Genomic DNA, 41,074 nt, shown 5'->3' with positions numbered 1-41,074 from the left:
CCGGGTGTCGGTCGTCGGGCTTAACGTCACCGCCGTGGCTTCCCGGGGCGCGACGCAGCTGAGCTTCGCCGACGTCGGGTCACCGTTCACGCCCGACGAGCTGTCCCTGCGCGAGACCACGTTCGTCGTCGTGGACCTGGAGACCACCGGTGGGCGCACCAAGGCCACCGGGGGAACCGCCCCCGACGCCATCACCGAGATCGGGGCGGTCAAGGTGCGCGGCGGCGTGGTGCTCGGCGAGTTCGCCACGCTGGTGGATCCGCAGCGCAGCATCCCGCCCCAGGTGGTGCAGCTGACCGGCATCACCACCGCGATGGTCTGCGACGCACCGGCCATCGACGCGGTGCTGCCGATGTTCTTCGAGTTCGCCGGCCTGGACCACGGCACGGTGCTGGTCGCCCACAACGCCGGATTCGACGTCGGCTTCCTACGGGCGGCGGCGCAGCGGTGCGACATCGCCTGGCCGCGCCCGCACGTGCTGTGCACGGTCCGGCTGGCCCGCCGGGTGCTGTCCCGCGAGGAAGCGCCCAGCGTCCGGCTGGCCGCCCTGGCCCGGCTGTTCGCGGTGGCCACTCAGCCCACCCACCGCGCCCTCGACGACGCCCGCGCCACCGTCGACGTGCTGCACGCCCTCATCGAGCGGGTGGGCAACCAGGGCGTGCACACCTACGCCGACCTGCGCGCCTACCTGCCCGACGTGACACCCGCGCAGCGCCGCAAGCGGGTGCTCGCCGAGGGACTGCCGCGCCGGCCCGGCGTGTATCTCTTCCGCGGGCCGTCGGGCGAGGCGCTCTACATCGGCACCGCCGTCGACCTGCGACGACGGGTCGGCCAGTACTTCACCGGCGCCGACCCGCGCGGCCGGATGAAGGAGATGGTCGCGCTGGCAGAGTCGGTCGACCACGTCGAGTGCGCCCATGCGCTGGAGGCCGGCGTGCGCGAGCTGCGGCTGCTGGCCGCGCACGCCCCGCCATACAACCGGCGGTCCAGGTTTCCGCACCGATGGTGGTGGGTGGCGCTGACCGACGAGGCATTCCCCCGCCTGGCGGTGGTGCGGGCGCCGCGACACGAGCGGGCCGTCGGCCCGTTTCGGGCCCGCGCCGACGCCGCCGACACCGCCGCCCTGCTGGCCCGGTTCACCGGCCTGCGCACCTGCACCAACCGGCTGGGGCGCTCGGCGTTGCACGGGCCGTCGTGCCCCGAGGCGGAGGTGTCGCCATGCCCGGCCGCGCGCGGCGTGACCGCCACCCAGTACGCCGGCGCCGTCGCGCGGGTCGCGGCGTTGATCGACGGCGCGGACAACGGCGCGCTGCGCGCGGCGGTGGACCAGGTCGGCGTGCTCGCGCAGCGGCATCACTTCGAGAGCGCCGCGCGGCTGCGCGACCGCATCGTCACCGCGGTCGAGACGCTGTGGCGCGGGCAGCGGCTGCGCGCGCTGGCGGCGCTGCCCGAGCTGATCGCGGCCGCGCCCGACGGCCAGGGTGGCTATCAGCTGGCCGTCATCCGCCACGGTCAGCTCGCCGCGGCGGGCAGCGCCAGGCGCGGCGTGCCCCCGATGCCGGTCGTCGACGCGATTGTCGCTGGGGCACAAGCGATTCTGCCCACGCCGGGCCCCCTGGGCGGCGCGCTGGTCGAGGAGACCGCGCTGATCACGCGCTGGTTGACCGCGCCCGGCGTGCGCATCGTCAGGGTCGCCGAGGACGGCTGGGCTTCCCCGCTGCGGTCGGCCGGTGCCTGGTCGGCGTGGGCCGCGACGGCCCGCTCGGCGCGGCTGGCCGCAGAACAGGTTGCGGCCCAAGACCTCCGGGACTCAGACCTGCTCGCCGAACCGCACCCATCGCGCGAGCAGGTGTTCGGCCGCACCGGAATCGATGGCCGCGCAGGCGCGGGCCAACCCGTCCTCCCACGCCGGCAACCATTCAGCGCGGCTGGATAACCCGGCGTGCGCGACGATGGCGCCGGCGGCATTGAGCACGACGGCGTCGCGCACCGGGCCCTTGCCGCCGCCCAGCACCGCGCGCACCTCGGCCGCGTTGGCCTGCGCGTCACCGCCCAGCAGGTCGTCGAGATCGGCTCGGGGGAAACCGAATCCGGCCGGATCGAACGTCAGCCTGTCCACCGTGCCCGCCTGCACCCGCCAGATGGTGCTGGTCGTGGTGGTCGTCAACTCGTCGAGCCCGTCGTCACCGTGCACCACCAGCACGCTGGACCGGCGGGCGGCGAACACACCCGCCATCACCTCGGCGAGGTCAGCGAACGCGCAGCCGATCAACCCCGCCCGCGGCTGCGCCGGATTGGTAAGCGGCCCAAGGAGATTGAACACCGTCGGCACGCCGATCTCGCGGCGCACCGCGGAGGTGTGCCGGTAGGACGGATGAAACAGCGGCGCGAAGCAGAACCCGATGCCCACCTCGGCGAGGCTGCGCGCGACCTCGTCGGGCCCCAAGTCGATCCGGACGCCGAGTGCCTCGAGCGTGTCGGCGCCGCCGGACAGTGACGATGACGCCCGGTTGCCGTGTTTGACCACCGGCACCCCGGCGGCCGCGGCGACGATCGCCGCCATGGTGGACAGGTTCACGGTGTTGACGCCGTCGCCACCGGTTCCCACGATGTCGACGGTGTCGTCGCGGATGGCGGGCATCGGCAACGCGTGGTCGAGCATGACGTCGGCCAGCTCGATGACTTCGGCCGAGGTGGGAACCTTTACCTGCATCGCCACCGCGAAGGCCGCGATCTGGGCCGGGCTGGCGTCGCCGGCCATGATCTGGTCCATGGCCCAGGCGGCCTGCCCGCGGGACAGGTCCTCACCGCCCGTCAGACGCGACAGGACCTGCGGCCACGACGGCGCCGGCGCGCCGGACGGCGCGGCCGGGGACGGCGAAGCGTGCGATGACGAAGCCACGGGCCGATGGTCCCACGAGCACCACACCGGCCCCAACCGTCGAGCGCGACGGGCGCGAGCGCGACGCGCCAGACCTCAATTGCCGCCCCGGGTGGAGTTCAACAACTACAAAGCGTCATACTTGCGTATGTGACCAGCGCTGCCGGGACTTCGGGTACTGCAATTACGTCGCGGGTGCATTCGCTGAACCGACCCAACATGGTCAGCGTCGGCACCATCGTCTGGCTTTCCAGCGAGCTGATGTTCTTTGCTGGCCTCTTCGCGATGTACTTCACCGCTCGCGCCCAATCGGGCGGAAAGTGGCCGCCGCCGCCGACCGAGCTGAACCTGTACCAGGCCGTCCCCGTGACATTGGTGCTGATCGCGTCGTCGTTTACCTGCCAGATGGGGGTGTTCGCGGCCGAGCGCGGCGACGTGTTCGGGCTGCGCCGCTGGTACGTGCTCACCTTCCTGATGGGCCTGTTCTTCGTTTGCGGACAGGGCTACGAGTACTACCACCTGGTAACGCACGGGACCACCATCCCCGGCAGCGCCTACGGCAGCGTGTTCTACCTGGCGACCGGGTTCCACGGTTTGCACGTCACCGGCGGATTGATCGCCTTCATCTTCTTGCTGGCCCGCACCGCGATGAGCAAGTTCACGCCGGCGCAGGCGACGGCCAGCATCGTCGTCTCGTACTACTGGCATTTCGTCGACATCGTGTGGATCGCGCTGTTCGCCGTGATCTATTTCATCCGATGAGCAGGCGCTGGACGAACAGGAGTGCTCGGTTGAAGAAACTGGGATCGACCCGATCCGGTGCGGCCAAGGCGCCGCAGGCGCAGCGCGACCGTTCGCGGCGCCGGCTGCGTCGCCGGCTGTCCGGCGGCCTGCTGCTGCTGATCGCGCTGACCATCGCCGGTGGCCTGGCCGCCATCCTGACGCCGCGGCCGCAGGTGGCCGTCGCGGACGAGTCGAACTCGGCGCTGCTGCGCACCGGCAAGCAGCTGTTCGACACGTCGTGCGTGTCCTGCCACGGCGCGAACCTGCAGGGCGTGCCCGACCGGGGGCCGAGCCTGATCGGCGTCGGCGAGGAAGCCGTCTACTTCCAGGTCTCCACCGGCCGGATGCCCGCGATGACCGGCGAGGCCCAGGCGCCGCGCAAGGAACCGATCTTCGACGAGGCGCAGGTCGACGCCCTGGGCGCCTACGTGCAGGCCAACGGCGGCGGCCCGACGACGGTGCGCAACCCGGACGGCAGCCTGGCGATGCGCTCGCTGCGCGGCCAGGACCTGGGACGCGGCGGTGACCTGTTCCGGCTGAACTGCTCGTCGTGCCACAACTTCACCGGCAAGGGCGGGGCGCTGTCGTCGGGTAAGTACGCGCCGGACCTCGAGCCCGCCAACGAGCAGCAGATCCTGGCGGCCATGCGGACCGGTCCGCAGAACATGCCGAAGTTCTCCGACCGTCAGCTGTCGTTCGAGGCCAAAAAGGACATCATCGGCTACATCAAGGCGGTGACCGAGGAGCGCCAGCCGGGCGGTTACGGCCTCGGCGGATTCGGGCCCGCACCCGAGGGCATGGCCGCCTGGATCATCGGGATGGTCGCCGCCATCGGGCTGGCACTGTGGATTGGGGCACGAGCATGAGCCGCGCCGAGACGATGCAGAGCGAAGCGATGAGGAGGAGCGGCGCAAATGAGTGAGGCGGACGTTCGCGGCTCTGACACCGGCGGGAGCCCGCAGGGCACCGGCGAGCGCGAGCCCGATGACGCGGCCCTGGCCGCCATGTCGCAGCAGGAACTGGTGGCCCTGGGCGGCAAGCTGGATGGCGTCGAGACGGTGTTCAAGGAGCCCCGCTGGCCGATCGAGGGCACCAAGGCCGAGAAGCGCGCCGAGCGTGGCGTCGCCGTCTGGCTTTTGCTGGGCGGGTTCTTCGGCCTGGCGCTGCTGCTGATCTTCTTGTTCTGGCCGTGGGAGTACAAGCCGAAGGAGGAGGCCGGCAGCTTCCTCTATGACCTGGCCACCCCGCTCTACGGGCTGACGTTCGGGATGGCGATCCTGTCGATCGGCGTCGGCGTCATCCTGTACCAGAAACGCTTTATCCCGGAAGAGATTTCGATCCAGGACCGCCACGACGGCGCCTCGCGCGACGTCGACCGCAAGACGGTGGTGGCGAACCTGGCCGACGCGTATCAGGGATCGACGGTCGGGCGGCGCAAGCTGATCGGCCTTTCGCTGGGGATGGGGCTGGGCGCGTTCGGCCTGTCCACCCTGGTCGCGTTTGCCGGCGGACTGATCAAGAACCCGTGGAAGCCGGTGGTGCCGACCGCCGACGGCAAAAAGGCCGTGCTGTGGACCTCGGGGTGGACCCCGCGCTATCACGGCGAGACCATCTATCTGGCGCGCGCGACGGGCTCGGCCTCCACCTCGCCGTTCGTCAAGATGCGCCCCGAAGACCTCGACGCCGGCGGCATGGAAACCGTCTTCCCGTGGCGCGAGTCCGACGGGGACGGCACCACCCCCGAATCGCAGGAGAAGCTGCGGGCCATCAACCAGGGTGTGCGAAACCCGGTGATGCTCATCAGGATTCGGCCCACCGACATGGGCCGCGTGGTCAAACGGCAGGGCCAGGAGAGCTTCAACTTCGGTGAGTTCTTCGCCTACACCAAGGTGTGCTCGCACCTGGGCTGCCCCGCATCGCTGTACGAGGAGCAGTCCTACCGGATCCTGTGCCCGTGCCACCAGTCGCAGTTCGACGCGCTGCACTTCGCCAAGCCGATTTTCGGGCCGGCCGCGCGTGCGTTGGCGCAACTGCCGATCACCATCGACACCAACGGGTATCTGGTCGCCAACGGCGACTTCGTCGAGCCCGTCGGACCGGCATTCTGGGAGAGGACGACAACATGAGTCCGAAACTGAGTCCCCCGAAGATCGGCGATGTCCTGGCCCGTCAGGGCGAGGACATCGACACGCGTTATCACCCGTCGGCCGCGGTGCGCAGACAGCTCAACAAGGTCTTCCCCACGCACTGGTCGTTCCTGCTGGGCGAGATCGCGATGTACAGCTTCATCGTGCTACTGCTCACCGGCGTCTACCTGACGCTGTTCTTCGATCCGTCCATGGCCGAGATCACCTACAACGGCGCCTATCAGCCGCTGCGCGGCGTGGACATGTCGAAGGCCTTCGCGTCGACCCTCGACATCTCCTTCGAGGTGCGCGGCGGATTGTTCGTGCGTCAGGTCCACCACTGGGCCGCGCTGATCTTCTCCGCGTCGATCATGGTGCACCTGGCCCGCATCTTCTTCACCGGCGCCTTCCGGCGGCCACGTGAGGCCAACTGGGTCATCGGTTCGCTGCTGCTGATCCTGGCCATGTTCGAGGGCTACTTCGGCTACTCGCTGCCCGACGACCTGTTGTCCGGCATCGGGTTGCGCGCCGCGCTGTCCTCGATCACGTTGGGCATGCCGGTGATCGGCACCTGGCTGCACTGGGCCCTGTTCGGCGGTGACTTCCCCTGCGGTGGCGTCGGAAACGAATGCGCCACAGCGGGTTACATCATCCCGCGGATGTACGCCCTGCACATCCTGCTGCTGCCCGGGATCATCCTGGCCCTGATCGGGCTGCACCTGGCCATGGTGTGGTTCCAGAAGCACACCCAGTTCCCCGGCCCTGGCCGCACCGAGCACAACGTGGTCGGCGTGCGCGTGATGCCGGTGTTCGCGGTCAAGTCCGGCGCGTTCTTCGCCGCGATCGTCGGCGTGCTGGGCCTGCTCGGTGGTCTGCTGCAGATCAACCCGATCTGGAACCTGGGCCCCTACAAGCCATCTCACGTCTCGGCCGGTTCGCAGCCGGACTTCTACATGATGTGGACCGAAGGCCTGGCCCGCATCTGGCCGCCGTGGGAGTTCTACTTCTGGCACCACACCATTCCGGCGGTGGTCTGGGTGGCGCTGATCATGGGTGGGGTGTTCGGTCTGCTGATCGTCTACCCGTTCCTGGAGAAGCGGTTCAGCGGTGACTATGCGCACCACAACCTGCTGCAGCGCCCGCGCGACGTGCCGGTGCGCACGTCGATCGGCGCCATGGCGATCGCGTTCTACATGTTGCTGACGCTGTGCGCGATGAACGACATCATCGCGTTCAAGTTCGACATCTCGCTGAACGCGACGACGTGGATCGGGCGCATCGGCATGGTGATCGTCCCGCCGGTGGTCTACTTCATCACCTATCGGTGGTGCATCGGACTGCAGCGCAGCGACCGCGCGGTGCTCGAGCACGGCATCGAGACCGGCATCATCAAGCGGCTGCCGCACGGCGCCTACATCGAGCTGCACCAGCCGCTGGGCCCGGTCGACGACCACGGCCACCCGCTGCCGCTGGCCTACCAGGGTGCGCCCCTGCCCAAGAAGATGAACAAGCTGGGCTCGGGTGGATCCCCCGGTAGCGGCAGCTTCCTGTTCGCCGACCCGGCGTCCGAGGACGCGGCGCTGCGGGAGGCGGCGCACGGCTCCGAGCAACGCGCCCTGACCGCGCTGCGCGAGCACCAGGACGGCCTCAACGGCTCGACGAACGGTTCCACCAACGGCTCGACCAACGGCGAGCACTAGCTAGCCCGGACGGCCCGGCTCCTCATCGGCTTCTTCGTGGCCGACGCGGGAGCCGGGCAATCCTGCACCCGGTCGCGTTGCTTGCGTTGCCCGGTTGCGTTGAGCGTGCCCACACGCGAGACGTAAACCATTGCGACGACGCACGGCGTGTCGTCGCAACGGTTTACGTGTCGAGTGCGCTGACGCGACGGGACCGGCACATCCAACCCCGTTGCCGTCGGCGGCTACTGGTCGGCGACGACGCCGCGCAACTGGCGGATGTGCAGCCACTCGACCACCGGCATCGCTGCCGTGATGACCCCGGCGAGCCCATAGCCGAGCCAGGACGCGCCGTCGTGTCCGACCGCCATCAGGTAGGTCGCCGCCGCGACCGCGATCAGCGCCGCGCCCATGGTACCGGTCAGTATCACGGTGCCGCGCAACCACACTCGGTCGACTGCCTCGCCCGACCACTCGGCGCCCGATACCGGCGCCGTTTGCACCGTGGCGGCCCGCTCGGGTCCGGTGCGCAGGGCGCCGGTCCCCAGCCGCACCGCAGGTCGTGACGGCCCGCGTGCCGGCGCGGTCATCGCCTGAGCGGCCGGCTCGGACTGCGACATCCGGCGGGCCCGCAACAGGATCGGGATCGCGCCCGCGATGATCAGGGCCGACACGATGATGACCGCGTACAGCACCCAGGTGGTGTGCGGGCTGCTGGCCGCCTTGTGAAAACCCCTGCCCAGATCCGCCAGGGCGACGGCGGCCGCCACGCTGACGCCCACGACGCCGACGGGTCCGCGACAGGTGACCTACTCGGTGACCGGCACCAAGGCGCCGGGCGACATCATCTCGGTGACCTACGTCGACGCGTCCGGCCGGCGCCGCACGCAGCACAACGTGTACATCCCCTGGTCGATGACCGTCACCCCGATCTCGCAGTCCGACGTGGGCTCGGTGGAGGCGTCGAGCCTGTTCCGGGTCAGCCGGCTCAACTGCTCGATCACCACCAGCGACGGAACCGTGCTCTCGTCGAACAGCAACGACTCCCCGCAGACGAGCTGCTGATGGTCGGCAGATATTCGCCTTATCGGCGCGGGCTGGGCGACGACACCATTGCCCCCGAGGTCATCGACCGCATCCTGATCGGCGCGTGCGCCGCCATTTACCTGGTGCTGCTGGGCGTCAGCGTGGCGGCCGCCGTCGCCCTGGCGGATCTGGGCAGGGGTTTTCACAAGGCGGCCAGCAGCCCGCACACCACCTGGGTGCTGTACGCGGTCATCATCGTGGGTGGTGGTGGCGGCGGTGGCGGTGGCTTGGTGGTCGTGATCTCGTCCTGCGGCGGCGGCGTGGACGGCGCGGTGGTGGTTCCGGGGTTGGCGAGCTTGGTGGTGTCGGTCCGGGCGAACAGCAGCGATACCGAGACGACGAGCGCGATCGCGGCCACGATCGCGGCGATCCCGACCACCCACGGCCAGCGCGCGGTGCTGCGTTCGTCGTCGGCGGCGGCCTCGTCGAACTCGTCGTAGTCGTAGAGCCGCAGATCCGCCGGCAGGTAGGGGCCGCTGGTGAAATGCTCGGACTCCGGAGCCGAATAGGCCCGCGAGTAGGCGTCGGTCTCATCGTTGTGGTCCGCCGCGGCCAGTTCGGCGCTGTCCTCGAAGGGTTCCGGCTCGTCCCCGACGTCGCCGTGCGACACGGGTTCGAGATCGTCGGCCGGCTCGTCGCCGAGCTCCGGTTCGTGGCTGATCTCCTCGGCAGGGTCGGGTGCGTCAGGATCCCATTCCGGGGGTCTTGACCCGCTCATCTCTGCCTTTGCCTACCCTGTTCGACTGCCTCACCTGCGCACCAGACTCCGCCATCACAATCGATGCGGGCGCGCTGGGAAACTCTTCGTTGCCTGGGCAGAACACTACCGAACCCCCAAGGGGCAAAGCCGTCGTGGCGAACGGCCCACCAATCACGTGATCGGATTGTGACCTTTATGCCGCGAATCAGTGCTTCTCGGGACCGATGTAGTACTCGAAGACCAAGCCGGCCACCGACGTCAGGATGAACATCACCCCGGCGGTGATCAGCCACGGCAGCCACAGCGCGATGCCGACCGCGGTCACCGAGCCCGACAGCGCGATCAGAATCGGCCACCAGCTGTGCGGGCTGAAGAAGCCCAATTCGCCTGCTCCATCGCTGATCTCAGCACCCTCGTAGTCCTCGGGCCGGGTGTCCAGCCGCCGCGCAACGAACCGGAAGAACGTCGCCGTGATCAACGCCAGGCCGCCGGTCAGCACCAGCGCGGTGGTGCCCGCCCACTCCACGCCCCCGGTGGCGAAGATCGCGGTCAGCACCCCGTAGAGCACCGCAACCACAATGAAAAACCCGGCGATGAACTCGAATAGCCTGGCTTCGATATGCATTTGGTGTCCTAACCTACTGGCTTCCGGCCAATTGACCGCGCTTGGTGTCGAACGGATGGGTGGTCACCGCGAGCGGCGGCTGCCCGATCGCCTGCAACGCCTCGGCGTTGCTCTTTCCGTCCATCCGCTGCTGCAGGTAGGCCTTGAAGTCGTTGGGCGCCACCACCCGAACCTCGAAGTTCATCATCGAGTGATACGTGCCACAGAACTCCGCGCAGTGGCCGACGAACGCGCCCGGCTTCTGGATCTCCTCGGTCTGGAACACGTGCACCGAGTTGTTCGCGTCGGCGTTGGGAATCACGTCGCGCTTGAACAGGAACTCCGGCACCCAGAACGTGTGCACTACGTCCGCGGACGCCAGGTCGAACTCGATGCGCTTGCCGGTGGGCAACACCAGCACCGGGATCTCCTCGCTGGATCCCAGCGTCTCGACCTTGTCGAAGTTCAGGTACTGCCGGTCGGAGGTGTTGAAGCCGCGGACGGCGCCGACGCGCTCCTCGCCGTGGGCGTCCTTGCCCTCCGGCTTGGACAGCATCGCCTTCTTGCGTTCCTGGTCCGTGCCGTCGTAGTTCAGCGTGCCGTCCTTGAAGGCCACGCGCTGATAGCCGAACTTCCAGTTCCATTGAAAGGCCGTGACATCGACCACTACCTCGGGGTCCTTGGCCAGGTGCAGCATCTTCTCCTGCACCACGACGGTGAAGTAGAACAGCACCGAGATGATGAGGAACGGGGTCACCGTGAGCACCAGCTCCAGCGGCATGTTGTAGCCGAACTGCCGGGGCAGGTCGGTGTCGGTGGCCTTCTTGCGGTGGAAGGCCGACGCCCAGAAGATGAGCCCGAACACGATGCCGCCGACCACCAGCGAGGCGATCACGGCGCCGATCCACAGTTCCCGGTTCAGGTGGGCCTCCGGGGTGATGCCCCGCGGCCAGCCCAGGGCCAGCGCGTCCGCCCAGCCGCTGCACCCGCTCAGGACCAGCGCCAGCACGCCCAGCGTAATCGCCAGCGCGAACGGCCGAAGACGGCGCCGAAACCTGCCCTGCGACAAACGTTGCGAACGGTCCTGCTCGCGAGGGGTCACGTTAGCGCCTCCTGCTCGGATATCGAATACTACGCAGCGTAGACCACGCGCCTGAGGCGGGCGACGAAACCCCGGCCCACCGGCTTGTCCGGCCATGGACGACGTGCCGGCTGCGACATCCCCGCACGCCCGCCAAGTGCGGCATACTGGGGCGCCGTGTGTGGTCTGCTGGCGTTCGTCGCCGCCCCGGGGAGCGCGGGCAAGGACTTGGACAAGGAGGCCGCCGCCCGAGCCGACGGCGCGGTCGCCCGCGCGTCGCACTCAATGCGCCACCGCGGGCCCGACGAGCCGGGCACCTGGGTGGACCCGGACACCGACGGCTCCGTCGTATTCGGCTTCAACCGGCTCTCGATCATCGACATCGCGCATTCACATCAGCCGCTGCGCTGGGGGCCGCCCGAGGAGCCCGGCCGCTACGTGCTGGTGTTCAACGGCGAGATCTACAACTACCTCGAGCTGCGCGACGAACTGGCCAGCCGGCACGGCGTCGCCTTCGCCACCGACGGAGACGGCGAGCCCATCGTCGCGGGCTACCACTACTGGGGCACCGACGTCTTGACCCGGCTGCGCGGCATGTTCGCGTTCGCGCTGTGGGACACCGCGACCCGCGAATTGCTCTGCGCCCGAGACCCTTTCGGCATCAAGCCATTGTTCATGGCGACCGGGACGGGCGGCACCGCGGTGGCCAGCGAAAAGAAGTGCCTGCTGGATCTGGCCGAGCTGGTGGGGTTCGACACCGCGATCGACGAGCGGGCCGTGCAGCACTACACCGTCCTGCAGTACGTGCCCGAGCCCGAGACGCTGCACCGCGGGGTGCGCCGGCTGGAATCGGGCTGCTACGCCCGCATCCGTCCGGACCGCCTGCAGCCGGAGGTCACCCGGTACTTCGTGCCGCGGTTCGCCGCGGTGCCGATCACCCGGGACACCGAACAGGCCCGTTACGACGAGATCACCGCCGTGCTCGAGGACTCGGTGGCCAAGCACATGCGCGCCGACGTCACTGTCGGGGCGTTCCTGTCCGGGGGAATCGACTCCACCGCCATCGCGGCGCTGGCCATCCGGCACAACCCGCGGCTGATCACGTTCACCACCGGCTTCGAGCGCGAGGGATTCTCCGAGATCGACGTCGCAGTGGCCTCGGCGGAGGCGATCGGCGCCCGGCACATCGCCAAGGTGGTCACGCCCGACGAGTTCGTCGCCGCCCTGCCCGAGATCGTCTGGTACCTCGACGAGCCGGTGGCCGACCCGGCGCTGGTGCCGCTGTTCTTCGTCGCGCGGGAGGCCCGCAAGCACGTGAAGGTGGTGCTGTCCGGCGAAGGCGCAGACGAGTTGTTCGGCGGTTACACGATTTACCGGGAACCCTTGTCGCTGAAGCCTTTTGACTATCTGCCCAAGCCGCTGCGGCGGTCGATGGGCAAGGTGTCCAAACCCCTGCCGGAGGGGATGCGGGGCAAGAGCCTGCTGCACCGCGGCTCTCTGTCCCTCGAGGAGCGCTACTACGGCAACGCCCGCAGCTTCTCCGACGCGCAGCTGCGCGACGTGTTGCCCGGCTTCCGCGCGGAATGGACCCACACCGACGTCACCGCGGCGGTGTACGCCGAATCGGCGGGCTGGGATCCGGTGGCCCGCATGCAGCACATCGACCTGTTCACCTGGCTGCGCGGCGACATCCTGGTCAAGGCCGACAAGATGACCATGGCCAACTCGCTGGAGCTGCGGGTGCCGTTCCTGGATCCCGAGGTGTTCGCCGTCGCCTCCCGGCTGCCCGTCGAGGCCAAGATCACCCGCACGACGACGAAGTATGCGCTGCGGCGTGCGCTGGAGCCGATCGTGCCGGCGCATGTGCTGCACCGGCCCAAGCTGGGTTTCCCGGTGCCCATCCGGCACTGGCTGCGCGCCGGCGAACTGCTGGAGTGGGCGTACGCGATGGTGGACTCGTCGCAGGCCGGCCACCTGGTCGACCTAGCCGCCGTGCGCCGGATGCTCGACGAGCACCGCAACGGCGTCAGCGATCACAGCCGCCGGCTCTGGACGCTGTTGATCTTCATGCTTTGGCACGCGATCTTCGTCGAGCGCACCGTGGTGCCCCAGATCAGCGAGCCGGTGTACCCGGTGCAGCTCTAGTACCGGCCCGTCTAGTACCGGCCCGCGCATCCGCGGTTGGGTGTGAAGCCAGGGCGTTGCGGGTGAATCCCTGGCGTTGATTGTCGGCGTGTCGCCGCCCTCAGCTCACGCTGGACGCCGTGGGTTCACACCCGAGGCGCCTGCGCGCCAGCTCTACGCGAGCACCGCGGCGATCTCGGTGGCCGCCTCGTCGCCGTAGGCGTCGGCCAGCCGGGTCTTGGCGACGGTCGGGTCCCACGTCCACTCCTGGGTGCCGGTCGACTCCAGCACCAGCACGGCGACCAGCGAGCCCAGCTGGGCCGAACGCTCGAGGTTGAGCCCGGCGGTGCGACCGGTGAGGAAACCGGCCCGGAACGCGTCGCCCACGCCGGTGGGATCGGTCTGGCTGGTCTCGGGCACCACACCGACGTGGGTGGTGGTCCCGTCGCGCTCGACGATGTCGACGCCCTTGGCGCCCAGCGTGGTCACCCGCAGGTCGACCTTCTTCTGCACGTCGGCCTCGGACCAGCCGGTCTTGGAGAGCAGCAGCTCCCACTCGTAGTCGTTGGTGAACAGGTAGGCGGCCCCGTCGACGAGCTTGTCGATCTCCGCGCCGGACAGCCGGGGCAGCTGCTGGGAGGGGTCGGCGGCGAACGGCAGGCCGAGCTTGCGGCACTCCTCGGTGTGCACCACCATCGCGTCGGGGTCGTTGGCGCCGACGATGACCAGGTCCGGCTGGCCCACCGACGACACGACGTCGGCGAGCTTGATGTTGCGGGCCTCCGACATGGCGCCCGGGTAGAACGACGCGATCTGGGCCATGTCCTCGTCGGTGGTGCAGGTGAACCGGGCCGTCTTGGCGGTCTGCGAGATCAGCACGTTGTCACAGTTGACGCCGTGGGACTGCAGCCACTGGCGGTAGTCGTCGAAGTCGTCGCCGGCCGCGCCGACCAGCGCCACGTCGCCGCCCAGCACGCCGATGGCGAACGCGATGTTGCCGGCCACGCCGCCGCGGTGAATCACCAGGTCGTCAACCAGAAAACTCAGGGAAACCTTCTGCAGGTGCTCGGCAAGCAGGTGCTCGGAAAACTTGCCGGGGAAACGCATCAGGTTGTCGGTCGCAATCGAACCTGTCACCGCGATCGTCACGAAAACTCCATCCTTCGTTAGTAAGGTTATCTAGCTTACTCACGGGCCTCGACCGTCGCTGGGTGCGCGGTCGGCGTGAGGTCGTGCGCTAGCCTCCCTAGGGAACTCACTCAAGTCGCCGGGATCACATGCTCGGGCCGCAACCCGATTGCAGTCCCGTCTACCACCGTAGGAGAACCACGATGGCAGGTCCGCACTCGCCGAACCACACCGGCGGCAGCGGCGGACCGAGCGGACCTGAGCCCCCACGCGAATCCGAGCCCCTCGAGTTCCCCGACGACCCCAACACCGACCCGGGTTTCGGCGCAGCCCCGCAGGCGGGAGCCGCTCCCGCCAATTATGCCGGGCAACCCGGCGCGCCGGTGCCCTACCCGCGGTCCAAGCGGCGGCTCGTCGTCGGCATCGCGCTGGCCATCGCGCTCGTCGCGGTGTTGACGGTGGCCATCGTGTACGGGGTCCGCACCAACGGGGCCAACACCGGCGCCACCTTCTCAGAGGGCGCGGCGAAGACGGCCATCCAGGGCTACCTGGATGCGCTGGAACACCGCGACATCGACGAGATCGCCCGCAACGCGCTGTGCGGCCTGTACGACGGGGTCCAGGACAAGCGGTCCGACCAGGCGCTGGCCAAGCTCAGCAGCGACGCGTTTCGCAAGCAGTTCTCCGAGGTCGAGCTGACCTCGATCGACAAGATCGTCTACCTGTCGCAGTACCAGGCTCAGGCGTTGTTCACCATGAAGGTGTCGCCGGTGAGCGGGGCCCCGATGCACGGGCAGGTGCAGGGCATCGCGCAGCTGCTGTTCCAGCGCGGCCAGATCATGGTCTGCTCGTACGTGCTGCGCACCGGCGGCTCGTACTGAGTGCGAAACCGTCAGCCGGGCTACAACCCGGTTGACGGATTTGGCGGGATCAACCGATCAGTTGAACGAGTCGCCGCAGGCGCACGAGCCGGTGGCGTTGGGGTTGTCGATGGTGAAGCCCTGCTTCTCGATGGTGTCCACGAAGTCGATGGACGCGCCTTCGACGTAGGGCGCGCTCATCCGGTCCACGGTCAGCGTCACGCCCCCGAACTCCGCGGTCAGGTCGCCGTCCAGCGTCCGGTCGTCGAAGAAGAGGTTGTAGCGCAGGCCGGCGCACCCGCCCGGCTGCACGGCGATGCGCAGCGCGAGGTCGTCGCGGCCCTCCTGGTCCAACAGGGACTTTGCCTTGGTGGCGGCGGCCTCGGTCAGGATCACGCCGTGGGTCGTCGTGGCGTTCGACTCGTTTTGCACCGTCATTGCTTCTCCTACATGCCTCATCGTTGGGTGGGTCCGATCAAGCCCGATACCGCCGGCTTGCGCCGGGCGATCCGGATCGCGCGAAAGTCCACTTCTTCAACGGTACCTTGACGGACCGCTATTCCCGAGTCGCGCCGCCACAACGGAGGCCAGGCCCATGAGTTGGTTGGCGGCGTCGGCCTGCGCCAACCGCACCGATCCGGCGTGCTCGGCGATGGATAACGCGGCCATGATGCCCGACGAACGCACCGTCGCGTTGTCGAGGTCGACCTGGCCGGCCAGCACGACCACCGGAATCCCCCGCGGCCGGGCCGCGTCGGCGAGAAATCCCACCACCTTGCCGTGCAGGGATTGTTCGTCGAACCGGCCCTCGCCGGTGACGATCAGCTCCGCGGTGTCCAGGTCGTCGGACAGCCGGGTGTGTTCGGCGATGATGGCCGCCCCGGACTGACAGCGGCCGCCGAGCGCCAGCAGCCCGGCACCGATCCCGCCGGCGGCCCCCGCCCCGGGCTCGGCGCTCACGTCGCGCCCCGCCACCGCTTCCAGGATCAGCGCCCACGCCTGCAGGCGAACCTCCAGCGCGGCGACGGTGGCCGTGTCCGCGCCCTTCTGCGGCCCGAACACCCGGGCCGCCCCCCACGGGCCCAGCAGCGGGTATTCGGTGTCGGAGGCCGCGATCAGCTCCACGTTGCCCAGCTGCCGGCGGGCGGTGTCCAGGCCGCCGAGCTCGGCGATCATGCCCTGCCCCCCGTCGGTGCAGGCGCTGCCGCCCAAACCCACCACGATGCGCGTCGCCCCGACCCGCAGCGCCTCGGCGATCAGCTGGCCCACGCCTTTGCTGTGCGCCGCCATGGCGGTCTCCGGGGTGGGTGGTCCACCGATCAGCGCCAGGCCGCACGCTTGGGCGCACTCCAGGTAGGCGGTGGCCGACCCGGGGTCGAACACCCAATCGGCTTCGACCATGGCTTTCAGCGGTCCCGAGACCCTTAGCCGACGCGTCTCCCCCAGCCGGCTGGCCAGCACCTCGACGAAGCCGGGGCCGCCGTCGGATTGCGGGGCGACGATGAACCGGTCGCCGGGACGCGACCGGGTCCAGCCGGTCGCGATGGCGGCGGAAGCCTCCAGCGCCGACATGCTGTCGGCGTAGCAGTCCGGGGCGACCAGAACTTGCATGGCGGGCAATTGCAGGCGGCCGGGGGCCAGGCCGGGACCATCATCATCCGAGGCCATCGACCCGTCGTCCATCAAAGGCAGCCGTTCATCACGTGTAAGAGTAGGGCCAAGGGAGGCACTAACGCAGGTCTAATAGCAAGGCATTCCAGGCGAATTCCGGCCCGGGTCGCGCGCGAAGTAACCTGGCCACTGTGAAGCTGTTGGGCCGTAAGAAAGGCCAGGACCCCGACCTCGACGAAAACGCGGCCACCGCGGCCGTCGCCGGCGTTGCTGGCGCCTCGGGCGACGCAACCCGCGAGGCGCAGCGGACGGGCCCCAAGGGCCGCCCCACGCCCAAGCGCAACGAGGCGCGGCGCAACGCGCGCAAGGGACCGGTCGCGCCGGCCCCCATGACCGCCGCCGAGGCGCGGGCGCGGCGCAAATCGCTGGCCGGCCCCAAGCTCAGCCGCGAGGAGCGCCGCGCCGCCAAGGCCGCCGGCCGCGCCGGCATGTCGGAACGCCGGGCGAAGATGATGGCCGGCGAAGAGGGTTACCTGTTGCCGCGCGACCAGGGGCCCATCCGCCGCTACGTGCGCGACGTGGTGGATTCGCGGCGCAACCTGCTGGGCCTGTTCATGCCGTCGACCCTGTTTTTGATGTTCGTCATGTTCGGCGTCCCGCAGCTGCAGCTGTGGGTATCGCCGGCGATGCTGGTGCTGATGGCCGTGATGAGCGTCGACGGGTTGATCCTGGGCCGCAAGGTCAGCAGGTTGGTCGACGCGAAGTTCCCGGACAACACCGAAAGCCGTTGGAAGCTTGGCCTTTACGCCGCCGGCCGGGCGTCCCAGATGCGCCGGCTGCGGGCGCCGCGGCCCCAGGTCAAGCACGGCAGCCGTGTCGAGTAGAGCTCGCCGGAAGGCCGGCTGACATCGGTGCGCACCCTGGTGCTCGGCGGGATCAGGTCGGGCAAGTCGCAGTGGGCGGAGCAAGCCATCGCCGACGGGTTGCCGGCGGGGCAGGCGGTTCAATACCTGGCGCCCGGGCCGGCCGGCAACGACGATGCGGCCTGGGCGCAGCGGATCGCCCGCCACCGCGCCCGCCGGCCCGCGCACTGGTCGACGATCGAAACCGACGACGTCGCAACGCAATTGCGCCAATGCCCGGACACCCCGACGCTCGTCGACGATCTCGGCACCTGGCTGACCGCCGCGCTGGACCGCAACGGCGCCTGGGACGGCGGCTCGGTGGCGGCCGCCGTCGATGACGTGCTGGCCGCGGTCGGCGACTTCGCTTCCCCGCTGGTGCTGGTCAGCCCGGAGGTCGGCTTGACGGTGGTGCCCGCCACCGCCTCCGGACGCCGGTTCGCCGACGAGCTGGGCGGCCTCAACCAGCGCCTCGCCGGGTTGTGCGACCGGGTGGTGCTGGTGGTGGCCGGCCAGCCGGTCCCAATCAAACCGTCGGGGGCCTGATGCAGTTCGCCGCCATCTCACCGCCCGATGTGGACGTCGCCGCCGCCGCGCGCGCCCGCCAGGACGCCCTGACCAAGCCCCGCGGCGCGCTGGGCCGGCTCGAGGATCTGTCGGTGTGGGTCGCGTCGTGTCAGGGGCATTGCCCGCCAAGGCAATTCGAGCGTGCCCGGGTGGTGGTGTTCGCCGGTGATCACGGCGTCGCCCGCTCGGGTGTGTCGGCCTACCCGCCGGAGGTGACGGCGCAGATGGTCGCCAACTTCGACGCCGGCGGGGCCGCGATCAACGCCCTGGCCGACATCGCCGGCGCGACGGTGCGGGTCGCCGACCTGGCCGTCGACGCCGAGGCGCTGACCGAACGGATCGGCGCCCACAAGGTGCGCCGCTCCAGCGGCGACATCCGGGTGCAGGACGCGTTGAGCGACGACGAGACCGCGCAGGCGCTCGCGGCCGGTGCGGCAATCGCCGACGAGGAGGTCGACGCGGGCGCCGACCTGCTGATCGCCGGGGACATGGGCATCGGAAACACCACGCCCGCAACGGTGTTGGTGGCGGCCCTGACGAACGCCGAGCCGGTCGCGGCGGTGGGCTTCGGCACCGGGATCGACGACGCCGGGTGGGCGCGCAAGACGGCCGCGGTGCGCGACGCCCTGTTTCGCGCGCGGCAGGTGCTGCCCGATCCGGTCGCGCTGCTGCGCTGCGCCGGTGGCGCCGACCTGGCCGCGCTGGCGGGCTTTTGCGCGCAGGCCGCGGTCCGGCGCACGCCGCTGCTGCTCGACGGCATGGCGGTGACGGCGGCCGCGCTGGTCGCCGAGCACCTGGCGCCGGGCGCCCGGCTGTGGTGGCAGGCCGGTCACCGGTCCACCGAGCCCGCCCATGCGCTCGCGCTGACGGCGCTGGATCTCGAGCCGATCCTCGACCTGCGGATGCGGCTGGGCGAGGGAACCGGCGCCGCCCTCGCGGTGCCGGTGCTGCGCGCCGCGGTGGCCGCCCTGTCGTCGATGGCGACCTTCGCCCAGGCCGGTGTGTCCGACCGCCTCGACGGCCCCGCACCGGCCGCTCCCCCGCCGTGATCCGTTCGCTGGCAACGGCTTTCGCGTTCGGTACGGTGCTGCCCGTTCCGGGCGGCGGCCATGCGCCGATGGGCCGCGCCGCCATGGCCGCGCTGCCGGTGGTGGGCGCCGTGCTGGGGGCCCTGGCCGCCGCCGTGACCTGGGGCGGGGTGCACGTGTTCGGGCCGTCGGGCCCGCTGCCCGGCCTGCTGGCGGTCGCGGTGCTGCTGTTGGTGACGCGCGGCCTGCACGTCGACGGTGTCGCCGACACGGCCGACGGCCTGGGCTGCTACGGCCCGCCGCAGCGGGCGCTGGCGGTGATGCGCGAGGGATCGACCGGGCCGTTCGGCGTCGCCGCCGTCGTCGTCGTGATCATGCTGCAGGCACTGGCGTTTTCTGCGTTGGGGGCCACCGGCCGGGTGTGGCCCGGCGTGGCCGGGATCGCCGTGGCGGTGTTCGCGGGCCGGGTGGCCGCGGTGCTGGCCGGCCACCGGTCGGTGCCCGCGGCCGAGGGCAGCGCCCTGGGGGTGCGGGTCGCGGGCAGCCAGCCGACCTCGGTGGTGGCGGCCTGGGTCGCGGTGCTGCTCGCCGGCTCGCTGCTGGCCGGGCCGCGGCCGTGGCAGGGCCCGGTGGCGGTGGCGGTGGGCCTGGGCTGCAGCGCGATCCTGGTGCGGCACTGCGTGCGCCGATTCGGCGGCATCACCGGCGACGTGCTGGGCGCGGCGATCGAACTGGCCGCGACGGCGAGCGCCGTGGCGCTCGCGGGCCTGGTGCGGTTCTGAGCCCGAGCGTGAAACTAATTTCACGCTCACGCCCGAATGTGAAGCTAACTTCACACTCGAGAGCCAACTAGCCCAGCCGGGCCATCCAGCCGTGGGTGTCGGCGAAGGTGCCGCGCTGAATCCCGGTCAGCGTGTCGCGCAGCGCCATGGTCACCTCGCCGGGTTGACCGTCGGCGACGGTGAACTCGGCATCGCCGTACTTCACGTGCGAGACCGGGGTGATCACCGCGGCGGTGCCGCAGGCGAACACCTCGGTGATCTCCCCGGCGGCGGCCTTCTTCTGCCACTCGTCGATATCGATCTTGCGTTCCTCGACGGAGAATCCGGCATCAATGGCCAACTGCAGCAAGGAGTTTCGCGTTATGCCGGGCAGCAGTGAGCCCGACAGCTCGGGGGTGACCAGCCGCGCCGACCCGCCGCTGCCGAACACGAAGAAGATGTTCATCCCGCCCATCTCTTCGACGAAGCGCCGCTCGACGGCGTCCAGCCACACCACCTGGTCGCAGCCGTTGGCCGCGGCCTCGGCCTGAGCCGACAGCGAGGCCGCGTAGTTGCCGCCGAACTTGGCGGCGCCGGTGCCGCCGGGGCTGGCCCGCACGAACTCCGTCGACACCCAGACGGTGACCGGGCTGATGCCGCCCTTGAAATAGGCGCCGGCCGGCGACGCGATCAGCAGGTAGCGGTAGCGCTTGGACGGCCGCACCCCCAGCCCGGGCTCGGTGGCGATGACGAACGGGCGCAGGTACAACGCCTCCTCGCCCCCGGCCGCCGGAACCCAGGCGCGATCGACTGCGATCAGCTGGCGCAGCGATTCCATGAACAGCTCTTCGGGCAGTTCCGGGATGGCCAGCCGCCGCGCCGACGACCGCAACCGGGCGGCGTTGGCCTCGGCGCGAAACGACACGATCGAGCCGTCCGCCCACCGGTACGCCTTGAGCCCCTCGAAGATCTCCTGCGCGTAGTGCAGCACGATCGCGGATGGATCCAGCTCGATGGGGCCGTACGGGATGACGCGCGCGTTGTGCCAACCGTCGCCGGTCTCGTCGTAGTCGATGGACACCATGTGATCGGTGAAGTACTTGCCGAAACCCGGCTCGGCCAGGATGGTTTCGCGTTCGGCATCGGTTGCCGGAGTTGCCGAGCGCGAAACCGTGAACTCGAGGGAGCCACTGGTCATCCGCCGATTGTATATCCGCCTACCGAATCGGATTTCGCCCGCGCACGCGGCGCCGCTAGCGCGTTTTCACCGCGACGAAGGGCGGGCGCACGACCTCGCACGCGGCGGGACGACCCCGGACGTCGACGGTGACCTGTTGACCGTCCTCGACGCCGGCGTCGGTGTCAATGAGCGCCAGCGCGATGCCGGCCTGCAGCGTCGGGGAGAACGTGCCCGACGTGGTGACCCCCACCGGGGTGTCGCCCGCGAGCACCGTCAGCCCGGCACGCAGCACGCCGCGGCCCACCATCCGCAGCCCGCGCAGCAGCCGGCGCGGGCCCGCCTCCTTCTCGGCCAGCAGGGCCTCGCGGCCGAAGAACGCGTCCTTCTTCCAGCCGATCGCCCACCCGCAGCGGGCCTGCAGCGGGGAGATGTCCAGGGCCAGTTCGTGGCCGTGCAGCGGGTAGCCCATCTCGGTGCGCAGGGTGTCGCGGGCGCCTAGACCGGCCGGCTCACCGCCGGCCGCGCCGACCGCCTCGGCCAGGGCGTCGAACACCACACCCGCGGATTCCCACGGCGGCAGCAGCTCGTAGCCGTGCTCGCCGGTGTAGCCGGTGCGGCACACCCGCACCGGCACGCCGGAGAACGACGTGTCGGCGTAGGCCATGTAATCCATGTCGGTGGGCAGGCCCAGCCGGCCGAGCACCTCGGCCGAGCGGGGCCCCTGCACGGCCAGCACCGCGAAGGACCGGTGCTCGTTGGTGATGGTCAGCCCGCTCGGTGCGGCGGCTTGGAGCGCCTCGACCACTGCGGCGGTGTTGGCGGCGTTGGGCACCAGGAAGATCTCGTCATCGTCGACGTAGTAGGCGATCAGGTCGTCGATGACGCCGCCGGATTCGGTGCAGCACAACGTGTATTGCGCCTTGCCCGGACCGATGCGGCCCAGGTCGTTGGTCAGCGCGGCGTTGACGAACTGCGCGGCCCCCGGCCCGCGGACCAGCGCCTTGCCCAGGTGGCTGACGTCGAAGAGGCCGACCGCGTTGCGCGTCGCGTTGTGCTCGCTGACGGTGCCGGCATACGACACCGGCATCAGCCAGCCGCCGAACTCGGCGAAACTGGCGCCCAAGCTTCGGTGACGCTCTTCCAACGGTCCGTGCAAAACCTCGGCTGCATCGCTCACGACTCTTCACCCTAATCAGCGATGACGGCCGGACCGTTAGGGTGATGCGGATGAGCACAGAACCCGGTTACGCCTCCCCCGCTGTAAGTGTCGCCTCCTCGCTGCCACGGCGCGCCGCCGCGTCGACCGTGCTGATCGTGCCCGTCGTGTCGACCGGCGAGGACGACAAGCCGGGCGCGGCCGTCGCGGCCGCCGAGCCGTTCCTGTCCTCCGACGCGGTGGCCGAGATCGAATCGGGTCTGCGGGCGCTGGAGGCCACCGGCGGCGCCGAACAGGTGCACCGGTTGGTGGTGGGATCGCTGCCGGTGTCCAGCGTGCTGACCGTCGGCCTGGGCAAACCGCGGTCCGAATGGCCCGCCGACACCATCCGTCGCGCCGCGGGCGTGGCCGCGCGTTCGCTGGGCAAGACCGAGTCGGTGCTCACCACGCTGGGCGAGCTGCCCGGCGAGGGCATCGCTGCGGCCGCCGTCGAGGGCCTGATCCTGGGCAGCTACCGGTTCACCGAGTTTCGCAGCGAGAAGACCGCACCCAAAGACCAAGGGCTGCGCAAGATCACGGTGCTCGCCTCGGAAACTAAAGGGGCGAAGGACGCCAAGAACGACGCCGCGCATGGCGCCGCCGTCGCCACCGCCGTCGCCACCGCCCGCGACTTCGTCAACACCCCGCCCAGCCACCTCTTTCCCGCCGAATTCGCCAAGCGCGCAAGGGCTTTGGGTGAATCCGTCGGTCTCGAGGTGGAGGTGCTGGACGACAAGGCGCTGCAAAAGGGCGGCTACGGCGGGATCATCGGTGTCGGGCAGGGCTCGTCGCGCCCGCCGCGGCTGGTGCGCCTGATCCACCGCGGTTCGAAGCTGGCCAAGCGGTCCAAGCAAGCCAAGAAGGTGGCGCTGGTCGGCAAAGGCGTCACGTTCGACACCGGCGGCATCTCGATCAAGCCGGCGGCGGGGATGCACCACATGACCTCGGACATGGGCGGTGCCGCCGCGGTGATCGCGACCGTCGCGCTGGCCGCACAGTTGCGCCTGCCGATCGACGTGATCGCCACGGTGCCGATGGCCGAGAACATGCCGTCGGCCACCGCGCAGCGCCCGGGCGACGTGCTGACGCAGTACGGCGGAATCACGGTCGAGGTGCAGAACACCGACGCCGAGGGCCGGCTCATCCTGGCCGACGCGATCGTGCGGGCCTGCGAGGACGACCCCGACTACCTGATCGAGACGTCCACGCTGACCGGCGCGCAGACGGTGGCGCTGGGCGCCCGCATCCCCGGGGTGATGGGCAGCGACGAGTTCCGCGACCGCGTGGCGGCGATCTCGCAGCGGGTGGGCGAGAACGGCTGGCCGATGCCGCTGCCCGACGAACTCAAGGAAGATCTGAAGTCGGGCGTGGCCGACCTGTCCAACATCAGCGGGCAGCGCTTCGCCGGGATGCTGGTGGCCGGGGTGTTCCTGCGCGAGTTCGTCGCCGACGGCGTGAGTTGGGCGCACATCGATGTGGCCGGCCCGGCCTACAACACCGGCAGTCCGTGGGGCTACTCGCCGAAGGGCTCCACCGGCGTGCCGACGCGGACCATGTTCGCGGTACTGGAGGACATCGCCGAAAACGGCTAGGGAATAAGCCTTTTGAGCACGGCGCGACCCAGCTTGCGGCGCGGCCAGCCGGTCGCGCCGTCGGCGGCCAGCGCGGCGTTGGCGGCGTTGCGCCCGCATGCCCCGTGCACCGAGCCGCCCGGTGTCGCCGACGCGCTGCCCAGATACAGCCGCTCGATCGGTGTTTCGGCCCGGCCCATGCCGGGCGCCGGCCGGAAGATCAGCATCTGCTGCAGTTGCGACGTGCCCCCATTGACCGCTCCGTGGTGCAGATTAGCGTCGTGAGCCTCCAGGTCCGACGGGCGTTGCAGAAAGCGTCCGACGACATGGTCACCGAACCCGGGCGCGTGTTCTTCGATCACGCGATCCATCGACGCGGCAACCCGCTCCGCCGAAGCATCGTCATGCACGCCGCGCGGCAGATGCGTGTAGGCCCAGACACTTTCGGTGCCATCCGGCGATCGGGTCGGGTCGGCAGTGGTGGTCTGGCCCAGCAGCATGAACGGATGTTCGGGCACTGTGCGCGTGTTCACGTCGGCCATCCAACGAATCAGGCCGTGCCCGTCGGCGCCCAGATGAACGGTGCCGACGTCGCGCAGGTTCTTGGCATGCCACGGGATCGGGGCATCGAGCGCATAGTTGACCTTGACTACCGGCGGATCCCAGACGAAGTGTTTGAGATCCCGCAGCAACCCCGGCGACACCGCATCCGGCGGCAGCATGTGGCAGAACAGCCGCGGGGCGGTGACATCCGCGATCACCGCGCGACGCGCGCGAACGGTTCGCCCGTCGGTGGTGCTGACACCGGTCGCCCGCCCGCCCTGCACCTGAACGCGGGCGACGTCCTGGTTGCACTCGATCTGCGCCCCCGCCGAGTGGGCGCGCTTGACCAGCGCCGCCGTCAACTGGCCCGAACCTCCGACGGGAACCGGCCAACCGCAGTCCTGGGCGAGCATGGTCATCAGCAGCCCCATGACACCGCTACCCGGCGCATCCAGCGGGATGTCAGCGTGTAAAGCGTTGCCCAGCAACATGACTCGCGGCGCATCACCGTCGAACAACTGGTCGGCCATGGCGTTGGCGGGCTGCACCAACAAGTTGGCCAGTCGCAGCGCATCCGACGTCCCGAGTTTGCGCAACAGGGTCAGCAACGGGCGCATCGGCGGGAACGGCGACAGGATCGCTTCGAGCAGCGGCCTTTTCACCTCGTCCCACAACGCAACGATGCGTAGCCAATTGTCGCCGTCGCCGGGCGTGCGACGCTCGAACTCCTCCGCGGTCTGGGCGGGATCGTGATACACGATGGGCGGGTCGTCGTCGGCGGCGTTGCGCGGGTGGCCAACCACCGTCGGCGCGTGCGACCACCGCAGCCCGTGGTCCTCCAGCTGCAGCGCCGCCATCGCCGGAGACGCCACCGTCATCGGGTAGTAGGAGCTGAACAAGTCGGTGATGTAGCCCGGTGTCAGCTCGGCGCTGCGCACCGCGCCGCCGGGCTCGGGCTGGGCTTCCAGCACCAGCACGTCCCAACCCGCGTCGGCCAGCATCGACGCCGCCACCAGCCCGTGGTGTCCCGCCCCGATCACGACGGCGTCGGCGGTGTCGCGCACGGTCACTTCACCTGGCTCGGCTCCAGGCGCTCGGCCAGCGCCGCCAGCCGCCACAGGCACTCCTTGTTGCGCGGGTACGCCGCGGCCAACGCGACGGAATCGGGAACGGCCGCCATTGGGCCCTGCACGGGAACCTCGATCATCTCGATCCGGCACCCGCCCGGAATCTCGTGCAGCAGCATGGTGATTCGCGCGGCGCCCAGCGGGCCCAGGCGAGCGCACAGCACCAGCTTGTGCGGGGGTTCACACTCCTCCACGATGGTGGCGTCGTTGATCACCAACGGCCAGATCCCGATCGAGTGCTTGATCGAGGAGCCGGGTTCCGGCCAATTCGGATCGACGGCGCGCATCCGGCTGTTGCCCACCACCCACTGGGTGTAGGTCCAGCCCTGGGCGAGCACCTCCCATATCCGCTCACACGACTCCGGCACCTCGCGCGTTGCAGTGATCACGTGCACACCCCTTCATGTCTTGCGTTACCGCGGCCGGATACCCGGCAATCGCCGGGTTATTCGGCGTCAACGCCGGGTTTACCGGCGCATGCCTGCGGCTAATCTCCCTAGCGGTCGAAATCCCCGCGACGAAAGGCGAGACCATGACGGTGCGACGGTTGATCATCGGCGTGGGCGCCGTGCTGTTGTTGGCCGGAATCATCGGCCTGCTGGCGCCGGTGTCGGTTTCCGACAGCAACGGCCACTCGGTCGGCTGCGGAAACGCCGTGGCGACGGACCTTTCCGCGGCCCGCAGCGCGAACAACAGCAGTGGGGCGAACATCCCGATCCTGAACCAGATCGTCCCGCACACCGACTACGTCGCGCAGTGCCAGTCGTCGGTGGGCAGCCGGCGCGCATGGGCGATACCGCTGGCCGTGCTGGGGGTCATCGCAATCGGAGCGACGTTGCTGACCGGACGCCGCGGGGCGGCGACGGGCGCTTAGCGCGGCTCAGATCACGCGGATGCGCGCGGCGTTGCGCAGCCCTTGCGGCGCGACCCGCGAAAGCCCGTACAGCGCATAGGCTTCCGGCGCCACCGGGCGAATCGGTTTCTTCTTCTGGACCGACGACAGGATCGCGTTGGCGACCTTGTCGGGGCCGTAACGCCGCAGCGCGAACATCCTGCCCAGCTGGCCGCGGCGACCGTCGACGGCGTCGGCCTGCTTGCCGGCGGGCGCGTCGAACCGCGTGGTGTTGATGATGTTGGTGTCGATGACGCCGGGGCAGATGGTGGTCAGGCCCACCCCGGCGGCGTCGAGTTCGGCGCGCAGGCAGTCGGAGAACATGAAGGTCGCCGCCTTCGACGTGCAGTAGGCGCTCAGCGACTGCAGCGGCGCGTAGGCCGCCATCGACGACACGTTGACGATGTAGCCGCCGGTGCCGCGCTCCACCATCCGCCGCGCGAACGCCCGGCACCCGTTGACCACACCGCCCAGGTTGACGTCGAGCACCCGGTTGAACTGCTCGGGAGGGGTGTCCAGGAAGCCGCCGGCCTGTCCGATGCCGGCGTTGTTGACGACGATGTCCGGGACGCCGTGCTCGCCGCTGACCCGCTCGGCAAACGACTCCACCGCCTGCGCGTCGGACACGTCGAGCACGTAGGCGTGCGCGACGCCGCCGCGAGTGGCGATCTCGGCCGCGGTGGCCTTGACGGCCGCCTCGTCGATGTCGCTGATGACCAGCTCGGCGCCTTCGCGCGCGAAGGCGAACGCGGTCTCGCGGCCGATGCCGCTGCCGGCGCCGGTGACCGACACCAGGGTGTCGCCGAACGCCCCGCGGGGCCGCCCCACCTGCGCGCGCAGCAGCGCGCGGCTGGGCTGCTTGCCCTCGGCCTGGTCGGCGAACTCGTGCACCGCCGCAGCCATCACCTGCGGGTGCGACATCGGCGAGAAGTGACCGGCCTGGATGTCGCGGCGCCACAGCCGCGGCACGAAGCGCGGGGTGTGGTCGTAGCCGTAGGGCCGCACGTACTTGTCTTTGGTGTTGACGATGAGCTGCACCGGCACGTCGATGACCGCGACGCCCTGCTTGCGACCGGAGAAGGAGCGAAAGTAGTTGGCGGGATAGGTTTTCACCGACCGGGCGGCATCGGCGGCCAGTTTGTCGGAATGGTGGATCCGCTCGACGGGGATGTTGTCGACGGCGTTGCGGCGCAGCGCCGGGACCGACAGGGTCAGCCGCAGGAACAACGGCGCGAGCACCGGGATCGAGAACAAGATCATGTAGCTCAGCCGCAGCGCCTGGCTGATCGCCCGGATAAAGGTGCGCGGCTTCCAGGGCGCCCGCAGCCCGCTGAAGATGTAATCGACCAGTTGGTCCTGAGCGGGTCCGGACACCGACGTGAACGTGGCGACCCGGTCGCTGGCGCCGGGGCGCTTCAGGTAGTGCCAGATGCCCACCGAGCCCCAGTCGTGGGCGAGCACGTGCACGGGCCGGCCGGGGCTCAGCTCGCCGGTCACCGCGGCGAAGTCGTCGGCGAAGCGGTCCATGCTGTAGGCGGACACCGGCTTGGGCGCCGAGGACATCCCGACGCCGCGGTTGTCGTAGCGGATGATGCGGAACCGCTCGGCCAGCAGCGGGACGACCCCGTCCCACAGCACGTGCGAGTCGGGGAAGCCGTGCACCAGCACGACGGTGGGGCCCTCGGGGTTGCCCTCTTCGTAGACCGCGATGCGGGCGCCGTCGGCGCTGTCGACAAAGTGTTGGGGTAGTTGTGGTGTTGGCGGCATCTCCGACCTCCCCGCTCTGGCTGGACTGGCCACACCGTAGCAAGCGTGATCGGTGTCACCCGCCCGGCGCGGGGTATCTGCCCTGGATGTGTGCCGACAACGGCGCAGTGACAGGATAGTTTTGGATTGCGACTTCGCCTTCCACACGCGAGCTGATCGACCCGCCCCGACCCACGAGCGATCGAGGAGTCAGAAACGATGGCCTTCTCCGTCCAGATGCCGGCACTCGGTGAGAGCGTCACCGAGGGGACGGTCACCCGCTGGCTCAAGCAGGAGGGCGACACGGTCGAGCTCGACGAACCGCTCGTCGAGGTGTCGACGGACAAGGTCGACACCGAGATCCCCTCGCCGGCCGCGGGTGTGCTGACCAAGATCGTCGCCCAGGAGGACGACACCGTCGAGGTGGGCGGCGAGCTGGCCGTCATCGGCGACGCCGCCGAAGGCGGCGGGGCGGGCGGCGACTCGCAGGCGCCGAGCCAGCCGGAGCCCCAAGCGCAGCCGGGGCCCGAGCCCGCGCCCGAGCCACAGCCGGAGCCCCAGGCTCAGGCCCAGCCGGAGCCCGCGCCCGCCCAGCAGAGTTCCGGCGGCGGCGACGCGACCCCGGTGCTGATGCCCGAGCTCGGCGAGTCGGTGACCGAGGGCACCGTGACCCGCTGGCTCAAGCGCGTCGGTGACTCGGTCCAGGTCGACGACGCGTTGGTGGAAGTGTCCACCGACAAGGTCGACACCGAGATCCCCTCGCCGGTCGCCGGTGTCCTGATCAGCATCACCGCCGAGGAAGACGCCACGGTGCCCGTCGGTGGCGAGCTCGCCCGCGTCGGCGCCGGTGCCGAGGCCGCCGCGCCGGCGGCACCCGCCGCTCCCCAGCCGCCGCCCGCGCCCCAGCCCGAGCCCAAGCCCGAACCGGCGCCCCAGCCCCAGGCGCAGCCCAAGCCGCAACCCAAGCCCGAACCCGCGCCGCAGCCCAAACCTCAACCGGCGCAGGCCCAACCGGCAACTCAGCCGGCAAGCCCGGCTGGTGACGGCGCGCCGTATGTGACGCCGCTGGTGCGAAAGCTGGCCGCCGAGAACAACATCGACCTGAACTCGATCACCGGCACCGGGGTCGGCGGGCGCATCCGCAAGCAGGACGTGCTGGCCGCCGCCGAGGCGAAGAAGGCGCCGCCGCCGGCCGCGGCGGCTCCCGCCGCGCAGGCCCCCGCCGCCCCCGCGGCGCCCAAGGCCGCTGCGGCGCCGAGCCCGGCGCCGGCGTTGGCGCACCTGCGGGGCACCACCCAGAAGGCCAGCCGGATCCGTCAGATCACCGCGAACAAAACCCGCGAATCCCTGCAGGCCACAGCGCAACTCACCCAGACCCACGAGGTCGACATGACCAAGCTGGTGGGGTTGCGGGCCAGGGCCAAGGCGGCGTTCGCCGAGCGCGAGGGCGTGAACCTGACCTTCCTGCCGTTCATCGCCCGGGCGGTGATCGACGCGCTGAAGATCCACCCCAACGTCAACGCGAGCTACAACGAGGACACCAAGGAGATCACCTACTACGACGCCGAGCACCTCGGCTTCGCGGTCGACACCGAGCAGGGTCTGCTCTCCCCCGTCGTGCACAACGCCGGCGACCTGTCGCTGGCCGGGCTGGCCCGGGCGATCGCCGACATCGCCGCGCGCGCCCGCTCGGGCAACCTCAAACCCGACGAGCTGTCCGGCGGCACCTTCACGATCACCAACATCGGCAGCCAGGGCGCGCTGTTCGACACCCCCATCCTGGTTCCGCCGCAGGCCGCCATGCTGGGCACCGGCGCCATCGTCAAGCGGCCGCGGGTGATCGTCGACGAGTTCGGCAACGAATCCATCGGTGTCCGCTCGATCTGCTATCTGCCACTGACCTATGACCACCGGCTGATCGACGGCGCAGACGCCGGCCGCTTCCTCACCACCATCAAGCACCGTCTCGAAGAGGGCGCGTTCGAGGCCGACCTCGGCCTGTAACGAAGGACAACCGAACGTGGCTCGCGCCGGCCAGCAGGCCCTCATCGCCATTGCGGGTTCGTCCGGCCTGATCGGTTCGGCCCTGGCCGCGGCCCTGCGCGCGGCCGATCACCGGGTGTTGCGCATCGTGCGCCGCGCACCGGCGAATGCCGATGAGCTGCACTGGAATCCCGAGAGCGGCGACCTGGATCCCGACACGCTGACCGGCGTCGACGCCGTCGTCAACCTGTGCGGCGTCAATATCGGCAAGCGGCGATGGTCGGGCGCCTTCAAGCAGAGCCTGCGCGACAGCCGCATCGCCCCCACCGAGGTGCTGGCCCACGCCGTCGCCGACGCGGGGGTGGCGACCCTGGTCAACGCCAGCGCCGTCGGCTTCTACGGCAACACCAAGGACCGCGTGGTCGACGAAAACGACCGTGCGGGAACGGGTTTCCTGGCGCGGCTGTGTGAGGACTGGGAGGCCGCCACGCTGCCGGCCCAGTACGGCGGCGCCCGGGTGGTGCTGGCCCGCACCGGGCTGGTGTTCTCCCCCGCGGGCGGCGTGCTGGGCCGGCTGCGGCCGTTGTTCCGCGCCGGGCTCGGCGCCCGGCTGGGCGGCGGACGGCAATACATGTCATGGATCACCCTGGAAGACGAAGTGCGCGCGCTGTTGTTCGCGATCTTCAACCCCGACCTGTCCGGCCCGGTGAACATGACCGGTCCCGCGCCGGTCACCAACGCCGAATTCACCACCGCGTTCGGGCGGGCCGTCAATCGCCCAACGCCGTTGATGGTGCCCAGTTTTGCCATCCGGGCCGCGCTGGGCGAGTTCGCCGACGAGGGGCTGCTGACCGGGCAGCGGGCCATCCCGTCCGCGCTGGAGCGCGCCGGTTTCGTCTTCCACCACAACACCGTGGGCGAGGCCCTCGCCTACGCCACCGCCAGCCGCGACCACGACTAGCGCCACCGGACTCGGTCCGTCCGGCCCGAGCCGAGTACCGTCGCGAACGTGATCGATTCCATCCGGTCCAGCCAGGCCCTGATCGACGTCCGCCCGCTCGGCATCGTCGACTACCGCGTGGCCTGGCAGCAGCAACGCGATCTGGCCGACGCCCGGGTGGCCGGCGGCAACGACACGCTGCTGCTGCTCGAGCACCCCGCGGTCTACACGGCGGGCCGGCGCACCGAACCGCACGAACGGCCGGTAGATGGCACTCCCGTCGTCGACACCGACCGCGGCGGCAAGATCACCTGGCACGGCCCGGGCCAGCTGGTCGGGTATCCGATCATCGGCCTGGCCGAACCGCTCGACGTGGTGAACTACGTGCGGCGGCTGGAAGAGGCGCTGCTCAAGGTCTGCGCCGACCTGGGCGTGGACGCGGTCCGGGTGCCGGGCCGGTCCGGGGTGTGGGTGCCGGGCACCGACGGCCGCCCCGACCGCAAGGTTGCCGCCATCGGCGTGCGGGTGTCGCGCGCGACCACCCTGCACGGGTTCGCGCTCAACTGCGACTGCGACCTGGACGCGTTCGGCGCCATCGTGCCGTGCGGCATCAGCGACGCCGGTGTGACGTCGTTGTCGGCCGAGCTGCGCCGCCCGGTGTCGGTCGAGGATGTGCAGACCGCTGTCGCCGACGCGGTGTGCGACGCCCTGGACGGGGTGCTGCCGGTGCAGGACCACGCGGCGGCCGCGCGCGTAGCATCGGCGCTGTGACTGTCGCACCGGAAGGACGCAAACTGCTGCGCCTGGAAGTGCGCAACGCCGAGACCCCGATCGAGCGCAAACCGCCGTGGATCCGGGTGCGGGCCAAGATGGGCCCGGAGTACACCCAGCTCAAGAGCCTGGTCCGGCGCGAGGGGCTGCACACGGTCTGCGAGGAGGCCGGCTGCCCCAACATCTTCGAGTGCTGGGAGGACCGCGAGGCCACCTTCCTGATCGGCGGCGACCAGTGCACCCGCCGCTGCGACTTCTGCCAGATCGACACCGGCAAGCCCGCCGCCCTGGACCGCGACGAGCCGAGGCGGGTCGCCGACAGCGTGCGCACCATGGGGCTGCGCTACGCCACGGTCACCGGGGTGGCCCGCGATGACCTGCCCGACGGCGGAGCCTGGCTGTACGCCGAGACGGTGCGCGCCATCAAGGAACTCAACCCCTCGACCGGCGTGGAGCTGTTGATCCCCGACTTCAACGGCGAGCCCACCCGGCTTGCGGAGGTGTTCGAATCACGCCCGGAAGTGTTGGCGCACAACGTGGAAACGGTGCCGCGCATCTTCAAGCGGATCCGACCCGCCTTCACCTACCAGCGCAGCCTCGGCGTGCTGACCGCGGCGCGCGAGGCCGGGCTGGTCACCAAGAGCAACCTCATCCTCGGCATGGGCGAGACCCCCGACGAGGTGCGCACCGCCCTGGCCGACCTGCACGACGCGGGCTGCGACATCATCACCATCACCCAGTACCTGCGCCCGTCGGCGCGCCACCACCCCGTCGAGCGCTGGGTGAAGCCGGAAAAATTCGTCGAGTTCGCCCGGCACGCCGAGGAGCTGGGCTTCGCCGGGGTGCTGGCCGGACCGCTGGTGCGCTCGTCGTATCGCGCGGGTCGGCTCTACGAGCAGGCGGCCCGCAGCCGCGCCTGACGCCGCCGGCGCCCGGTGGCGGCGTCTGCCCCATAGCGGCCCTACGTATTCTTTGACTATGGCTAAATCCCGCAACGCCGCGCAGAACAAGGCCGCCCGAGCGCAGGCGCAGGCCGCCCGCAAGGCCGCCGCGCGGGAGCGCCGCACCCAGTTGTGGCAGGCGTTCAACCTTCAGCGCCAGGAGGACAAGCGCCTCCTGCCGTACATGATCGGCGCCTTCGTGCTGATCGTGGGCATCTCGGTGGCGGTCGGTCTGTGGGCCGGCGGGCTGACGATGATCACCCTCATCCCGCTGGGCGTGGTGCTGGGCGGGCTGGTCGCCTTCATCGTGTTCGGCCGCCGCGCCCAGAAGTCGGTCTACCGCAAGGCCGAGGGTCAAACCGGGGCCGCCGCATGGGCTTTGGACAACCTGCGCGGCAAGTGGCGGGTGACCCCCGGGGTGGCCGCGACCGGGCATTTCGACGCCGTGCACCGCGTCATCGGCCGGCCCGGCGTCATCCTGGTCGGCGAGGGGACGTCGACGCGGGTGCGACCGCTGCTGGCGCAGGAGAAGAAGCGCACCGCCCGCCTGATCGGTGACGTGCCGATCTACGACATCATCGTCGGCAACGGCGAGGACGAGGTGCCCCTGGCGAAGCTGGAGCGCCATCTCACCCGGCTACCGGCCAACATCACCGTCAAGCAGATGGACACGCTGGAGTCGCGGCTGGCCGCGTTGGGGTCGCGCGCCGGCGCGGCCGTCATGCCCAAGGGGCCGCTGCCCAACGCGGGCAAGATGCGTGGGGTGCAGCGCACCGTCCGCCGCCGGTAGCGGCGATCGCAAGCGCGGCGAAGCCGGGCGCGGCGGGTCGCCGCCATCAGCTCAGCGGCGATCGCAAGCGCGGCGAAGCCGGGCGCGGCGGGTCGCCGCCATCAGGTCAGCCCGGTCAGCCCGGTCGGCTCCTCAGGTCAGCGTCGCACCACGGCCGTCGCGGTCAGCCGATCCTGCATGCCCCGGCCGTCGAAGTCGGTGAACAGCGCCGGGACGACCGTCCCGACCAGCACTCCCCGCACCACCGCCCGGCCAAGGCCGACCAGGTCGCGTCCGTCCAACGTGACCACCTGCAGGCGAAGCGCGAGCTGGCCTGGGGTGAACCCGAACAACCGCACGAAGAGCACGCCGAGCACGAACCAGATCACCAACACCGCGGTGGCCAGCACCGGTTGGGAGAACAAGGCGAAGCGCATGGCCAGCCCGGCCAGCCCGTAGGCGATCAACCAGTCGATCATCAGCGCGCCCAGGCGGCGGCCCATCGGCGCCAGCGATCCCGGGCCACTTTCCGGCAGGCCCAGCTTTTCGCCCGGATATGCGGATCGCGATTCGGCCATCATCGGCGCGGACCGCGGTCCGAATAATCCGCCGGGACGGCCTGGTAAGGAGGGCAGACGGTGCGCCCGGTCACCAGAAAAGATACGATCTTGCGATCCATGGCCCCACAATAGAACCCGCCGCCCAAGTGGCCACTTTTAGCGTGTGGCATGGTCACGTAACGTGCGCGCAACATCGGGTTGACTGACGGGCAACATCTGCTCCATAGCGTCAGGCCGCGGATCTCACCAAGTAAAGGAGCACTCTGTGACGGACAAGACGCCCGACGACGTCTTCAAACTCGCCAAGGACGAGAACGTCGAATTTGTCGACGTCCGGTTTTGTGACCTGCCCGGCATCATGCAGCACTTCACAATTCCGATTTCATTCTTCGACGAGAGCGTTTTTGAGGATGGTTTAGCCTTCGACGGTTCGTCGATTCGCGGATTCCAATCCATTCACGAATCCGACATGCTGCTCCTCCCCGACCCGGCGACCGCGCAGATCGACCTGTTCCGTGAAGCAAAGACGCTGAACCTCAACTTCTTCGTGCACGACCCCTTCACCCTCGAGCCGTACTCGCGCGACCCGCGCAACATCGCCCGCAAGGCCGAGAACTACCTGATCAGCACGGGCGTGGCCGACACCGCCTACTTCGGCGCCGAGGCGGAGTTCTACATCTTCGACTCGGTGAGCTTCGACTCGCGCACCAACGGCTCGTTCTACGAGATCGACGCGATCTCGGGCTGGTGGAACACCGGTTCGCCCAACGAGCTCGACGGCAGCCCCAACCGCGGATACAAGGTGCGCCCCAAGGGTGGCTACTTCCCCGTCGCCCCCGTCGACCACTACGTCGACCTGCGCGACAAGATGCTGACCAACCTGATCACCGCCGGCTTCAGCCTGGAGAAGGGCCACCACGAGGTGGGCACCGGCGGCCAGGCCGAGATCAACTACAAGTTCAACACGCTGCTGCACGCGGCCGACGACATGATGCTCTACAAGTACATCGTCAAGAACACGGCGTGGCAGAACGGCAAGACCGTGACGTTCATGCCCAAGCCGCTGTTCGGTGACAACGGCTCCGGCATGCACACCCACCAGTCGCTGTGGAAGGACGGCAGCCCGCTGATGTACGACGAGACCGGTTACGCCGGCCTGTCGGACACCGCCCGCCACTACATCGGCGGCCTGCTGCACCACGCACCGTCGCTGCTGGCGTTCACCAACCCCACGGTGAACTCCTACAAGCGCCTGGTACCCGGCTACGAGGCCCCGATCAACCTGGTCTACAGCCAGCGCAACCGGTCGGCGTGTGTCCGCATCCCGATCACCGGCACCAACCCGAAGGCCAAGCGTCTCGAGTTCCGCTGCCCCGACTCGTCGGGCAACCCGTACCTGGCGTTCTCGGCCATGTTGATGGCCGGCCTGGACGGTATCAAGAACAAGATCGAGCCGCAGGCCCCGGTCGACAAGGACCTCTACGAGCTGCCGCCTGAGGAGGCCGCCAACATCCCGCAGGCGCCCACCCAGCTTTCCGCGGTGATCGACCGGCTCGAAGAGGACCACGAATACCTCACAGAGGGCGGCGTGTTCACGCCTGACCTCATCGAGACGTGGATCAACTTCAAGCGCGAAAACGAGATCCTGCCGGTCCAAATCCGGCCGCACCCTTACGAATTCGCGCTGTACTACGACGTCTAAAGACGTCGACAACCAACGACGGCCACCCGGTCGGCGATCGACTCCACGATCGCAGGCCGGGTGGCCTACTGGTATCCGGTTCTGCCCAGCATCGCGGCGAGCTGCCGAAGCAACGAGGTCCGAAATCGATCCGCCGACGGGTTCGGAAAACGCAGCACGCGGGGAATCATTGCTCCGACGAGCGTGGCGAACAACAAATCGACGACGTCTTCGGGCGAGACCACCGGCGCGAACACGCCTGCGTCGCGCCCCTCGATGACGGTGCGCACGAACGGCGCGCGGTAGCGCGACCAGCCTTCTTCGCCGTAGTCGCGCAATTCCGCGTCGCGAATGCCGGAGCGCCAGAATTCGATGAGCAGCTGATGGTTGCGCAACGGAGTGTTCAGGTTGCGATCTATCATCGCCACCAGGCGATTCCAGGGATCGGTTTCGGCGTCGGCCACCGCCTCGAACGCGGCAACCTCCATCTCCGTGGCGTGCCGCATCGCCTCGATGAGCATGTCCTCGCGTGAGCCGAAATAGTTCTGCAGCGTGCTGATGGCGACGCCACTGGCCGCCGCGACGTCGGCGAAGCGGGTATTTTCATGGCCCCGCTCCGCCAGCACTGCGGCGGCGGCTTCGACGGCCGCGACTCGGCGCGCGCCGCCGACTCGTCGGGCGCGGCGTTCAACGGGCATTGCTGTATGGTACGAGAATACCAGATTTTGGCAACCCCGGCGGACGTTGTCGATGCGCGGTCTCAGACAGCGACGCGCGGTGGGATGTTGTGGTTGAGGCGGAAGGTGTTGCGCGGGTCGTACTTCGCCTTGACCGTCCGCAGCTCTTCGTAGACGTCGGGCGCATAGGCCCGGCGGGTGCGGTCCTCAGGCGTGTCCGCCGGGCCGACGAAGCTCGGATTCGCCATGCCGTGCAGCCAAGGATCAAGCGCCGCAACAAGTTCGCGGCCCGAGTTACGATAGCCCGCCACTTCGTCGCCTGGGGGCACGACGGTCAGGGCGAACATGGCATAGGCGGCATCCCGCGCACCCACCGCGTTGGGGAAAGCCGCGGGTTTGCTGAAAGCCCCTTGCAGATGCCGGATGTCGACGATATTGATCGCGCTACCGGATCCGGGGCCGGCCACGTCGACGATGGCGCCAACGGTGTCTTGGCCCAGTTCCCGAAGCAGCGCGAAATGCTCAACCGCCGGCGCGGGATCGGTTGGATCGTTACTGATGGTGGCGAACTGCGCGTAGGGGATGCTGGCGACACCGTCCGCCAGCACCGGAGCCGCCCGACGCAGCGGGTCGATCAGCCGGGCACCGATGGACGGGTCGCCGACATAGGAGACCCGTACCGATACGGTCAAGCGACCCTGCATGAAGGGCGGAAGGCCGGGCAAGGGAGGTAGATTGAGCAGCGCCAATCCCGTCGTCAACTCATCGGGTGCTGATGCGGTGAGCTCGCGGAAGGCCTCCAGCACGCGCCGGCTGTGTTCGCCCGAGTAGAACAGTGCACCGGCGTACAACGATGTCACTGGGAACAGCGCGAACTTCATCGCGACCACCACGCCGAAATTGCTTTTCCCGCCCAGCAGCGCACCGAAGAGATCGGGTTCGGATACTGCTGATACGCAGCGCAATTGGGCATCCGCGGTGACCACGTCGATGTCAGTGACGTGGTCGGCCGCCCAGCCGTACTTGCGCCCCATCGTCGCACTCGCCCCGCCGCCAAGGGTGTAGCCGACTACACCCACTCCCGGGGAGGACCCCGGCAGTGGAGCCAGCCCATACTTCGCGGCGGCGTCGACCAGCTGTCCGAATCGGACTCCGGCTTCCACCCGCGCGCAACGGTTTTCGACGTCGATGAATAGGCCCGACATTCGGCTGGTTGTGATCATCAGAGTATCCGCGTCGGCGGGCACCGTCGGTCCATGGCCGGTATTGAGGACGGCAACATACAGACCGCGCTCGACCGCGAACCTCACCGCCTCGGAGACGTCTGCCGCATCGGCGGCGCCCACCACGACCGCGGGCCGGTGTCGGACCGCCGTGTTGAACACCGCCACTTCGCTGCCGTAAGCCGTGTCATCTTCCGTGAAGACCGGCCCTCGAACAACATCCCGAAGCTTTGAAAGTTCGTCTCGCCACGGTTGCATCGCCGCCGCCCTCCATCTCGGTGAAGTCCCACTACGGTATGACGCTATGGTATGACCATACCGACAAGAAAGATCTCGGTGTGTCCGAGGTCACAGGGCGCTGGTGCGCGGCCACCCGGTTCACTCCGGCCCCGCCCGACGGGCATGCGCTGGCCGCCAAGTCGGCTTGACCGCGATATCGCGGACACCGTAGATCGGCGGTGAAACGATATCGATGTGGGTGACCGGGTTCGCGGCGCGCGTCAGGCGGCGGGGTCGTGTCGGTCATGCGGCACCGAACTGTCACCGGGCTCGAAGTTCTGTCATCAGTGCGGCATGCCCGTCACACACCCGGACCGCTCGGCTGAGTACAAGCAAGTGACGGTGCTGTTCGCCGACGTGGTTCATTCGATGGATCTCGCCGCGACGCTGGGAGCGGAGCGCCTGCGGGAAATCATGGTCGAACTTGTCGATCTGGCCGCTGCGGTCGTCCAGCGTTACGGCGGCACGCTGGACAAGTTCACCGGTGACGGGATCATGGCGTTGTTCGGTGCGCCGGCGGCGTTGGAGGATCACGCAGTTCGTGCATGTCTTGCAGCGCTCGGCATCCAGCAGGCAACGCGTCGACTGGCCGGCGCGGTCAGCCAGCGGGATGCCGTCGAGTTGCAGTTACGCGTCGGCCTGAACTCGGGTCAGGTGATCGCTGGTGAGATCGGTTCGGCCGCCTTGGGTTACACCGCGATCGGAGACCAGGTCGGCATGGCACAGCGGATGGAGTCCGTGGCGCCGCCAAACGGTGTGATGCTCAGCGCATCCACCGCGCGGTTGGTCGAACGCACTGCGGTCGTCGGCGAGCCGGAGCTGGTCCACATCAAGGGCAACGATCAGCCGGTCCAGGCCCATCGATTGATCGCCGTGCCGGAACGTGATGCCCCCGCCGTCGGCACCGCGTCGAGCCTCGTTGGCCGGCAGTGGGAGATCGCCGCCGCTGAAGGTTTGTTGGCTCGGGCCGCCGGCGGGCATGGCGGCGTGCTCGCGTTGGCCGGACCCGCGGGCATCGGCAAGAGCCGGCTAGTGCAGGAGATCACCGCGCCAACGAGAACACTCGGAGTCGAGGTGTCGCGGGCTTACTGCGAATCGCACACCAGCGAGGTCTCGTTTCAGGTGGTCGCGCGATTGCTGCGGTCGGTGACGGGCATACGGGGCCTTGACGACGGCGCGGCCCGCACCCGAATACGTGCAAACAATCCCGCCGCCGACCCGCAAGATCTGCTGCTCTTGGACGACCTGCTCGGTATCGCCGCTCCCGGCGAGACGCTGCCCGCCATCGATCCCGATGCCCGACGCCGGCGGTTGACCGCCCTGATCCGGGGCATGGTGTTGTCTCGTCGGACACCAGCGGTCTACGTCATCGAGGACGTGCACTGGATCGATGAGGCCAGCGAATCCATGCTGGCCGACCTCCTCGCGGTGGTTCCCCGAACCGCGTCGCTGGCACTTATTACCTATCGCCCCGAATACCGTGGCGCGTTGACGACTATCGATGGCGCCCAGACCTTTGCCCTTGCGCCGCTGAGTGATTCCGAGACCTCAGCGTTGGTCGCTGAGCTACTCGGCGACGACCGGTCGGTCACCGACCTCACCACCCTGATCGCCGAAAACGCTTGCGGAAACCCATTTTTTGCCGAAGAGATGGTGCGGGACCTGGCCGAACGTGGGGTGCTCGACGGCAGCCGAGGAAGCTACCGGTGCGCCAGAGATGTGGCCGACGTTCGGGTGCCGGCGACTTTGCAGGCCACTCTGGCCGCTCGCATCGATCGGCTTGCGCCCCAAGCGAAAAGGACGCTGAACGCCGCGGCGGTGATCGGCTCCCGGCACGATGCGGCATTGCTGGCCAGCCTGGTCGCCAACCCCGACGTGAATTCACTGATCGAGGCCGAGCTGATCGAGCAGGTGATGACCGGCACCCGCACCCAGTACGCGTTTCGGCATCCGCTGATCCGCGCGGTCGCCTACGAGTCACAGCTGAAATCCGACCGGGCCGAGCTGCATCGCCGGCTGGCCACGGTGATGGAGCGGGATCCCGGATCCGTCGACGATAACGCCGCGCTGATCGGCGAGCACCGGGAAGCCGCCGACGACCTGTCCGCCGCCTACGCCTGGCGCATGCGGGCTGGTGCCTGGCTGATGGGGCGCGATGTCGTTGCGGCGCGGCGTAACTGGGAACGCGCTCGCCGGGTGGCCGACACCCTTCCTGCCGATTTCCCCGATCGTGCAACTTTGCGCAGTTACCCCAGAGCGATGTTGTGCCAGACCGCGTGGCGGGCGGGCACCGGCGTTGACGAGACCATATTCAACGAGCTACGAACGCTGTGCACCGCATCCGGTAACCAAGCTTTGCTGGCCGCCGGCCTATCGGGCGCCGAGTTGTCGTTGACGATGGCCAACCGTCACACCGAGTCGGCGCGGTTGGCTTCCGAACAGATAGCCCTGTTCGATTCCGTCGACGATCCGATGAGCATCTTCGTGGTGATGTCGGCGTCGATGTTCGCCAAGCTGCATGTCGGTGAGGTAGCCGAAGCGCTGCGCGTGGCGCAGGCTGTGACCGATCTGCTGGCCGACGACGGATCCAAGGGCAACATCGCGCGGTGGGGGTTGGGATCTCCACTAGCGGTCGCGGTGCTCTACCGGGCTATGGCCCGCGCGTGTCTCGGCGACCGCTCTTGGCGTGCGGATCTCAGACGCGCCATCGCGATACAGCGAGAGATTGCCGATGCGGCGATCGTCATCGTGATCACCTACGGCTACTCCCTGTCCATCGCGAACGGATTGCTGGTACCCGATGCCGCGGCGCTGGCTGAGACCGACGACGTGTTGCGCCATGCCGAAAAGTCTGGCGACGCAGTGGCATTGGCGCTCGCTCAGGTGGCTCGCGGCCTTGTCCTCACGCGCACCGCACCAGCAGATCACAGTGCCGGCGTAGAGCTCATCACCGACGGGCGCGCGGCCGATTTCGACGGCGTGGTCCAGGTGCCCGGTGTCGGCTTCCATAACTGTCCTGTCGATGTCGACCATCGATACGCCGAGCAGGTTTCGCTGCAGCAGTAGGGCCGCGCG

General features: G+C 69.2%; 33 protein-coding genes and 5 pseudogenes. 22 read left to right on the top strand and 16 right to left on the bottom strand.

All coding sequences use genetic code 11. From position 1 onward, the window contains the following. Positions 1 to 4: 4 nt before the first annotated feature. Positions 5 to 1,873 (top strand): annotated as a pseudogene (locus tag A5646_RS08520) (DEDD exonuclease domain-containing protein); the annotation flags it as partial. Here the strand turns inward: A5646_RS08520 and trpD are convergent. Beyond that, the gene (gene trpD, locus A5646_RS29820; protein WP_156765554.1) at positions 1,811 to 2,902 is read right to left on the bottom strand and encodes an anthranilate phosphoribosyltransferase; all 1,092 of its coding nucleotides are present in this window, start codon (positions 2,900 to 2,902) and stop codon (positions 1,811 to 1,813) included. The pseudogene A5646_RS08520 and the gene trpD overlap by 63 nt on opposite strands. Positions 2,903 to 3,031: 129 nt before the next feature. Here trpD and A5646_RS08510 point away from each other — a divergent pair, with 129 nt between their 5' ends. From A5646_RS08510 to A5646_RS08495, 4 genes are read left to right on the top strand one after another with little or no spacing between them, the layout of a single operon-like run. Beyond that, positions 3,032 to 3,643: a heme-copper oxidase subunit III gene (locus tag A5646_RS08510; protein WP_066876644.1), complete on the top strand. Its 612-nt coding sequence runs from the start codon at positions 3,032 to 3,034 to the stop codon at positions 3,641 to 3,643. A 29-nt stretch (positions 3,644 to 3,672) separates the two neighbouring features. Further along, the gene (locus A5646_RS08505) at positions 3,673 to 4,530 is read left to right on the top strand and encodes a cytochrome c (RefSeq protein WP_066862625.1); all 858 of its coding nucleotides are present in this window, start codon (positions 3,673 to 3,675) and stop codon (positions 4,528 to 4,530) included. Positions 4,531 to 4,578: 48 nt separating this feature from the next. Further along, a complete protein-coding gene (locus A5646_RS08500) occupies positions 4,579 to 5,790 on the top strand; it encodes a ubiquinol-cytochrome c reductase iron-sulfur subunit (RefSeq protein ID WP_066862630.1) in 1,212 nt (403 codons plus the stop codon). After that, complete coding sequence (locus A5646_RS08495; protein WP_066862633.1) at positions 5,787 to 7,490, top strand: cytochrome bc complex cytochrome b subunit; 1,704 nt, start codon at positions 5,787 to 5,789, stop codon at positions 7,488 to 7,490. Before A5646_RS08500 ends, A5646_RS08495 begins: the two co-directional genes overlap by 4 nt. Before the next feature lie 224 nt (positions 7,491 to 7,714). Here the strand turns inward: A5646_RS08495 and A5646_RS08490 are convergent. After that, positions 7,715 to 8,254: pseudogene (locus A5646_RS08490) on the bottom strand (DUF2561 family protein); the annotation flags it as partial. Here A5646_RS08490 and A5646_RS08485 point away from each other — a divergent pair. Both A5646_RS08485 and A5646_RS27935 read left to right on the top strand, forming a co-directional pair. Then, positions 8,229 to 8,534: pseudogene (locus A5646_RS08485) on the top strand (MmpS family transport accessory protein); the annotation flags it as partial. The pseudogenes A5646_RS08490 and A5646_RS08485 sit on opposite strands and share 26 nt — an antisense overlap. After that, positions 8,534 to 8,755: pseudogene (locus A5646_RS27935) on the top strand (DUF2561 family protein); the annotation flags it as partial. The pseudogenes A5646_RS08485 and A5646_RS27935, both read left to right, overlap by 1 nt. Here A5646_RS27935 and A5646_RS08480 read toward each other — a convergent pair. The 3 genes and pseudogenes from A5646_RS08480 to A5646_RS08470 all read right to left on the bottom strand — a co-directional run. Continuing rightward, a pseudogene (locus A5646_RS08480) lies at positions 8,722 to 9,273 on the bottom strand (hypothetical protein); the annotation flags it as partial. The pseudogenes A5646_RS27935 and A5646_RS08480 overlap by 34 nt on opposite strands. Before the next feature lie 187 nt (positions 9,274 to 9,460). Continuing rightward, positions 9,461 to 9,880, bottom strand: a complete 420-nt coding sequence (locus A5646_RS08475) for a cytochrome c oxidase subunit 4 (RefSeq protein ID WP_066861481.1) — start codon at positions 9,878 to 9,880, stop codon at positions 9,461 to 9,463. A gap of 13 nt (positions 9,881 to 9,893) precedes the next feature. Then, positions 9,894 to 10,961, bottom strand: a complete 1,068-nt coding sequence (locus A5646_RS08470) for a cytochrome c oxidase subunit II (protein ID WP_066861478.1) — start codon at positions 10,959 to 10,961, stop codon at positions 9,894 to 9,896. A 156-nt stretch (positions 10,962 to 11,117) separates the two neighbouring features. On the opposite strand from A5646_RS08470, the gene asnB reads away from it, so the two are divergent. Beyond that, the gene (asnB, locus tag A5646_RS08465; protein WP_066881760.1) at positions 11,118 to 13,085 is read left to right on the top strand and encodes an asparagine synthase (glutamine-hydrolyzing); all 1,968 of its coding nucleotides are present in this window, start codon (positions 11,118 to 11,120) and stop codon (positions 13,083 to 13,085) included. A 153-nt stretch (positions 13,086 to 13,238) separates the two neighbouring features. Here asnB and A5646_RS08460 read toward each other — a convergent pair whose 3' ends face one another. After that, positions 13,239 to 14,213: a carbohydrate kinase family protein gene (locus A5646_RS08460; RefSeq protein ID WP_066881758.1), complete on the bottom strand. Its 975-nt coding sequence runs from the start codon at positions 14,211 to 14,213 to the stop codon at positions 13,239 to 13,241. 182 nt (positions 14,214 to 14,395) lie between these two features. Between A5646_RS08460 and A5646_RS08455 the strand changes: the two genes are divergently transcribed. After that, a complete protein-coding gene (locus A5646_RS08455; RefSeq protein ID WP_067021237.1) occupies positions 14,396 to 15,073 on the top strand; it encodes a hypothetical protein in 678 nt (225 codons plus the stop codon). A gap of 57 nt (positions 15,074 to 15,130) precedes the next feature. Here the strand turns inward: A5646_RS08455 and A5646_RS08450 are convergent, their stop codons facing one another. Together A5646_RS08450 and A5646_RS08445 are read right to left on the bottom strand one after the other, a co-directional pair. After that, positions 15,131 to 15,490 carry an iron-sulfur cluster assembly accessory protein gene (locus A5646_RS08450; RefSeq protein ID WP_066871643.1) on the bottom strand — a complete coding sequence of 120 codons (360 nt, stop codon included), beginning with the start codon at positions 15,488 to 15,490 and terminating at the stop codon, positions 15,131 to 15,133. A gap of 96 nt (positions 15,491 to 15,586) precedes the next feature. Further along, entirely contained in the window at positions 15,587 to 16,663 is a 1,077-nt protein-coding gene (locus A5646_RS08445) for a glycerate kinase (RefSeq protein ID WP_066871677.1), read from the bottom strand. Between the two features lie 191 nt (positions 16,664 to 16,854). On the opposite strand from A5646_RS08445, the gene A5646_RS08440 reads away from it, so the two are divergent. Genes A5646_RS08440 through A5646_RS08425 form a run of 4 tightly spaced genes read left to right on the top strand, consistent with a single transcriptional unit; the run spans position 16,855 to position 19,942 of the window. Next, positions 16,855 to 17,547: a DUF3043 domain-containing protein gene (locus tag A5646_RS08440; RefSeq protein ID WP_067021235.1), complete on the top strand. Its 693-nt coding sequence runs from the start codon at positions 16,855 to 16,857 to the stop codon at positions 17,545 to 17,547. Positions 17,548 to 17,574: 27 nt separating this feature from the next. Next, entirely contained in the window at positions 17,575 to 18,111 is a 537-nt protein-coding gene (locus A5646_RS08435) for a bifunctional adenosylcobinamide kinase/adenosylcobinamide-phosphate guanylyltransferase (protein ID WP_066871649.1), read from the top strand. After that, entirely contained in the window at positions 18,108 to 19,181 is a 1,074-nt protein-coding gene (gene cobT / locus A5646_RS08430) for a nicotinate-nucleotide--dimethylbenzimidazole phosphoribosyltransferase (protein WP_369806921.1), read from the top strand. The genes A5646_RS08435 and cobT overlap by 4 nt, the downstream gene beginning before the upstream one ends. Then, the gene (locus tag A5646_RS08425; protein WP_067021231.1) at positions 19,178 to 19,942 is read left to right on the top strand and encodes an adenosylcobinamide-GDP ribazoletransferase; all 765 of its coding nucleotides are present in this window, start codon (positions 19,178 to 19,180) and stop codon (positions 19,940 to 19,942) included. The genes cobT and A5646_RS08425 overlap by 4 nt, the downstream gene beginning before the upstream one ends. Positions 19,943 to 20,009: 67 nt before the next feature. Here the strand turns inward: A5646_RS08425 and A5646_RS08420 are convergent, their stop codons facing one another. Both A5646_RS08420 and gcvT read right to left on the bottom strand, forming a co-directional pair. Next, complete coding sequence (locus A5646_RS08420) at positions 20,010 to 21,119, bottom strand: branched-chain amino acid aminotransferase (RefSeq protein ID WP_066871658.1); 1,110 nt, start codon at positions 21,117 to 21,119, stop codon at positions 20,010 to 20,012. Between the two features lie 55 nt (positions 21,120 to 21,174). Continuing rightward, positions 21,175 to 22,278 carry a glycine cleavage system aminomethyltransferase GcvT gene (gcvT, locus tag A5646_RS08415; RefSeq protein WP_067021229.1) on the bottom strand — a complete coding sequence of 368 codons (1,104 nt, stop codon included), beginning with the start codon at positions 22,276 to 22,278 and terminating at the stop codon, positions 21,175 to 21,177. Positions 22,279 to 22,328: 50 nt separating this feature from the next. Between gcvT and A5646_RS08410 the strand changes: the two genes are divergently transcribed. Then, the gene (locus A5646_RS08410; protein ID WP_067021227.1) at positions 22,329 to 23,888 is read left to right on the top strand and encodes a leucyl aminopeptidase; all 1,560 of its coding nucleotides are present in this window, start codon (positions 22,329 to 22,331) and stop codon (positions 23,886 to 23,888) included. On the opposite strand, the gene A5646_RS08405 is transcribed toward A5646_RS08410, so the two are convergent. Both A5646_RS08405 and A5646_RS08400 read right to left on the bottom strand, forming a co-directional pair. After that, a complete protein-coding gene (locus tag A5646_RS08405) occupies positions 23,885 to 25,480 on the bottom strand; it encodes an NAD(P)/FAD-dependent oxidoreductase (protein WP_067021224.1) in 1,596 nt (531 codons plus the stop codon). The genes A5646_RS08410 and A5646_RS08405 overlap by 4 nt on opposite strands. Continuing rightward, positions 25,477 to 25,926 carry a hypothetical protein gene (locus A5646_RS08400; protein ID WP_067021241.1) on the bottom strand — a complete coding sequence of 150 codons (450 nt, stop codon included), beginning with the start codon at positions 25,924 to 25,926 and terminating at the stop codon, positions 25,477 to 25,479. The genes A5646_RS08405 and A5646_RS08400 overlap by 4 nt, the downstream gene beginning before the upstream one ends. Positions 25,927 to 26,069: 143 nt before the next feature. On the opposite strand from A5646_RS08400, the gene A5646_RS08395 reads away from it, so the two are divergent. After that, the gene (locus A5646_RS08395; RefSeq protein WP_066877703.1) at positions 26,070 to 26,411 is read left to right on the top strand and encodes an aminopeptidase; all 342 of its coding nucleotides are present in this window, start codon (positions 26,070 to 26,072) and stop codon (positions 26,409 to 26,411) included. A gap of 6 nt (positions 26,412 to 26,417) precedes the next feature. On the opposite strand, the gene A5646_RS08390 is transcribed toward A5646_RS08395, so the two are convergent. Continuing rightward, a complete protein-coding gene (locus A5646_RS08390) occupies positions 26,418 to 28,196 on the bottom strand; it encodes an SDR family oxidoreductase (RefSeq protein ID WP_067021222.1) in 1,779 nt (592 codons plus the stop codon). A gap of 198 nt (positions 28,197 to 28,394) precedes the next feature. Here A5646_RS08390 and sucB point away from each other — a divergent pair, with 198 nt between their 5' ends. From sucB to A5646_RS08365, 5 genes are read left to right on the top strand one after another with little or no spacing between them, the layout of a single operon-like run. Beyond that, positions 28,395 to 30,179 carry a 2-oxoglutarate dehydrogenase, E2 component, dihydrolipoamide succinyltransferase gene (sucB, locus tag A5646_RS08385; RefSeq protein WP_067021220.1) on the top strand — a complete coding sequence of 595 codons (1,785 nt, stop codon included), beginning with the start codon at positions 28,395 to 28,397 and terminating at the stop codon, positions 30,177 to 30,179. Positions 30,180 to 30,195: 16 nt separating this feature from the next. Next, the gene (locus A5646_RS08380; RefSeq protein ID WP_067021218.1) at positions 30,196 to 31,119 is read left to right on the top strand and encodes a TIGR01777 family oxidoreductase; all 924 of its coding nucleotides are present in this window, start codon (positions 30,196 to 30,198) and stop codon (positions 31,117 to 31,119) included. Positions 31,120 to 31,167: 48 nt separating this feature from the next. Continuing rightward, the gene (lipB, locus tag A5646_RS08375) at positions 31,168 to 31,869 is read left to right on the top strand and encodes a lipoyl(octanoyl) transferase LipB (protein ID WP_066862658.1); all 702 of its coding nucleotides are present in this window, start codon (positions 31,168 to 31,170) and stop codon (positions 31,867 to 31,869) included. Beyond that, positions 31,866 to 32,789: a lipoyl synthase gene (gene lipA, locus A5646_RS08370; RefSeq protein WP_067021216.1), complete on the top strand. Its 924-nt coding sequence runs from the start codon at positions 31,866 to 31,868 to the stop codon at positions 32,787 to 32,789. The genes lipB and lipA overlap by 4 nt, the downstream gene beginning before the upstream one ends. Before the next feature lie 58 nt (positions 32,790 to 32,847). Then, the gene (locus A5646_RS08365) at positions 32,848 to 33,600 is read left to right on the top strand and encodes a DUF4191 domain-containing protein (RefSeq protein ID WP_066877696.1); all 753 of its coding nucleotides are present in this window, start codon (positions 32,848 to 32,850) and stop codon (positions 33,598 to 33,600) included. A gap of 137 nt (positions 33,601 to 33,737) precedes the next feature. Here the strand turns inward: A5646_RS08365 and A5646_RS08360 are convergent, their stop codons facing one another. Next, complete coding sequence (locus tag A5646_RS08360; RefSeq protein WP_067021213.1) at positions 33,738 to 34,160, bottom strand: RDD family protein; 423 nt, start codon at positions 34,158 to 34,160, stop codon at positions 33,738 to 33,740. 244 nt (positions 34,161 to 34,404) lie between these two features. Between A5646_RS08360 and glnA the strand changes: the two genes are divergently transcribed. Further along, complete coding sequence (gene glnA, locus A5646_RS08355; protein ID WP_066877693.1) at positions 34,405 to 35,841, top strand: type I glutamate--ammonia ligase; 1,437 nt, start codon at positions 34,405 to 34,407, stop codon at positions 35,839 to 35,841. A 65-nt stretch (positions 35,842 to 35,906) separates the two neighbouring features. On the opposite strand, the gene A5646_RS08350 is transcribed toward glnA, so the two are convergent. Together A5646_RS08350 and A5646_RS08345 are read right to left on the bottom strand one after the other, a co-directional pair. Then, a complete protein-coding gene (locus A5646_RS08350; protein WP_066862831.1) occupies positions 35,907 to 36,518 on the bottom strand; it encodes a TetR/AcrR family transcriptional regulator in 612 nt (203 codons plus the stop codon). Between the two features lie 62 nt (positions 36,519 to 36,580). Then, a complete protein-coding gene (locus A5646_RS08345; RefSeq protein WP_197505148.1) occupies positions 36,581 to 37,888 on the bottom strand; it encodes an FAD-dependent oxidoreductase in 1,308 nt (435 codons plus the stop codon). A 306-nt stretch (positions 37,889 to 38,194) separates the two neighbouring features. Between A5646_RS08345 and A5646_RS08340 the strand changes: the two genes are divergently transcribed. Next, positions 38,195 to 41,065 (top strand): adenylate/guanylate cyclase domain-containing protein, encoded by a 2,871-nt coding sequence (locus A5646_RS08340; protein WP_197505147.1) that lies wholly within the window; start codon positions 38,195 to 38,197, stop codon positions 41,063 to 41,065. The last annotated feature ends 9 nt before the right edge of the window (positions 41,066 to 41,074 follow it).

This window comes from Mycobacterium sp. 1245499.0 (assembly GCF_001673615.1).
Lineage (GTDB): Bacteria > Actinomycetota > Actinomycetes > Mycobacteriales > Mycobacteriaceae > Mycobacterium > Mycobacterium europaeum_A.
The sequence above is the reverse complement of the archived record's forward strand: the minus strand, read 5'-3'. Positions and strand labels throughout refer to the sequence as shown.

Bases quoted from the DNA above. Each gene is read 5' to 3' on its own strand.
- A5646_RS08450 (WP_066871643.1), bottom strand. From the start codon at position 15,490: ATGACGGTGCAAAACGAGTCGAACGCCACGACGACCCACGGCGTGATC.
- A5646_RS08455 (WP_067021237.1), top strand. From the start codon at position 14,396: ATGGCAGGTCCGCACTCGCCGAACCACACCGGCGGCAGCGGCGGACCG.
- A5646_RS08390 (WP_067021222.1), bottom strand. From the start codon at position 28,196: ATGCCGCCAACACCACAACTACCCCAACACTTTGTCGACAGCGCCGAC.
- A5646_RS08475 (WP_066861481.1), bottom strand. From the start codon at position 9,880: ATGCATATCGAAGCCAGGCTATTCGAGTTCATCGCCGGGTTTTTCATT.
- A5646_RS08350 (WP_066862831.1), bottom strand. From the start codon at position 36,518: ATGCCCGTTGAACGCCGCGCCCGACGAGTCGGCGGCGCGCGCCGAGTC.
- A5646_RS08395 (WP_066877703.1), top strand. From the start codon at position 26,070: ATGACGGTGCGACGGTTGATCATCGGCGTGGGCGCCGTGCTGTTGTTG.
- A5646_RS08410 (WP_067021227.1), top strand. From the start codon at position 22,329: ATGAGCACAGAACCCGGTTACGCCTCCCCCGCTGTAAGTGTCGCCTCC.
- A5646_RS08495 (WP_066862633.1), top strand. From the start codon at position 5,787: ATGAGTCCGAAACTGAGTCCCCCGAAGATCGGCGATGTCCTGGCCCGT.
- A5646_RS08445 (WP_066871677.1), bottom strand. From the start codon at position 16,663: ATGCAAGTTCTGGTCGCCCCGGACTGCTACGCCGACAGCATGTCGGCG.
- A5646_RS08360 (WP_067021213.1), bottom strand. From the start codon at position 34,160: ATGATGGCCGAATCGCGATCCGCATATCCGGGCGAAAAGCTGGGCCTG.
- sucB (WP_067021220.1), top strand. From the start codon at position 28,395: ATGGCCTTCTCCGTCCAGATGCCGGCACTCGGTGAGAGCGTCACCGAG.
- A5646_RS08420 (WP_066871658.1), bottom strand. From the start codon at position 21,119: ATGACCAGTGGCTCCCTCGAGTTCACGGTTTCGCGCTCGGCAACTCCG.
- A5646_RS08365 (WP_066877696.1), top strand. From the start codon at position 32,848: ATGGCTAAATCCCGCAACGCCGCGCAGAACAAGGCCGCCCGAGCGCAG.
- A5646_RS08500 (WP_066862630.1), top strand. From the start codon at position 4,579: ATGAGTGAGGCGGACGTTCGCGGCTCTGACACCGGCGGGAGCCCGCAG.